General features: G+C 70.1%; 54 protein-coding genes and 2 pseudogenes (2 of these 56 running past the window's edge). 34 read left to right on the plus strand and 22 right to left on the minus strand.

Features of this window, described 5'->3' with window-relative positions; genetic code table 11:
• On the plus strand, positions 1 to 21 hold the 3' end of the coding sequence (locus BMY74_RS35805; protein WP_089923678.1) for a toll/interleukin-1 receptor domain-containing protein. The gene continues 1,563 nt to the left of window position 1, outside the view; only the last 21 of its 1,584 coding nucleotides appear in the window; the start codon falls outside the window, past its left edge; the stop codon is at positions 19 to 21.
• Between the two features lie 46 nt (positions 22 to 67).
• Here the strand turns inward: BMY74_RS35805 and BMY74_RS35810 are convergent, their stop codons facing one another.
• Both BMY74_RS35810 and BMY74_RS35815 read right to left on the minus strand, forming a co-directional pair.
• On the minus strand, positions 68 to 949 hold the full coding sequence (locus tag BMY74_RS35810; RefSeq protein WP_245786542.1) for an SRPBCC family protein: 882 nt from the start codon (positions 947 to 949) through the stop codon (positions 68 to 70).
• A gap of 3 nt (positions 950 to 952) precedes the next feature.
• A complete protein-coding gene (locus tag BMY74_RS35815) occupies positions 953 to 1,264 on the minus strand; it encodes an ArsR/SmtB family transcription factor (protein WP_089923684.1) in 312 nt (103 codons plus the stop codon).
• Positions 1,265 to 1,349: 85 nt separating this feature from the next.
• Here BMY74_RS35815 and BMY74_RS35820 point away from each other — a divergent pair, with 85 nt between their 5' ends.
• A complete protein-coding gene (locus BMY74_RS35820; protein ID WP_218159854.1) occupies positions 1,350 to 2,480 on the plus strand; it encodes an aminotransferase-like domain-containing protein in 1,131 nt (376 codons plus the stop codon).
• A 520-nt stretch (positions 2,481 to 3,000) separates the two neighbouring features.
• Here BMY74_RS35820 and rnhA read toward each other — a convergent pair.
• From rnhA to BMY74_RS47050, 4 genes and pseudogenes are all read right to left on the minus strand, one after another.
• Positions 3,001 to 3,438, minus strand: a pseudogene (gene rnhA, locus BMY74_RS35825) (ribonuclease HI); the annotation flags it as partial.
• An 11-nt stretch (positions 3,439 to 3,449) separates the two neighbouring features.
• Positions 3,450 to 3,827 (minus strand): DUF1801 domain-containing protein, encoded by a 378-nt coding sequence (locus BMY74_RS35830; protein ID WP_218159855.1) that lies wholly within the window; start codon positions 3,825 to 3,827, stop codon positions 3,450 to 3,452.
• Between the two features lie 56 nt (positions 3,828 to 3,883).
• The gene (locus BMY74_RS35835; protein WP_089923695.1) at positions 3,884 to 4,204 is read right to left on the minus strand and encodes a hypothetical protein; all 321 of its coding nucleotides are present in this window, start codon (positions 4,202 to 4,204) and stop codon (positions 3,884 to 3,886) included.
• The gene (locus tag BMY74_RS47050; RefSeq protein WP_089923699.1) at positions 4,201 to 5,148 is read right to left on the minus strand and encodes an amidase family protein; all 948 of its coding nucleotides are present in this window, start codon (positions 5,146 to 5,148) and stop codon (positions 4,201 to 4,203) included. Before BMY74_RS47050 ends, BMY74_RS35835 begins: the two co-directional genes overlap by 4 nt.
• Positions 5,149 to 5,158: 10 nt before the next feature.
• Here BMY74_RS47050 and BMY74_RS35845 point away from each other — a divergent pair, with 10 nt between their 5' ends.
• Positions 5,159 to 5,749, plus strand: coding sequence for a DUF7711 family protein (locus BMY74_RS35845; protein WP_143091844.1), 591 nt, complete (start codon positions 5,159 to 5,161; stop codon positions 5,747 to 5,749).
• 982 nt (positions 5,750 to 6,731) lie between these two features.
• Here BMY74_RS35845 and BMY74_RS35850 read toward each other — a convergent pair.
• On the minus strand, positions 6,732 to 7,409 hold the full coding sequence (locus BMY74_RS35850; RefSeq protein WP_089923705.1) for an MBL fold metallo-hydrolase: 678 nt from the start codon (positions 7,407 to 7,409) through the stop codon (positions 6,732 to 6,734).
• 138 nt (positions 7,410 to 7,547) lie between these two features.
• On the opposite strand from BMY74_RS35850, the pseudogene BMY74_RS35855 reads away from it, so the two are divergent.
• Positions 7,548 to 8,507, plus strand: a pseudogene (locus BMY74_RS35855) (acyltransferase family protein); the annotation flags it as partial.
• Positions 8,508 to 8,554: 47 nt separating this feature from the next.
• Here BMY74_RS35855 and BMY74_RS35860 read toward each other — a convergent pair.
• Complete coding sequence (locus BMY74_RS35860; protein WP_089923708.1) at positions 8,555 to 9,307, minus strand: maleylpyruvate isomerase family mycothiol-dependent enzyme; 753 nt, start codon at positions 9,305 to 9,307, stop codon at positions 8,555 to 8,557.
• 225 nt (positions 9,308 to 9,532) lie between these two features.
• Here BMY74_RS35860 and uvrA point away from each other — a divergent pair, with 225 nt between their 5' ends.
• The 3 genes from uvrA (at position 9,533) to BMY74_RS35875 (ending at position 13,191) form a co-directional block, all read left to right on the plus strand.
• On the plus strand, positions 9,533 to 12,412 hold the full coding sequence (gene uvrA / locus BMY74_RS35865) for an excinuclease ABC subunit UvrA (protein ID WP_089923711.1): 2,880 nt from the start codon (positions 9,533 to 9,535) through the stop codon (positions 12,410 to 12,412).
• On the plus strand, positions 12,412 to 12,594 hold the full coding sequence (locus BMY74_RS35870; RefSeq protein WP_143091845.1) for a hypothetical protein: 183 nt from the start codon (positions 12,412 to 12,414) through the stop codon (positions 12,592 to 12,594). The genes uvrA and BMY74_RS35870 overlap by 1 nt, the downstream gene beginning before the upstream one ends.
• 117 nt (positions 12,595 to 12,711) lie before the next feature.
• A complete protein-coding gene (locus BMY74_RS35875) occupies positions 12,712 to 13,191 on the plus strand; it encodes an SRPBCC family protein (RefSeq protein WP_218159856.1) in 480 nt (159 codons plus the stop codon).
• A gap of 75 nt (positions 13,192 to 13,266) precedes the next feature.
• Here the strand turns inward: BMY74_RS35875 and BMY74_RS35880 are convergent, their stop codons facing one another.
• From BMY74_RS35880 to BMY74_RS35890, 3 genes are read right to left on the minus strand one after another with little or no spacing between them, the layout of a single operon-like run.
• Positions 13,267 to 14,487: a vWA domain-containing protein gene (locus tag BMY74_RS35880; RefSeq protein WP_089923719.1), complete on the minus strand. Its 1,221-nt coding sequence runs from the start codon at positions 14,485 to 14,487 to the stop codon at positions 13,267 to 13,269.
• Positions 14,484 to 15,731 carry a hypothetical protein gene (locus tag BMY74_RS35885; RefSeq protein ID WP_089923721.1) on the minus strand — a complete coding sequence of 416 codons (1,248 nt, stop codon included), beginning with the start codon at positions 15,729 to 15,731 and terminating at the stop codon, positions 14,484 to 14,486. Before BMY74_RS35885 ends, BMY74_RS35880 begins: the two co-directional genes overlap by 4 nt.
• 34 nt (positions 15,732 to 15,765) lie before the next feature.
• Entirely contained in the window at positions 15,766 to 16,362 is a 597-nt protein-coding gene (locus BMY74_RS35890) for a TetR/AcrR family transcriptional regulator (RefSeq protein WP_089923888.1), read from the minus strand.
• Positions 16,363 to 16,437: 75 nt separating this feature from the next.
• On the opposite strand from BMY74_RS35890, the gene BMY74_RS35895 reads away from it, so the two are divergent.
• Both BMY74_RS35895 and BMY74_RS35900 read left to right on the plus strand, forming a co-directional pair.
• Positions 16,438 to 17,589, plus strand: coding sequence for an FAD-dependent oxidoreductase (locus tag BMY74_RS35895; protein ID WP_089923723.1), 1,152 nt, complete (start codon positions 16,438 to 16,440; stop codon positions 17,587 to 17,589).
• A 73-nt stretch (positions 17,590 to 17,662) separates the two neighbouring features.
• The gene (locus tag BMY74_RS35900; RefSeq protein ID WP_089923725.1) at positions 17,663 to 18,823 is read left to right on the plus strand and encodes a hypothetical protein; all 1,161 of its coding nucleotides are present in this window, start codon (positions 17,663 to 17,665) and stop codon (positions 18,821 to 18,823) included.
• Positions 18,824 to 18,880: 57 nt separating this feature from the next.
• On the opposite strand, the gene BMY74_RS35905 is transcribed toward BMY74_RS35900, so the two are convergent.
• The 4 genes from BMY74_RS35905 to BMY74_RS35920 all read right to left on the minus strand — a co-directional run bounded on the left by BMY74_RS35905 (position 18,881) and on the right by BMY74_RS35920 (position 25,352).
• Positions 18,881 to 20,968, minus strand: coding sequence for an alpha-galactosidase (locus BMY74_RS35905; protein WP_089923728.1), 2,088 nt, complete (start codon positions 20,966 to 20,968; stop codon positions 18,881 to 18,883).
• Positions 20,969 to 21,066: 98 nt separating this feature from the next.
• Positions 21,067 to 22,464 (minus strand): GntP family permease, encoded by a 1,398-nt coding sequence (locus tag BMY74_RS35910; protein WP_089923732.1) that lies wholly within the window; start codon positions 22,462 to 22,464, stop codon positions 21,067 to 21,069.
• Complete coding sequence (locus BMY74_RS35915) at positions 22,461 to 24,044, minus strand: N-acyl-D-amino-acid deacylase family protein (protein WP_089923735.1); 1,584 nt, start codon at positions 24,042 to 24,044, stop codon at positions 22,461 to 22,463. Before BMY74_RS35915 ends, BMY74_RS35910 begins: the two co-directional genes overlap by 4 nt.
• Positions 24,045 to 24,059: 15 nt before the next feature.
• Positions 24,060 to 25,352 (minus strand): amino acid deaminase, encoded by a 1,293-nt coding sequence (locus BMY74_RS35920; RefSeq protein ID WP_089923738.1) that lies wholly within the window; start codon positions 25,350 to 25,352, stop codon positions 24,060 to 24,062.
• An 85-nt stretch (positions 25,353 to 25,437) separates the two neighbouring features.
• Between BMY74_RS35920 and BMY74_RS35925 the strand changes: the two genes are divergently transcribed.
• From BMY74_RS35925 to BMY74_RS35955, 7 genes are all read left to right on the plus strand, one after another.
• Positions 25,438 to 26,403, plus strand: coding sequence for a sugar kinase (locus BMY74_RS35925; protein ID WP_089923741.1), 966 nt, complete (start codon positions 25,438 to 25,440; stop codon positions 26,401 to 26,403).
• On the plus strand, positions 26,404 to 27,150 hold the full coding sequence (locus BMY74_RS35930; protein WP_089923744.1) for an IclR family transcriptional regulator: 747 nt from the start codon (positions 26,404 to 26,406) through the stop codon (positions 27,148 to 27,150).
• A gap of 12 nt (positions 27,151 to 27,162) precedes the next feature.
• Positions 27,163 to 27,543, plus strand: a complete 381-nt coding sequence (locus BMY74_RS35935) for a RidA family protein (protein ID WP_089923748.1) — start codon at positions 27,163 to 27,165, stop codon at positions 27,541 to 27,543.
• Positions 27,544 to 27,612: 69 nt separating this feature from the next.
• Positions 27,613 to 28,362, plus strand: a complete 750-nt coding sequence (locus tag BMY74_RS35940; protein WP_089923751.1) for a DUF7919 family protein — start codon at positions 27,613 to 27,615, stop codon at positions 28,360 to 28,362.
• A 106-nt stretch (positions 28,363 to 28,468) separates the two neighbouring features.
• Complete coding sequence (locus BMY74_RS35945) at positions 28,469 to 29,059, plus strand: hypothetical protein (RefSeq protein ID WP_089923754.1); 591 nt, start codon at positions 28,469 to 28,471, stop codon at positions 29,057 to 29,059.
• Positions 29,056 to 29,709: a hypothetical protein gene (locus BMY74_RS35950; protein ID WP_089923757.1), complete on the plus strand. Its 654-nt coding sequence runs from the start codon at positions 29,056 to 29,058 to the stop codon at positions 29,707 to 29,709. Before BMY74_RS35945 ends, BMY74_RS35950 begins: the two co-directional genes overlap by 4 nt.
• The gene (locus BMY74_RS35955; RefSeq protein WP_089923760.1) at positions 29,706 to 30,110 is read left to right on the plus strand and encodes a hypothetical protein; all 405 of its coding nucleotides are present in this window, start codon (positions 29,706 to 29,708) and stop codon (positions 30,108 to 30,110) included. Before BMY74_RS35950 ends, BMY74_RS35955 begins: the two co-directional genes overlap by 4 nt.
• Here BMY74_RS35955 and BMY74_RS35960 read toward each other — a convergent pair.
• Positions 30,091 to 30,432: a DUF1844 domain-containing protein gene (locus BMY74_RS35960; protein WP_089923763.1), complete on the minus strand. Its 342-nt coding sequence runs from the start codon at positions 30,430 to 30,432 to the stop codon at positions 30,091 to 30,093. The two genes, BMY74_RS35955 and BMY74_RS35960, sit on opposite strands and share 20 nt — an antisense overlap.
• A gap of 300 nt (positions 30,433 to 30,732) precedes the next feature.
• Between BMY74_RS35960 and infC the strand changes: the two genes are divergently transcribed.
• The 5 genes from infC to BMY74_RS35985 all read left to right on the plus strand — a co-directional run bounded on the left by infC (position 30,733) and on the right by BMY74_RS35985 (position 33,804).
• Entirely contained in the window at positions 30,733 to 31,338 is a 606-nt protein-coding gene (gene infC, locus BMY74_RS35965) for a translation initiation factor IF-3 (RefSeq protein ID WP_089923767.1), read from the plus strand.
• A 51-nt stretch (positions 31,339 to 31,389) separates the two neighbouring features.
• Positions 31,390 to 31,584, plus strand: coding sequence for a 50S ribosomal protein L35 (gene rpmI, locus BMY74_RS35970; protein WP_030474133.1), 195 nt, complete (start codon positions 31,390 to 31,392; stop codon positions 31,582 to 31,584).
• A 67-nt stretch (positions 31,585 to 31,651) separates the two neighbouring features.
• The gene (rplT, locus tag BMY74_RS35975; protein WP_089923891.1) at positions 31,652 to 32,041 is read left to right on the plus strand and encodes a 50S ribosomal protein L20; all 390 of its coding nucleotides are present in this window, start codon (positions 31,652 to 31,654) and stop codon (positions 32,039 to 32,041) included.
• Positions 32,038 to 32,880 (plus strand): TrmH family RNA methyltransferase, encoded by an 843-nt coding sequence (locus tag BMY74_RS35980; protein ID WP_089923894.1) that lies wholly within the window; start codon positions 32,038 to 32,040, stop codon positions 32,878 to 32,880. The genes rplT and BMY74_RS35980 overlap by 4 nt, the downstream gene beginning before the upstream one ends.
• A 36-nt stretch (positions 32,881 to 32,916) precedes the next feature.
• Entirely contained in the window at positions 32,917 to 33,804 is an 888-nt protein-coding gene (locus BMY74_RS35985; RefSeq protein WP_089923771.1) for a S41 family peptidase, read from the plus strand.
• Positions 33,805 to 33,848: 44 nt separating this feature from the next.
• Here the strand turns inward: BMY74_RS35985 and BMY74_RS35990 are convergent, their stop codons facing one another.
• Together BMY74_RS35990 and BMY74_RS35995 are read right to left on the minus strand one after the other, a co-directional pair.
• Positions 33,849 to 36,551, minus strand: a complete 2,703-nt coding sequence (locus BMY74_RS35990; protein WP_089923774.1) for a hypothetical protein — start codon at positions 36,549 to 36,551, stop codon at positions 33,849 to 33,851.
• 2 nt (positions 36,552 to 36,553) lie between these two features.
• Positions 36,554 to 38,305 (minus strand): HSP90 family protein, encoded by a 1,752-nt coding sequence (locus tag BMY74_RS35995; protein ID WP_089923898.1) that lies wholly within the window; start codon positions 38,303 to 38,305, stop codon positions 36,554 to 36,556.
• Positions 38,306 to 38,439: 134 nt separating this feature from the next.
• On the opposite strand from BMY74_RS35995, the gene pheS reads away from it, so the two are divergent.
• The 7 genes from pheS to BMY74_RS36030 all read left to right on the plus strand — a co-directional run bounded on the left by pheS (position 38,440) and on the right by BMY74_RS36030 (position 44,629).
• Positions 38,440 to 39,507: a phenylalanine--tRNA ligase subunit alpha gene (gene pheS, locus BMY74_RS36000; protein WP_089923777.1), complete on the plus strand. Its 1,068-nt coding sequence runs from the start codon at positions 38,440 to 38,442 to the stop codon at positions 39,505 to 39,507.
• 5 nt (positions 39,508 to 39,512) lie between these two features.
• The gene (gene pheT / locus BMY74_RS36005) at positions 39,513 to 41,990 is read left to right on the plus strand and encodes a phenylalanine--tRNA ligase subunit beta (protein WP_089923780.1); all 2,478 of its coding nucleotides are present in this window, start codon (positions 39,513 to 39,515) and stop codon (positions 41,988 to 41,990) included.
• A gap of 222 nt (positions 41,991 to 42,212) precedes the next feature.
• Positions 42,213 to 42,653, plus strand: coding sequence for a hypothetical protein (locus BMY74_RS36010; protein WP_089923784.1), 441 nt, complete (start codon positions 42,213 to 42,215; stop codon positions 42,651 to 42,653).
• Positions 42,654 to 43,034 (plus strand): hypothetical protein, encoded by a 381-nt coding sequence (locus tag BMY74_RS36015; RefSeq protein ID WP_089923787.1) that lies wholly within the window; start codon positions 42,654 to 42,656, stop codon positions 43,032 to 43,034.
• A complete protein-coding gene (locus BMY74_RS36020) occupies positions 43,031 to 43,495 on the plus strand; it encodes a hypothetical protein (RefSeq protein WP_089923790.1) in 465 nt (154 codons plus the stop codon). Before BMY74_RS36015 ends, BMY74_RS36020 begins: the two co-directional genes overlap by 4 nt.
• Entirely contained in the window at positions 43,492 to 43,848 is a 357-nt protein-coding gene (locus tag BMY74_RS36025; protein ID WP_089923792.1) for a hypothetical protein, read from the plus strand. Before BMY74_RS36020 ends, BMY74_RS36025 begins: the two co-directional genes overlap by 4 nt.
• Before the next feature lie 283 nt (positions 43,849 to 44,131).
• Positions 44,132 to 44,629 carry a hypothetical protein gene (locus BMY74_RS36030; protein ID WP_089923796.1) on the plus strand — a complete coding sequence of 166 codons (498 nt, stop codon included), beginning with the start codon at positions 44,132 to 44,134 and terminating at the stop codon, positions 44,627 to 44,629.
• 25 nt (positions 44,630 to 44,654) lie between these two features.
• On the opposite strand, the gene BMY74_RS36035 is transcribed toward BMY74_RS36030, so the two are convergent.
• Entirely contained in the window at positions 44,655 to 45,323 is a 669-nt protein-coding gene (locus BMY74_RS36035) for a DNA alkylation repair protein (protein ID WP_218159857.1), read from the minus strand.
• A 146-nt stretch (positions 45,324 to 45,469) separates the two neighbouring features.
• On the opposite strand from BMY74_RS36035, the gene BMY74_RS36040 reads away from it, so the two are divergent.
• Both BMY74_RS36040 and sthA read left to right on the plus strand, forming a co-directional pair.
• A complete protein-coding gene (locus BMY74_RS36040; protein ID WP_089923799.1) occupies positions 45,470 to 46,474 on the plus strand; it encodes a hypothetical protein in 1,005 nt (334 codons plus the stop codon).
• Between the two features lie 10 nt (positions 46,475 to 46,484).
• A complete protein-coding gene (sthA, locus tag BMY74_RS36045; protein WP_089923804.1) occupies positions 46,485 to 47,900 on the plus strand; it encodes a Si-specific NAD(P)(+) transhydrogenase in 1,416 nt (471 codons plus the stop codon).
• Positions 47,901 to 47,903: 3 nt separating this feature from the next.
• On the opposite strand, the gene BMY74_RS36050 is transcribed toward sthA, so the two are convergent.
• Genes BMY74_RS36050 through BMY74_RS36060 form a run of 3 tightly spaced genes read right to left on the minus strand, consistent with a single transcriptional unit; the run spans position 47,904 to position 51,527 of the window.
• Positions 47,904 to 48,545, minus strand: coding sequence for a response regulator (locus BMY74_RS36050; protein ID WP_089923905.1), 642 nt, complete (start codon positions 48,543 to 48,545; stop codon positions 47,904 to 47,906).
• 10 nt (positions 48,546 to 48,555) lie between these two features.
• A complete protein-coding gene (locus BMY74_RS36055; protein ID WP_089923807.1) occupies positions 48,556 to 50,034 on the minus strand; it encodes a sensor histidine kinase in 1,479 nt (492 codons plus the stop codon).
• Positions 50,031 to 51,527 carry a sensor histidine kinase gene (locus tag BMY74_RS36060; RefSeq protein ID WP_177230090.1) on the minus strand — a complete coding sequence of 499 codons (1,497 nt, stop codon included), beginning with the start codon at positions 51,525 to 51,527 and terminating at the stop codon, positions 50,031 to 50,033. The genes BMY74_RS36055 and BMY74_RS36060 overlap by 4 nt, the downstream gene beginning before the upstream one ends.
• A gap of 118 nt (positions 51,528 to 51,645) precedes the next feature.
• On the opposite strand from BMY74_RS36060, the gene argC reads away from it, so the two are divergent.
• The 4 genes in view from argC to BMY74_RS36080 are tightly spaced (each overlapping or abutting the next) and all read left to right on the plus strand, a layout consistent with a single transcriptional unit that may run on beyond the window.
• Positions 51,646 to 52,662 (plus strand): N-acetyl-gamma-glutamyl-phosphate reductase, encoded by a 1,017-nt coding sequence (gene argC, locus BMY74_RS36065; RefSeq protein WP_089923813.1) that lies wholly within the window; start codon positions 51,646 to 51,648, stop codon positions 52,660 to 52,662.
• Positions 52,659 to 53,831, plus strand: a complete 1,173-nt coding sequence (argJ, locus tag BMY74_RS36070; RefSeq protein WP_089923816.1) for a bifunctional glutamate N-acetyltransferase/amino-acid acetyltransferase ArgJ — start codon at positions 52,659 to 52,661, stop codon at positions 53,829 to 53,831. The genes argC and argJ overlap by 4 nt, the downstream gene beginning before the upstream one ends.
• A complete protein-coding gene (gene argB / locus BMY74_RS36075; RefSeq protein WP_089923819.1) occupies positions 53,828 to 54,700 on the plus strand; it encodes an acetylglutamate kinase in 873 nt (290 codons plus the stop codon). The genes argJ and argB overlap by 4 nt, the downstream gene beginning before the upstream one ends.
• A protein-coding gene (locus tag BMY74_RS36080) for an acetylornithine transaminase (RefSeq protein ID WP_089923822.1) crosses the window boundary here: on the plus strand, positions 54,697 to 55,485 show its 5' portion. 369 nt of this gene lie beyond the right edge of the window; only the first 789 of its 1,158 coding nucleotides appear in the window; the start codon lies at positions 54,697 to 54,699; the stop codon falls past the right edge of the window. Before argB ends, BMY74_RS36080 begins: the two co-directional genes overlap by 4 nt.

The following is a 55,485-nucleotide window of genomic DNA, read 5'->3' on the forward strand; positions in this document are numbered from 1 at the left end:
GACCGGGTGCAGCACGCCTGACTTCGCGGGCGCGGCCGTCGCGCGACGGCCGCGCTCACGTTGATCGTCAGCCCTTGGCGTAGCGCCGCACCAGTTCCTTCTCGCGATCCTCGGGCCACGGGCAGCGGATCTCGCCCTGGGTGGCCGCGAAGAACAGCTCCATGTGCACGTGCCACGCCGCGAGCGCTTCCGGTCCGTGGGCGTTCTCCTGCACGAGCGTGACCGTGGTGCCCTGCAACGGCACGTGCTCGAACTCCCACCGCACCCTGCCCTTCGGCTCGCCGTCCTGGAGCCACTCGTACTCGAGGAGCTTCGGCGCTTCGGACCTCGTCACCTCGCCCGGTGTGATGCCGGGATGTGCGGCGCGGACCGGCACGCCGGACTCGTCGCCCTCGGTGAGGACCTTCCAGACGTCGTCCAGCGGTGTCCACACCAGATCGCGTTCGAAGCGCACGCCGCCGGGTTCGTCGGTGCCCTCGTCGAGGCCGAAAAGCCGGACGTAGTGCTCGATGCGCGACAGCCACTCCGTCGGTGGCTCGAACTCCGTGCCGTCGGCGTGGGCGACCAGCGCGTCGAGGCAGGTGGTCCAGCCCGGCGCGTCGCGGCCCACGGAAAGCCTGTTCGTGACGACCGCGGTGAAGACCAGCAGGCAGCCGTCGTCGTTCGGCAGGATCTCGAACCGCAGCACGTCGTTCAGCCAGCGGAAGGCGAAGACCTTGGGCGGGTCGGACTCGAGCAGTTCGCCCTCGCCGCCGTCGGCGTCCACCGGTGCCTCGTCGGGGAACGTGAAGCGCATCCTGCGTCCGTCGACCTCGACCTCGGCCGGGAACCAGTGCTTCATCTCGGCGGGATCGGTGACGACCCGCCAGACCTTGTCCGGCGAGTGCCGCAGCCTGCGTTCGAAACGCAGCACGGGCTTGCCCTCGATCATCCGCAGTTCGGCGTCCACGGGTCAGTCCCCTTCGATCTCGTCGAGTCGTCGTTCCAGTGCGTCGAGGCTCTTCTCCCACATCCGGCGGTAGGGCGCGAGCCAGGCGTCGATCTCCGCCAGCGGCCCCGGCGACACCCGGTACCAGCGCTTCTGGGCGTCGGTGCGCACCTCGACCAGCCCGGCCTCGCGCAACACCTTGAGGTGTTTCGAGACGGTCGGCTGGGTGAGCGTCAGCCGGTCGACGAGGTCACCGACCGGCCGTTCCCGTTCCCGCAGCAGGTCGAGGATCTCCCGGCGGCTCGGATCCGCCAGCACCGCGAATGTAGATGCCATGACGGCAATATAGCTCAACTGGCATATGTCCGCTACGTGGGAAAACGCGTTGGGAGCGCGACGGGTGCGGATTAGCGTGCGGATCATGCAGCTTCCCGTGGCCAGCTCCCCGGTGCGCGACCTGCTCGCGCTGACCTCCCGCCCCGAGGTGATCTCGTTCGCAGGTGGCCTCCCCGCCCCTGAACTGTTCGACCTGGACGGCCTGCGCGCCGCCTACGACCTCGCGCTGCGCGAGCCGTCGGTCCTGCAGTACGCGCCCACAGAGGGAAATCCGGACCTGCGCGCTCTGGTCTCCGCGCGCCTGACGGGCCTCGGACTGCCCACTTCGGACGTCCTGATCACCACCGGCTCCCAGCAGGCGCTCGCCCTGGTCGCCACGGCGATGCTCGGACCGGGCGCCGTCGTGGCGGTGGAGGAGCCGACGTACCTGGCCGCACTGCAGTGCTTCCGCATGACCGGCGCCCGCATCGTGCCGGTCGCGAGCGACGCCGACGGCCTCGTCCCGTCGTCACTGCGGTCCGTGGTGGCCGCCGAGAAGCCCGACCTGCTCTACCTCGTGCCGACGTTCGCCAACCCCACCGGCCGCACCCTCTCCGCCGCCCGCCGGGTGGAGATCGCGGAGATCGCCGCGGCGCACGACCTGTGGATCGTTGAGGACGACCCGTACAGCGAGCTGCGCTACCGCGGCCCGTCCGTCCCGCCGCTCGCATCGCTCAGCGACAGGACGATCTACCTGGGCAGCTTCTCGAAGATCGGCGCCCCCGGCATGCGCCTGGGCTTGCTGCGAGCCCCCGCGGACCTGCTGCGCACGCTCACGATCGTGAAGCAGGCGGCCGACCTCCACACGTCCACAGTGGACCAAGCTGCCGCCGCGAACTACCTGGCGCACAACGACCTCGACGCCCACGTGGCCCGCCTGCGCCACGAGTACGGCGCCCGCCGCGACGCGATGATCGCCGCGCTCCCCGCCACCGTGCCGTCCGGCACGACGTGGAGCGACCCGGACGGCGGCATGTTCGTGTGGCTGCGGTTGCCCGGAGCCGTGGACAGCGCCGTGCTGCTGCAGGAGGCGCTGCGGCACGACGTCGCGTTCGTGCCCGGTGCGGCGTTCTTCGCGACCACACCGGACCACGCGACGTTCCGGATGTCGTTCACCACCAACACGGTGGCGGACATCGGCGAGGGCATGGCGCGTCTCGCGAAGGTGTTGCTGTGAGCCTGCGGGCTGCTGGTCCACACCGCTTCCTGGCTCGCTCCCGGAGGCCGGCTCGTGGCGAACTTCGACATGTCCGGCGTCCGTGCGACCACAGCCTGTTCGGCCGCGGCTGCCGTTCGCCTGCGCGGGTGCGGACGACCGGGTCGGCCCCAACTACACGGGCCAGCCCGCGGTGCACTCGTACTACGAGCCGCTATGACGCCCAGGGGCCGACGCCCGCTACGCGGTCGACCGTGATGCGCGTGACCAACCCGCGCGGCTCCTAGGAGAACAGCTCCATCGCGTCCTGGTGGTACTCGCAGCGCCCGCCGCCGGTCGCGATGGTGCAGGGCGAGCCCTTCTTCGTGAGGGCTCCGCACTGCAGCGCCGGGTCGTGCACGTGGCAGAGGCCGTTCGCACCCGCCGTGATGGGGCAGGGCGTGCCCTTCTTCGTCGGCGCGCCGCACGGTTGGCCGCTCAGCTCACGCGGCTGCCGGGGCTTGGCCGCCTTCTTCGGCTTCGCGCCGGGCTGTTCGGTCTTCCGGCCCGTCACCTCCTCGACCCCGCGCACGGCGAGGCGGTCGGCGCGCTCGTTCTCCGGGTGGCCCGCGTGGCCCTTGACCCAGTGCCACTCCACCTCGTGCCGGTTTGCCGCTTTTTCGAGGCGGCGCCACAGGTCCGAGTTCTTGACCGGCTCGCGGGCCTTCGTGAGCCAGCCGTTCGCCTTCCAGCCGTGCACCCACGAGGTGATGCCGTTCCGGACGTAGGTGCTGTCCGTGTAGAGCTTCACGGTCGACGGGCGCGTGAGGCTCTCCAACGCCGCGATGGGCGCCATCAGTTCCATGCGGTTGTTCGTCGTCGGGCCGATGTCACCGCCGTACATGTCCTTCTCGTGCTCGCCGTAGCGCAGCACGGCACCCCAGCCGCCCGGACCGGGATTGGGGCTGCACGCACCGTCGGTGTAGATCTCGACCTCCATGCGGCATGAGGCTACCGACGAGGTCCGACAGCCTTCCGCCGACGGTTGTTCGCGATGATGTGGCGGAACATCTCGACGAGCGCCGGCGCGTTGATCGGCTGGTCGCGGTACACGGAGATCATGCGCGCGGTCTTGTTGCCGTGGCCGCTCGTGATGATGTTGTGGGGATCCGGCACGGCCGCCTTGTCGTAGAGCATCACGTTCACGTGGTCCTTGGTGCCGAGCAACGCGCAGACGTTGCCGTCCAGCACGAAGTACGGCCGGTTCGTGAACTTGATCGTCTCCTCGACGTCCGGGTCGGCCTCGTGCACGAGCCTGCGCACTTCGCGGCAGATGTCCTGTTGCCACTCCGGCAGGCCGGCGATGTAAGCGTCTACGCGTGGGTCCATGACCTCATGTCGCAGCCCCTCGCCGTTTTTCGACATCGTGCTGTCCGCGCTGAGGCTCAGTTGAGGCGGTCGGGCTCGTCGCGGATCGGCGGGACGATCTCCATGACGTGCCGGAGCGCCGCGATCGGCAGGTCGGCCGGGCAGACCGGCATGTACTCGCTGTACATCTCCACGGCTTCCCCGTCCTCCGCGTAGAGGTCGGGGTGCGGGCCGAGGCTGAAGAACGTCATGCCGTCGAGGTGGTGCGCCACTTCGACCGCGGTGTCCGGCGGGAACCGGACCACCACGGCGTTTCCCGGCAGGAGCGTGTGCTGGTTGGCCCACGGTTCGAAGCACAACCAGAGCGCCTGGTGTTCAGCGCGCACGAGGAGGTTCATGGCGGCCAGGGTGCAACCTCCACCGCGCTGGAGGTCAACACCGCCGCGGCCACCAGGTCGGCCTCGCGCCCGTGCCGCGCCACCGCCTGCAACCCGACCGGCAGGCCCTCGGAGTCGAACCCGGCCGGGATGCTGATCGCCGGATGCCCGCTGAGGTTGAACGCCCAGGTCAGCGCGGTGTTGATCCGCGAACCCGGACCGTCGTGGCCGTGGGGCGGGCCGGGCGTCGTGGGCGTGAGCAGCAGGTCGGCGGTGCCGAACACCGCGTCCAGTTCGGGATTCGGGCCGCACCGGCCGGCGAACCAGTCGTCCGCGGGGTCCCGGAGCGCCAGCGGGACGGGGCTCGGGCGCAGGGGTGCGGCCGCTCGCCGAGCGATCTCCGCCTGCTCGTCGTCGACCTCGGCGAAGCCCAGGTCCGCGGACCAGACGGCGGTCGGCGAGCTGACCTCCGTGACGCCGAGGTAGGTCGCGAGCAGGGCGGGATCGCGGGTGAAGACGCCGACCGCGGCCCGTTCGGCGGAGGTGGTCTTCAAACCGAACACTCCGCACCACGCGGCCGGGACGCGGATCGAGCCCGCGCCGTCGACGCCCGTGGCCAGCGGCACGACGCCGGACGCCACCGCGACGGCCGAACCCGCCGACGAACCGCCCGGTGTGCGGTCGAGGTTCCACGGGTTGCGTGTGACGCCGCGAGAGTTGCGGCCCCACGTCTGCCAAGGGGTGCTGCCGTCAGGCGTGGTGGTCAGTCCGATTGGTACGCATCCCATGGCCGTGAGTGCCTCACGGTGGCTCCTGCGCTCGCCGCGCTTCACGGCGATGGGCATGCCGGCGAACGGCGACGCGGGGTCGACTTCGGGAAAGGTCCGGAAGACCTCGTGGAACGCGCACAGCACGGGTTCGACGACGGCCAGGCGCGCCAACGCCTCGTGCACCCGGTCAGGCATGATCCACCGCGTGAAGTGGACTCGTGCTGTGCACCACCTGGCCGAACTCGCCGAGAAGTGCGGCGACGTGCCGGCCTCGTTCTTCCGGTTCCAGGTGGTCGAGCTGTGGGTCTTCGGCGACCTGCTCGACGTGCCGCGCGACGTCGACGTCATCGAGGTCGCCCTGGTCACCGACCTGCCGGTGGACGAGGTGCCGTGGATGACCGAGCCGGTCGGCGCCGAGCACTGGGCGAACTCGACGAGGCTGTCGCGCAACCCGTTCGACGCCCGCTGGCGCTCGAAGGACGCCCCGGTGTGGAACCACCGCGTCGAACGCCCCGCGCTGCTGTGGAGCGCGGCGGACGGCATCAACGAGGAAGCGCTCGTCGCGGTCAACGACGGCACGGGGGAGCTGGTCAGGACCCCGGCGCCCACCCAGGACGAGCTGCGCGAGCGGATCGCGGACGAGCTCGACGTGAGCCTGCGTGCTCTGCGCCGGGTGAACCAGGAGTACACCGACCGCCGGTGGAGCCCCGGCAAGCTCACCCCGCACTCGGACGCCCTGTGGCGCACGACCACCGGCTACCTGGACCTGCTCGACGCGCTGAACCGGCACTCGTGACCCCCTTTGCGGGGCGATCCTGACACGCGCCGAAGAACGGCGACAAAAGGTGTTGCGCCGGTCATTCCACAATGGCGTCCGAATGGTCGCGCCGAACGAGCACGAAGGCCCGGCACCTCGTGGCGTTCTGACCTGGTGCACGGGCTTGTGCTGAGCAGCTTGACGTGATGACACCCGCTGTCTGGATACCCGCGCTGGCTGCGGTTGTGGGCGCTTTGGTGGCGGGCACCGCGGCGATCTACCAATCCCGGCGCACGCTCACCGCGCAGCGGAACCTCGAGCACGAAAAGCTGCGTGCCTCGGAACGAGCGGTCGAGCTGGCCCAGGAGAGGGCTGAACGGGCGCAGGAGCAGGCTCCTGCTGGCGGTGGACGAGTCGGACCTGGACCGCGTGGTCGACCAGCTGGTCGGCCTGACCGAGCAGATGTCCGCGATCGTGGAAACGCGTCGCAAGCTGTGGTTCGGCGAAGACTCGCGGGGCGATCTGTGGGAGGCGCAGCGGGAGCACGTCCGCATAGGTTATGGCCTGATGCTCGACATCAGGTCGGCTGTGCTGAGCAGGCCCACAGGAAATTCCCGTCCCGATTCGGGCGGCGAACGAGTTCACGCAGAGCCTCGGAAACGTGCTGCGCGGCATTCGGGAACGCGGTCGATCCATGGAATCGAACCTGTTCAGGTTCGGCGGGGACGGCGCGGACGTGCAGGTGTACTGCCTCTACGCGAAGTTCCCCGACGAGGCGTCCATGAAGGAGTTCCTCGACCAGACGGCTGCCGAGCTGAGGAAGGAATTCCCGATCGCCTGGTCCAGCTTGTCACGTGTGCCGGCGCGCGGCCGACGTCGGCACCTACCAGCCGCGCGAACGCCACTCCTCGGACACTCCGCAGCGGTGGTGGAGACGGGCGTGACGCGGAACGGGAACGCGCGGTCACGATCGTCGAGGCCGACGGGGAGTCCGCACCGCAGGCTCCCCGTCCGGCCAGGTTCACCAGCCGCGGGCTCGCCACTCCGCGAGCGCGGGGCGCTCCTTGCCCAGCGTCGAGTCGTCGCCGTGGCCCGGGTAGAACCACGTGTCGTCGGGCAGCACCGCGAACAGGCGGTCCTCGACGTCGTTGATCAGCGAGGCGAAGTTGTCCGCGGACGTGGTCTTCCCCACACCCCCCGGAAAGAGTGAATCTCCGGTGAAGAGGTGCGGGTGGCCGTTCGGGTCGTCGTAGAGGACGGCGATGGAGCCCGGGGTGTGGCCGCGCAGGTGGATGATCGACAGCGGGACTTCTCCCACGTTGATGGTGTCGCCGTGGTCCACGAGGACGTCCGGCTGGACCGGGAGGACGGCGGCGTCCAGCTCGTGCGCGACGGTGGTCGAGCCGTTCGCCTCCGCCAGGGGGCCGAGTGCCTGCCAGTGATCGGCGTGCTGGTGCGTGGTCACGATCGTGCGCAGTCCCGGGCGGTCCGGGGCGTGGCCCAGCAGGTCCGACAGGCGCTCGTGGTCGTTGGCCGCGTCGATGAGCAACGCCTCGTTCGTGGACCGGCAAACCAGCAGGTAGGCGTTGTTGTCCATCGGACCGACGGAGATCTTCGTGATGGTCAGCGCGTCCAGGGTGCGGCGTGCCGCCGGGCCCTCTGGATCGACATGACCGGTGTAGTTCTCGAGTACGTCCACGGTGGCAGACGGTAGTCGCTCGATGCGGCGGGACGCACACCTTCAGGTTGCATACAGGTCTCACTCATAGGGTAAGCAAGGATCAAGCCGCCAAGCCCGAGTGCTCCGAAAGAACCAACGAACAGGTCCCCGCCTATCGTGATCCCAACGCAACGAGAGAAGCCCCGGACCGCCCGCAGGGTCAGCTGGGACGTCCTCCGCGTCGTCGCCATCGGGTGCGTGCTGCTCCACCACGCCACGCTCACGAGCGTCAGCAGCCATCCCGACCTCGGGCCGCTGCCGTTCACCTTCCCGATGTCGATGGGCGCCAGCACGCTGATGGTCGTCTCGGCCTTCTTCGCCTGTGCCTCGCTCGACAGCGGGAGGCCGGGGAGGTTCCTGTGGCGAAGACTCGCCCGGCTGTTGCCCGCCTACATGGCGGCGGTCCTGCTCACCTACGCGGTGCAGCGGTGGATCGCGCCGGAGGGGTGGAGCCAGCTCGACGGCAGGGACGTCGTCTACAACCTGCTGCTGGTCAACCAGTGGTTCCCGGACGTCAACATCGTCGACTTCGCCTACTGGACGGTGCCGGTGCAGATCGCGGCGTTCATCGCCGGTGCCGCGCTGGTCAAGGTGCTGAGAGGGACGTGGCTGCGCGTCTTCCTGTGGGCGCTCGTCGTCACGCCGCTGCTGCTGCGGCCGTTGCTGGACCACTCGCACGCGCTGTTCACGCTCTACAACGGGTTCGCGCTGCACCGGGCGCAGCTCTTCGCCGCCGGCATCGCGATCTGGCTGTGGCACAAGGACAGGCTGAAGACGCCGCACCTGGTCGCGCTCCTCGCCGTCACCCTGGTGGCGCAGGCGATTCACACGACCGAGTACGGGTCGACTCTCGGCTTCGGCGTGCTGCTGCTCATGGTGTGCGCTGCGGCCGCCGGACCCGACTGGGTGTTCTTCAAGCCGGTCGCCAGGCCGATCACGTGGCTCGCGGGCATCTCGTACGGCGTCTACCTCGTGCACCAGCAGATCGGCACGGTGGTGATGGACCGCATGCACGCCTTCGGCCTGCGGTCCTGGTGGATCCTCGCCGGCTTCGTCACCTCGGCGCTGGTGCTGGGCTGGGCGATGACGAGGTTCGTCGAACGCCCCGCCTACCGGCTCCTCACTCAGATCCAGTCGGGCAGGTCGGGCAGCTCCCCGCGCAGTCCGGAGCCGTCGGTCCTGCCGGTCAGCCACCCGAGGACGGCGCTGGCGGACCCGCTGACCGAACTGCGGCTCGCCGGGCCGCTGACCACCCAGCTGCGCTGAGTGCCGTCGGGCAGGGTCACCTCGATCCCGAAGGGGTCGACCCTGCCCTCGAACTGCTGCACCGCGTCGTCGAGGAACTCCTCCACGAAGTCGGCGGGCAGGTCGTCGAACCCGACGCCCGCGTCGAGGTCGACGAGGTGGATCCAGATCTCGCGCAGGCGCAGCAGCGGCACCGCGGACGCCGGGATCGCCTGGCCCTTGGGCGCCGTGACCTCCGAACGCCACGCGTGCGCGGGGAACTCGCGGCACGCGGTGTCGAACCGCTGGCAGGCGGAGTCGAGGTCGGCCTTGATCAGCTGCAGCAGCCGGTGGGAGCCCTCCTCGATGTCCGCGTCGCGGTCCGCGCGCGAGGCGTACGCCTGGTGCTCGACCCCCGTCCTGGCCCACGTGAGCAGGTTCACCAGCGCGTCGGCGTTGCGCGCGAGGTGGGTGATGACGTGTCCGCGGGTCCATCCGGGCAGCAGGCTCCGGCCGCGCACGGCGGCCTCGTCCAGCTCCTCGACGACCTCGTAGAGCACGTCCGTCGCCTGGCGCACGGCGGTGATGTGCCGGTCGGGCACTCCTCGCGGCGCGGGCACGGACGTCTGCTCGGTGGACGGCGTGTAGGTCATGTGCTGCCTCTCCCCGACGTTGAGGCTTCTGATCGAAGTGACCAGACTATGGGTAATCCCAGATCAGGGGAATGCGGAAGCGGCCCGAACCGTTTTTGTCAGGGGTCAGCCCTAGCATGGTCGGCGGGTCGGTCGCAGCCTCCGAAATGATGCTAGTACTCTTCGAACGCTTGTTCGGAAGAGTGTGGCGTGAGTGACCCGCCAATCGCAGCCGAAGGGACCCCAGTGGCAGACCGTCTTGTTGTTCGCGGCGCCCGCGAGCACAACCTGCGCGGCGTAGATCTCGACCTGCCGAGGGACAGCCTGATCGTCTTCACGGGGCTGTCCGGCTCCGGCAAGTCGAGCCTGGCTTTCGACACGATCTTCGCCGAGGGCCAGCGGCGCTACGTGGAGTCGCTCTCCGCGTACGCGCGCCAGTTCCTCGGGCAGATGGACAAGCCCGACGTCGACTTCATCGAAGGCCTCTCGCCCGCTGTCTCGATCGACCAGAAGTCCACGAGCCGCAACCCGCGCTCGACCGTCGGCACCATCACCGAGGTGTACGACTACCTGCGCCTGCTCTACGCCCGCGCCGGCAAGCCGCACTGCCCGCAGTGCGGTGAGCCGATCGGCAAGCAGACGCCGCAGGAGATCGTCGACCAGGTGCTCGCGATGGAGCAGGGCACGAAGTTCCAGGTGCTCGCGCCGGTCATCCGCGGCCGCAAGGGCGAGTACGTCGACCTGTTCCAGAACCTGCAGGGCCAGGGCTACTCGCGCGCGAAGGTCGACGGTGTCGTCTACGCGCTCGCCGAGGTGCCGAAGCTCAAGAAGCAGGAGAAGCACCACATCGCGGTCGTCATCGACCGCCTGAGCGTCAAGGCCTCGTCCAAGCAGCGCCTCACCGACTCGGTCGAGACGGCGCTGCGGCTCGCCGACGGCCTGGTCGAGCTCGAGTTCGTCGACCTCCCGGAGACCGATCCGAAGCGGATCAGGGGCTTCTCCGAGAACCTGGCGTGCCCGAACGGCCACCCGCTCGCGATCGAGGACCTGGAGCCGCGGTCGTTCTCCTTCAACTCGCCGTACGGCGCGTGCATGGTCTGCACGGGCATCGGCGTGCGCAAGGAGGTCGACCCGGAGCTCGTGGTCCCGGACGACGAGCTGAGCCTCGCCGAGGGTGCCATCGCGCCGTGGGCGGGCGGGCAGACGGCGGAGTACTTCCAGCGGCTGCTGCAGTCGCTCGGCGAGACCATCGGCTACCGGATGGACGCGCAGTGGCGGCACCTGCCGGCCAAGGCGCAGAAGGCGATCCTGCACGGCATCGACGAGCAGGTGCACGTCCGCTACAAGAACCGCTACGGCCGTGAGCGCTCCTACTACGCCAACTACGAGGGCGTGATCCCGTTCCTCGAACGGCGTCAGGAGCAGACCGAGTCCGACTACATGCGGGAGAAGTACGAGGGCTACATGCGCGAGGTGCCGTGCCCCGCGTGTTCGGGTACGCGACTCAAGCCGGAGATCCTCGCCGTCACGCTGCACCACGGCAAGAAGGGTGATCGCTCGATCGCCGAGGTCTGCGCGATGAGCGTCTCGGAGTGCTCCGAGTTCCTCGACGGCCTCAAGCTCGGCAAGCGCGAGTCGATGATCGCGGGTGCGGTGCTCAAGGAGATCCAGGCCCGCCTGCACTTCCTGCTCGACGTCGGCCTCGACTACCTGTCGCTCGACCGCGCGTCCGGCACGCTGTCCGGCGGCGAGGCGCAGCGCATCCGGCTCGCGACCCAGATCGGGTCCGGCCTGGTCGGCGTGCTGTACGTGCTGGACGAGCCGTCGATCGGCCTGCACCAGCGCGACAACCACCGCCTGATCGAGACGCTGACGAGGCTGCGCGACCTGGGCAACACGCTGATCGTCGTCGAGCACGACGAGGACACGATCCGCACGTCGGACTGGGTGGTCGACATCGGCCCCGGCGCCGGCGAGCACGGCGGCAAGGTCGTGCACAGCGGCCCGTACAAGAAGCTGCTGACGAACAAGGAGTCGATCACCGGCGCCTACCTGTCGGGCCGCAAGTCGATCCCGATGCCCGCGAAGCGCCGCAAGGTCGACAAGAAGCGCCAGCTCACGGTCGTCGGCGCGCGCGAGCACAACCTGCGCGGCATCGACGTGTCGTTCCCGCTCGGCACGCTCACGTCCGTCACGGGCGTGTCCGGCTCGGGCAAGTCGACGCTGGTCAACGACATCCTGGCCACGGTGCTCGCGAACAAGCTCAACGGCGCGCGCCAGGTCCCCGGCCGGCACACCCGCATCAACGGCCTGAACGAGGTCGACAAGCTGGTGCGGGTCGACCAGTCGCCGATCGGCCGCACCCCGCGGTCGAACCCGGCCACCTACACCGGAGTGTTCGACCACGTCCGCAAGCTGTTCGCGGCGACGACGGAGGCGAAGGTCCGCGGCTACCAGCCGGGCCGCTTCTCGTTCAACGTCAAGGGCGGCCGCTGCGAGGCGTGCGCGGGCGACGGCACGATCAAGATCGAGATGAACTTCCTCCCGGACGTCTACGTCCCCTGCGAGGTCTGCAAGGGCGCGCGGTACAACCGCGAGACGCTGGAAGTGCACTACAAGGGCAAGACGATCTCCGAGATCCTCGACATGCCGATCGAGGAGGCCGCGACGTTCTTCGAGCCGATCAACGCCATCCACCGCCACCTGAAGACGCTGGTCGAGGTCGGTCTCGGCTACGTGCGGCTGGGCCAGCCGGCGCCGACGCTGTCCGGTGGTGAGGCGCAGCGCGTGAAGCTCGCGTCGGAGCTGCAGAAGCGCTCGACCGGCAAGACCGTCTACATCCTCGACGAGCCGACGACGGGTCTGCACTTCGAGGACATCCGCAAGTTGCTGGGCGTGATCAACGGCCTGGTGGACAAGGGCAACACCGTCATCGTGATCGAGCACAACCTCGACGTCATCAAGACGTCGGACTGGATCGTCGACATGGGTCCCGAAGGGGGCTCCGGCGGCGGTATGGTCGTGGCACAGGGCACACCCGAGCAGGTCTCCGAGGTCGAGAAGAGCTACACGGGGCAGTTCTTGCTGCAGGTGCTCGAGAACGAGGAGGTGTCGGCGGCAGGGTGATGATCCCACTCGATGTGCTGGCCCACCGCGAGCGCGTTCTCCAAGCGCAGCGCGGCGAGTCCTTGGCGCATCCGTTCAGCCTCGTGGAGGCGCTCGACTCGTCGGAGCAGGCACTCCGCCGAGTCGCGGCTGCCGGGTGGATGCGGGCCTTGGAACGGCTTCCTCGTCTAGCCGACAAGTGAACACGGGCGGACTAGCGGGACGCTCGAGTCCCGCTGGAGCCGCATGCCACTCGGTGAGGAATTTCCAGTTACCTGTGAGTTCCGTCGAGAACCTGTCACTCGGACGAGGTATCCGGGATGATGGCGGCCGTGCCGCTCAACCGCTATCGCTTCCACAGCGTGTGGCACGTGGACGCGTGCCCGGCCGATGTCTACGAAGTGCTGGCCGACATCGCGAACTACCCGGTGTGGTGGCCCGAGGTCCGCAAGGCCACGAAGATCGACGACGAGACCGGCGAGATCCGGTGCCGTTCGTTCCTGCCGTTCGACCTGGTCGTGCAGGTGAGGCACAGCATCCGCAACCAGCAGGCGGGCCTGCTGCGCGCCACGCTGTCCGGTGATCTCGAGGGTTACGCGAGCTGGGAGATCACCGGCCGCGACGGGGGCACGGACCTCGTGTTCGACCAGGAGGTCGTGGTCAACAAGGCGCTGCTGAGGCGTCTGGTGCTGATCGCGAAGCCGTTCTTCCGCGGCAACCACGACGTGATGATGCGCGGCGGCCTGAAGGGCCTGAAGCAGGTGCTCGAAGCCAAGACCGCCGCCCGCCGCGAGTCGTAGGCGCTGCGGTGAGTTGTTGCCCGAGTTCATCGGGAACGGCTTCGTCAGCGCGCCCAGTCACCAGGTAGCGTCCAGTCACCAGTTGTCGCCCAGGCGCACGACCGCGCCGTCGGCGTTGCGCTGGCACTGCAGCGGGTTCGCCACGTTCGGGCGATCGGGCATCGGGTACTTGGAGCACGTCCACACGTCGGTGACCCAGAACGTGCCGGTGCCCTGGGTCTGACCCGCTCGCGCCGCGGCGATGTACCGGTCGGCGATGTCGATCGCGACGGGGCAGCCGACGTCGTTCATGTCGGTCACCTTCGTGAAGTCGTTCGCGTCGCGGCAGACGACCGGCTCGGGCGTGCAGCCCACGTCCCAGGCCTTCCACACCTCCCGCGGGATCTCGCCGCAGGAGAAGCCTCCGGTGCCCGCGTTCCACAGCTGCCACTTGCCGTCCTTCAGTTCGAAGACGGCCGGGAACGCCTGGGCGAGTTCAGGGCGCTCGATCAGTCCCTGGGCGTGCACGTACCGGTCCTGCTGGCAGTTGATCTCGCCGTAGTAGGGCTTGTACCCCGCGACCTCTGCCGGAAGGGGGTAGGCGGCCATCAGCACCTCCGGCGTCACCAGCTCGCAGGGCGACTTCGGCAGCACGACCTCCTGCGCCACCAGCGAGGTCGGCACCGACACCTCCTTCAACGTGGTGACGAGTGCGGCGGTGTCGTCGGTGAAGCGGGTGGCCCGCGCCTCGGTCGCGTCGGCGACGGCCTTCAGGACCTTGGCCTGCTCGGAGCTCAGCCGGTGTCCGACGAACCGGAAGTCGATCTTCACGCCGGCCCGGGCGGAGTGTTCCCTGATGATCGTGCGCACCTCGTCGGCGCTCTTGCCGCACGCGTCGGCGCCGCCGCGGGCGACCACGACGACGCGGTTGGTCTCGCTGCCGCGGAACGGGTAGGTGCGCGCGAAGTCGTCGATCGCGGCGATCACGCCGCTGAGCAGGGTGGGCTTGCCGTTCGGGGTGATCGCGCGGGCCGCGTCGCCGATCTTCGCCGCCTGGCCGGTGCCGGGCGTGACCAACTCTGCTGTGTCCGGGGCGTCGCACGTGCCGCCGAAGCGGCGCAACGCCAGCGCGTCGTCCGGCGACATGTTCGCGGCCGCCGTCCCGACGGCGTCGGCGACGTCGCGGAAGTCCGCCGACTCGGAGGAGTCGACGAGGAACGTGGTGCGGTGAGAGGGAGTCAGGACCAGGAACAGGACGCCGCTGACCAGAGCCAGCACCACGACCACCGCCGCTGCTGCCACCCACCACCGCTTCACCGCACGCCCCCCGGCGCCTGGGCGCGCAACGACGTGAGCGCCTCGGTCATCTTCTTCGCCTCGGCGTTGTACGCGGCCGCGGCACGGGTGTAGACGTCGAGCGGCCCGGCCGGGTTCCGGCCCGAACGCGCCTCGGCGAGCAACGCCTCCGCACCCGCGACCACCTCGGCCTGCAACGCGCGCAGCCGCACCGACATGTCCCGCAACCGCACCGCGTCCGGTGTGCCGGTGCGGCCGTCGAGGTCCTCGATCTGGAGGTCGACGACCGCGGCACGGGCCTGTGCCAGCGCCGACTCGGCGAGGTCGAAACGGCCGTCCTGCACCGACTTCGTGGCCGAGTTGAGCTTATCTACGGTCGGGTTGAGGACGTTGACGACCGACTGCGACGACCGCAGCACCGGTTCGATCGTGGTGAACCACGCGAGCACGCGCCGCAGTTCCTCCGGCGAGTCCGTGAACGCCGGTGCCTGCTGCTCGAGCTGTGCGGCCAGCCGCGTCAGTTCACCGTCGTCGCTGACCTGGTAGCCGATGAACCGGAACTCGATCGACAGGCCGGCCGCGGCGACGCGGTCGCGGATCTGGGCCTGGACGAACTCGTCGTCGGGGTCGCACGCGTCCCTGCCGTGCCTCGTCACGACGATGATCCTGTTGACCTGCTTGGCCTTCAGCGACAACGGCGTGGTGAAGTCGCCGACCGCCTCGACGATCCCGCGCTGCAGCGTGGCCTTCGTGCCCTGCCGCACCGAGCGGGCCGCGTCGGCGATCTCCTGGCGGTTGCCCGTGCCGAACCCGACGAGTTGCGTCGTGTTGTCGTCCGACCCGCACTCGCCGCCGAAGCTGCGCAACGACTGGGAGTCGCGCTCGCCCGAGTTGCCGACGACGGTCGTCAGCGCACCGGTGACGCTCGCCAGGTCACCCGCGGCGGCGTCGATCAGGAACGTCGTCTTGTAGACGGGCGCGAACACCGGGACGATCCACCGCACCACGACGAAACCGGTGCTGACGACGAGCACGCCGGCGAGCAGGACGATCAGCAGCCGCCGCACGCTCTTCGGCAGTTCCCAGAACGTGTTCCACTGCCGGGCGTTGTCACCGACGACGACACCCTTGGCGTTGCGGAGGTCCACCGAGAACTTCGCGTCGGTGGCGGCCTCGGCCAGCACCCCGTGCGCCTTGTCGATCGCGACGGACATCTCCGGCGACAACTTGTTCGCCGCGCCGATGGGGACCCCCGTCTCGTCCATGGGAGAACGGTACAGAGTTTGGGGGGAAAGGAAGTCAGGTTCGGTCGGACAGGTGCCGCACCAGCAGGGTGAGCTGTTCCGCGTACTTCGTCGCGAACTCGGGCGTCGCCGGGTCCTCACCGGTGATCTGGCCCGCCGTGTGCCGCAGGGTCAGCGGTGCCGAGGCGGCGGCCATCAGCGCCAGCAGCAGGAGACCGGGGTCGAGGTCGGCGGGGAGTTCGCCCGCGGCCTGGCGCAGCCGCATCTGGTCGACCTGGGCGCGCAGGAACGCCTCGTCGGTGGGCGGGCTGTCGCCTGCCAGGTTCGACCACGCCCACAGCCTGCCGTGGTCGGTCAGGGTGGTGTGCACGAAGCTCGCGATCACGTCGGCCAGCGGTTCCTCGGTGCTCGCCATCTCGGCCGCGGAGGAGTGCCAGCTCGTGGCGAGCTCCTTGTAGAGGCCTTCCTTGCCGCCGAAGTAGTACGAGATCAGCTGCTTGTTCACGCCCGCCCGCGCCGCGATGTCCGTGGTGCGCGTGGCGGCGTAGCCCTTCGCACCGAACTCCGCCGCGGCCGCCTCGAGGAGCAGGGCCCGCGTGCGTTCCGGGTCCCGTTTGCGTTCCGAGGCGCTGGGAGAACGGCGTTGATCCACGGCGACACGGTAGCCGACGACCAACTTTCAACCGTCGGGTTGACTTAATCAACCGTGCGGTTGAAACTCGACCTCATGAGGATCGCTGTGGTGGGTGGGGGAATCGGCGGGCTGTGCCTCGCGCACGGGTTGCGCGGGGCCGGTGTGGACGTGGCGGTGTACGAGCGGGAGCTCTCGCGCACGGACCGCCTGCAGGGGTACCGGGTGCACATCAACCCGGACGGTGCCGCCGCGTTGCGGGAGTGCCTGCCGGAGGAGAGCTGGCAGCGGTTCGTGCGGACCGCGGGGTCCAGCGACAACGGGTTCGGCTTCCTGACCGAGCAGCTCGAGCCGTTGCTGGTGCTCGACCAGGACGAGGAGACGCACTACTCGGCCAGCCGGATCACGCTGCGGCAGGTGCTGCTCGACGGGCTGGACGTCCGGTTCGGCAAGAGGTTCGAGCGCTACGAGCAGAACGACGCGATCACCCTGCACTTCGCGGACGGCACGACCGCCGAGTGCGACGTGCTCGTCGGCGCGGACGGCATCCGGTCACGCGTGCGCGCGCAGTACCTGCCGCACGCGGGAACCGAGGACGTCGGCATCACCGCGGTCGCGGGCAAGCTCTTCCTCGACGACCACGACTGGATCCCTGGGAGCCTGCTCGTCCGGGCGAACTCGATCGTCCCGACCAGCGCGTGCGGCATGTTCCTGGTGACGCACGACGGACTGGGCCACACGGACGCCGACGGCGTGCTGTTCGACAACGTGCGCCCGTACCTGATGTGGGCCTACGCGGCGAAGGACCTCGACCTGACCAACGGCCTGCAGTCCGAGGTGCTGCGCCGCATCGCCGGCTGGAGCCCCGAGCTCCGCAGGGTCGTGGAACTGTCGCACCCGGAAACCGTCAGCCAGTGGCACATCAGGTCGGCGAAGCCCGTCGAGCGGTGGCGCCCCACCAACGTCACGCTGCTCGGTGACGCCATCCACGCCATGACGCCGATGCGAGGTGTCGGTGCCAACATCGCGCTGAAGGACGCGCAACTGCTCGCGCGGTGCATCACCGAGGGCGGCGACGCCATCGCCCGGTACGAGGCGGAGATGTACGAGTACGGGTTCGCGGCGGTGCGGGACTCGCTGCGGGCGGCGAGGCAGTTCGCGCAGGGTGGCGCGGTGGCGCGGACCCTGTTCCGCACGGTGCTCAGGACAGCCTCGGCGGTGCCCGCGTTGAGGCGCGCGATGTTCTAGGAAAAAAGTTTGAACCGTTCCGGCTCGCCCTGCGTGTCAGTGGCGTTGGAGGGCACGAGCCAGGAGGTTCAGGATGATCCGCAGGAGCGTTGCGGTCGTGGCGCTGGGGTTGATCTCGCTGACCGCCTGCACGGGGACGCCGGAGAGCAAGCCGGTGGCGCAGCAGCAGGACGGTGTCGTCGCGCTGAAGGCCACCGAGATCGCCGACCTCGGCCCGGTCGTCACCGACGACCAGGGCTTCACCCTCTACCGGTTCGACGGCGACAGGCCGGGCGAGTCCACTTGCGACGGTGAGTGCGCCGCGACCTGGCCGCCCGCAACGGTTCCCGGCGAGGACTTCACCGTCAACGGCGTCGACAGGAGCCTCGTCAGCACCTTCGTCCGCAAGGACGGCAGCCGCCAGCTCCTCGTCGACGGCATGCCGCAGTACCGGTTCGCCAAGGACACCGGGCCCGGCGAGACCAAGGGCCAGGGCCTGCAGGGCAAGTGGTTCGCGACCGGCACGGACGGCACCCGCACCCAGCTCGCGGCACGGACGGGTGTCGTCGCGGGCCTCGGTGCGGTGCTGACCAACAACGCGGGCCTCACGCTCTACCGGTTCGACGGCGACACCGCCCAGCCCCCAACATCCTTTTGCGACGGCAAGTGTGCGGAGAGCTGGCCGCCGGTGCTGGTCGAGGGCGAGACGCCACGCGTGAAGGGCGTCGACTCCAAGCTGCTCGGCACCATCACCCGCAAGGACGGCAAGAAGCAGCTCACGGTCGCGAACTGGCCGCAGTACACGTTCAAGAACGACACCAAGCCCGGTGAGGCAAAGGGCGTCGCGGTGGAGAAGTGGTTCGCCACCGCCACCGACGGCAAGAAGGCCCAGCAGAACAAGGCGATCGCGTTGACCAGCGCGACCGTGGGGGACCTCGGTGTCGTCGCCACGGACTCCGACGGCATGACGCTCTACCGGTTCGACGACGACTCCGCCGAACCGCCGACCAGCACCTGCTCCGGCAAGTGCGCGGAGCAGTGGCCGCCCGCCTTCGTCGACGAGGGCTTCCAGGTGCAGGGCGTGGACGCCTCGCTCGTGGGGACGATCGAGCGGGACGGGAAGAAGCAGCTCACCATCGCAGGGTGGCCGCAGTACCTCTTCGCAGGGGACGAGGTCTGCGGTGATGCCAACGGGCAGGGCGTTGGCGGGAAGTGGTGGGCCACCAAGGCCGACGGAAGTCGCGCCGGCCGGTAACGGGGGAAAGGGGAGGGCCCCGGCGGAAGCGCTTCCGCCGGGGCCCTTTCGCACGACCTACTTCAGGCGCAACAACAACGCCTGCTCCGGCTCGAGCACCGGCAGCTGGACCCCGACCGCCGACAGCACGGACCCGGGCAGCTCCACCGGGCTCCAGTCCGCCGGCTGCCGCTGGCACAGCGCGGGGTGCCCGGCGGGCGCGTCGAACGACACCCGGTACGTCCGCGCCGGGTCGAGCCCCGGCAGCCGCACCCGGCGCGGCTTGTTCTGCACCGACGTCGCGAGCTGCACGTACCCGAACAGGGCCTCGGACCGGTCCGTCGCCACGACTCCGTGCACCCAGGCGGCGGGGTCCGGGTGGTCGGCGTGCACGGAGACACCGGTGTGCACCAGCGACCGGACGTCCTTGTAGTACTCGATGGCCGCCTGCAGCCCGGCGCGTTCCTCGTCGGTGGCCGAGTTGATGTCCCACTCGATGCCGAAGTGCCCGAACATCGCCGCCACCACGCGGAACGACAGGTCGTGCACACGTCCGGTGGTGTGCGACTTCGTGGGGCCGACGTGCGCGCCCATCAGCTCCGGCGGCAGGAACACTCCGGTCCAGCGCTGGATCAGCTGGCGTTCCAGGGCGTCGTTGCAGTCCGACGTCCACACGCGGTCGGTGCGCGCGAGCACGCCGAGGTCGATCCGGCCGCCGCCGGACGAGCAGCTCTCGATCTCCACGTGCGGGTGGCGCAGCCGCAGGTCGTCCAGCAGCCGGTAGAACGCGGCGGTCTGCTCGTGCACGCGCGAGCCGATCAGGTCGCGGTTGTGGTCCCACTTCACGAACGCGATGTCGTTGTCCGTCAACACCGATGACACGCGCTCCAGGATGTACGCGTACGCCTCGGGATGCGCGATGTTCAACACCTGCTGGTTGCGCGACGGCGGCGGCAGCAGGCCGGGACGCGGCCCGAGCACCCAGTCCGGGTGCGCGCGGTAGAGGTCCGAGTCCGTGTTGACCATCTCCGGCTCGAACCAGAGGCCGAACTCCATGCCGAGCGCGCGGACGTGCTTGATCAACGGGGTGAGCCCGTCCGGCCACACGGTCTCGTCGACGAACCAGTCGCCGAGGCCCGCGGAGTCGTCGCGGCGGTGCCGGAACCAGCCGTCGTCCAGCACGAACCGCTCCACGCCGATCGCGGCGGCCGTGTCCGCCAACGAGGTCAGGCGTGTGAGGTCGTGGTCGAAGTACACGGCCTCCCACGTGTTGAGCACGACCGGGCGGGGCCGCAGCGAACGCTCGCGCAGCTGCCGGTGGAAGGCGGCGCTGATGCCGTCGATCCCCTCGGACGAGTAAGCCGCGTAGATCCACGGCGACTCGTACTCCTGGCCCGCCGCAAGGGTGATCTCGCCCGGCAGCAGGAGCTCGCCACCGCCCAGGACGGGGGAGCCGTCGACCAGGTTCTCCGCGTACGTCACGTGGTTGCCGCTCCACGCCACGTGCAGCGCCCACACCTCGCCGTCGCGGAACGAGAACCCCGGCGTGCCGGCCAGCAATCCGATGGTCGCGTCGTGCCCGGTGCGGCCGCGGCGGTTCTCGCGCACCCAGGAGCCGAACTGGAACGCCTGCCGCTGTGGCGCGCGTTCCCGGCTCCAGCGGCCGGTGAAGTCGAGCAGTTCGCTGGCGTGCGCGGGAACGGGAAGCGCGGTTTCCAGGCCCTCCAGCGAGTACGGCGTGCCGCCGTCGTTGCGGACGACGTGCCGCAGGCGGAGCATGCCGGACGGCAACAGCTCCAGCGTGCCGCTCACGGTCAGCTCCGCGGCCTCGTCCGAGGCGACGTACCGGAAGATCGAGCCCTCGTGGCCGAACGACGTGACCACCAGGGCCGGGGCGAAGTGCTCGCCGCCGCGGTGACCGCGCAGCCCGGGGCGGCCTAGGTACCCGGCGCCGGCGTCGGGCAGCAGCGCCAACGGGATCGGCGCGTCCGGCGCGTTGTTGGGGTTGGTCCACGACACGGCGTCGGCCAGGCCGCGCAAACCGGCCTGGCCGACGTCACCGAGCGTGCGCCCCCAGTGCGTCACGACCGGCAGGCTTGTGCCCGCGAGGGTGATGACGACGCTGGAGGTGTCGTCGTGCAGGTGCACGACCTCCGTGTTGCTCATGCGGGCCCCGTCCACATCAAACACAAATGAACATTGTGCCGATCCTCAGATGCAGGGCCCGCGTTGTCAAGCGTTCGAAATTGTTGAGTTGTGTCCGGTTAGACGACCAGGCTGAGCAGCGCCGCGACCACGAAACCGACCACGGAGAGGATGGTCTCGACGACCGTCCACGACTGCAGCGTCTCCTTCACCGACAGGCCGAAGTACCGCGACACGATCCAGAACCCGCCGTCGTTCACGTGCGAGGCGATGATCGAACCGGACGCGATGGCCATGACGACCAGGGCGAGCTGCGGCTGCGAGTAGTTCAGGTCCGCGAGCGTCGGTGCCACGATGCCCGCGGTCGTCACGATCGCGACCGTCGCCGAACCCTGCGCGATGCGGATGACGCAGCTGATCACGTACGCCAGCGCGATCACCGGCAGGCCGATGCCCGACAGCTCGTTCGCGAGCGTCTTGCCGATGCCCGTCGCGGCCAGCACGGCGCCGAAGAAACCACCGGCACCGACCACAAGCAGGATCATCGCGACCGGCTTCAGGGAGGCGCCGCTCAGCTCCGCGACCTTCTCGCGGGTCATGCCGCGGCGGAAACCCAGCAGCCAGAACGCGAGCAGCACCGAGATCGTCAGCGCCACCGCGGGCGTGCCGAAGAACGTCGCCACCGAGTACAGCCGCGATCCCTTGGTCAGCAGGATCGACCCGAACGTGCCCGCGAGGATCAGCACCAGTGGCAGGCCGATGATCGAGAGCACCAGGCCGAGCGACGGCGGTTCGCGGTCGCCGTTCTCCTCGCGCGCCGCCTCGGCCGCCGCCAGCATCTCCTCCGGTACCGGCACGTTGATGCGCTTGCCGATCCAGTAGGCGTACAGGATGCCGCCGACGAACCAGGACGGGATCGCCACCGCGAGGCCCATGATGATGATCCAGCCGAGCGAGACGCCGAGCAGACCGGCCGCCGCCACCGGTCCGGGGTGAGGCGGCATGAACGCGTGCATGACCGAAAGGCCCGCCAGCAAAGGCATGCTGAACAGCACGATCGACTTGCCCGACCGCTTGGCCGCCACGTAGACGAGCGGTGCGAGGACGAAGATGCCGATGTCGAAGAAGACCGGCACACCGAAGATCAGACCGGCGAGACCGATCGCAACGGGCGCGCGCTTCTCGCCGAACGCGTTCATCAGCTTGTCCATCAGCACCTGCGCGCCGCCGGACGCCTCGAGGATCGCGCCGAGCAGCGTGCCGAGACCGATGATCGCGGCGATGTGGCCGAGGATCGAGCCGAAGCCCTTCTCCAGCAACGAGTCCGAGGCCTTCTGCGCCGAGCCGACCAGCGTCTCCACCGGCACGCCCGCCAAGAGGGCGACCAGCAGGGCGACGACGATCAGCGCGATGAACGGCTCGACCTTGAACTTGATGATCAGCAGGAGCAGCACCGCGATGCTGACCACCGCGAGGGTCAGCAGACCCGGAGTTGAGTATTGCAACCAGTCGATCACGGGCGGCTCCTGAGTGAATGGCCTGGCAATGAGCCGGTGGCGGTTCCGTCGTCGATCACCGTCACCCCGTTGCAGAACACGTACGGGATGCCGGCTGCCTGCTGCCGAGGCTGGTCGAAGGTCGCCGTGTCGGCGATCGTCGAGGGATCGAACAGCACCAGGTCGGCCGCGTAGCCCTCGCGGACCAGACCCCGGTCGGTGAGCCGCAAGCGCTTGGCGGCACGGCCGGTGAGGTGCTCGACGCACTCCTCCAGGCTCAGCACGCCCAGCTCGCGGACGTAGCGCGCGAAGTAGCGGGGGAACGTCCCCCACGCGCGCGGATGAGGCCGGTCGCCGACCAGCAGCCCGTCGCTGCCGCCGGTGTGCGCCGGATGCTTCATGATCGCCTGCACGTTCTCCTCGTGGCCCACGTGCATGAGGCACGAGGTACCCATGCGCTCGTCGACCAACACGTCGAAGTACAGCTCGGCCGGGGTGCGCCCGAGCCGGGCCGCGGACCGCAGGACGCTGGACCCGACGAGGTGCGCGTTGCGCTCGTCGCGGACGCCGTTGATCTCGATCGAGTCCCAGTCGACGGGCACGCCGTGGCAGCCGTCCGACCCGATCTCCTCGATCTCCTCGCGGATGCGCTCGCGGGTGTCCACATCGGACAACCTTGCCAGCGCGCTGTCCGGCCCGCCCTCCGTGGCCCACGACGGCAGCAGCGCGGACAGGTAGGTCGCGCCCGGCAGGTACGGGTAGGTGTCGAGTGAGATGTCGGCGCCGTTCGCGATGGCGTCGTCGAGGAGCTCGAGCAGCTCGGGTGCCTTGCCCTTGTTCACCGGGAAGTTCATGGTGGCGTGCGCGAGGTGCAGCGCGCAGCCGGACCGCTTCGAGACGTCCACCATCTCGGCGTACGCCTCCAGCGCGCCGGCGCCGTAGCTGCGGTGGTGCGGGCTGTAGAAGCCGTTGTGCCGCCCGACGACCTCGCAGAGCTGCACGAGCTCGGACGTGTCCGCGTACATGCCGGGCGTGTAGGTGAGGCCGGACGACATGCCCACCGCGCCCTCCGCAAGCGATTGCGCGAGGACGGACCTCATGGTGTCCATTTCGGACTCGGTGGGTGTGCGGTCGTCCCAGCCGACGACGAGCATCCGCAGCGTCCCCTGCGGCACCAGGTAGGCGGCGTTCACCGCGATGCCCCGGTCGAGCCGGTCGAGGTACTCGCCGACCGACCGCCAGTTCCAGTCGAAGCCCGGCGGGTCGTCGTTCCACCCGGCGAGCTGACCGCGCAGCGTCGCGAGCACCTCGTCGTTCACCGGCGCGTAGGACAGCCCGTCCTGGCCGAGCACCTCGGTCGTGACGCCCTGCGAGACCTTCGCCAGGTGGTCGGGCTCGGCGAGGACCCGCAGGTCCGAGTGCGAGTGCATGTCGATGAACCCCGGCGCGAGCACCAGCCCGTCCGCGTCGATCGACCGCGTGGCCGAGATCCCGCTGCCGATGGACGAGATCCGGCCGTCCTTGATCCCCACGTCCGCCTGGTACGCGGGTGCGCCCGTGCCGTCGGCGACCAGCGGTCCGCGCAGGACGACGTCCTCCATGGCAGCACTCCTCTTCTAGAAGTAGGTACGGATCAGGTCGACCACGGTCGTGCCGCGCACGACCGGGATGAGCTGCCACTTGTCGAACACCGTGCAGGGGTGGGACAGGCCGAGCCCCACCCAGTCGCCCACCCGGACCGTGGACTCCGGCCCGAGGGACAGGAAGGCGTGCTGGTCGTTCAGCGCGGTGATCCTCGCTCCGGCCAGCGGGGCGATCGCGCCGTCGCCGCGGCGCACGAGCTGCGGTTCCGGCAGGCCCTCGTCGAACGACGCGTCGCGCTTGCCGATCGTCAGCAGCGCCAGGTCGCGCTGCGGCCGTGACGTCACCTGGGCCCACGCCCTGAGCGCGGGCTTGAACGGCTCCACGCCGTCGATCCGCGCGAACGGCGAGATCCCGCGGTAGAAGCCGTCGTCGTGCGTGATGTACGCGCCGCTGCGCAGCACCGGTGTCACCGGGAACGGCCACGGCTGCGACAACGTGGCGGCCACCTGGTCGAAGTAAGCGCTGCCGCCGGCGGTCACGACCACCGAGTCCAGCTCGTCGAGCAGCCCCGCGTCGGCGAGGCGCAGCACGAGCGTGCGCAGGTCGGTGAGGTATCCGTCCACAACGGACTGGGAGGCTTCGGAGGCGTCGTGCGCCAGCGCGCCCTCGTAGCCGCCGGCGCCGACGAGCCGCAGCACGGGGCTCTGGTCGACCGCCCGCGCGACGGCCAGCGCCGTCTCCAGGTCGCGGGCACCCGTCCGGCCGCCGGGGGCACCGAGCTCGACGATCACGTCGACCGGGCGTGAGGGTTGGAGCTCCTGCAACGTCTCGCTCATCAGCGTGACGCCGGCCTCGGAGTCGGCCCAGCAGCTGAACTCGAAGGCCGGGTCGGCGTCCAGTTCGCGGACGAGCCAGCGCAACGCGGCCGGGTCGAGGAGCTGGTTCGCCAGCAGGATTCGGGAGACGCCGAACGCCCGGTAGACGCGCAGCTGGGAGGCGTTGGCCGCGGTGAGACCCCAGACGCCGTGCTCGACCTGCCGCTGGAACAGCTGCGGCGCCATCGTCGTCTTGCCGTGCGGGGCCAGCTTCACGCCGTGGTTGTCGCACCACTTGGCCATCGTTGTCAGGTTGTGCGCCAGCGCGTCCTCGTCGAGCACGACGAGCGGCCCGACGAACTCGTCGGCGAACAGGTCGAGGCGCCGCTCGGCGACCTCGCCGATCGTCGACCCGAACGTGCTCGACGGCAAGCCCTTGAAGCGCCAGCTGACCTGTTCCGACCTGATGTCCGCGACGGCCGCGAGGTCCATCTCCATCAGATGTTGCATATTTTGCAACTCCCATTGCGCGATGTGATGCTGAGTTGTGTAGCATTCGGTCTCGCCGCCGTCAACGAACACCTCTGGAGCGCGCATGCGGTTCGATCACGTCGGCGGTGTCGTGTGTCTCGGCGAGACCATGGTGATGATGGTTCCGGCTGAACCCGGACCCGTGCATCTGGTGCGCACGTGGCATCGCGCCGTCGGGGGCGCAGAGTCCAACGTCGCCATGCACCTGACGCGCCTCGGCGTGCGGTCGTCCTGGGTCAGCGCCGTCGGCGACGACTCGTTCGGCATGGCGGTGCTCGACACCGTCGGCGGCTACGGCGTGGACGTCTCGCAGGTCCGGGTCGACCCGACCCGCCCGACCGGCCTCTACGTCAAGGAGGCCTCGCCGCACGGCAGCCCGGTGCGCTACTACCGGCGCGGCTCGGCGGCCTCGGGCATGGGGCTCGAGATGATCGACCGCCTCGGCCTCGGCGAGGTGAAGCTGGTGCACGTCAGCGGCATCACGCCGGCCCTGTCCGACTCGTGCCTCGCGATGATGCGCGAGCTGCTGCGCAGACCGCGGCACGGGTTCCGGATCTCGTTCGACCTGAACTGGCGGCCCGCGCTGTGGGCGGGCCGCGACCCCCGCGTGCTGCGCGAGCTCGCGGACCTGGCGGACGTCGTCCTGGCAGGGTCCGACGAGGCGGAGCTGGTGTGGGGCACCGGAGATCCCCAGCGGCTGCGGCGGTTGCTGCCCGGCCCGGTGTCGCTGGTGGTCAAGCAGGGCGCCGACGGGGCGACGCTGCTGGAGGACGGCGCGTCGTACTTCGAGCCGGCGCTGAAGGTCGAGGTCGTGGAGCCGGTCGGCGCGGGTGACGCGTTCGCGGCGGGCTTCCTCGCGGCCACCCTCGCGGGGGAGGGCCCGTCGGTGCGGCTGCGCGCCGGGCACCTGCAGGCGGCGTCCGCTTTGCTCACCGCGGAGGACGTCGGAGATCCTTTGCCGGACGACGTGACGGATCCGCTGCTGCGCGCCGACCCGCGGACCTGGGCGTCCGCCCGCCTGGAGGTCTGAATGAGCCAGAGCCTCGACAGAGCGCTCACCCTGGTGAGCCAGCTCGCGACGGGACCGAAGACGCTGGACGAGCTGTCCGGCGTCATCGGCGTGCACAAGTCGACGACGTTGCGGCTGCTGCGCACCCTGGAGTCGCACCGGTTCGTGCAACGCGACGGCGTGCACCACTACCGCCTCGGCACCGCCCTCTTCGACCTCGCGAACCTCGCCCTGGAGGAACGCGACGTCCGCCGCGCGGCCGAACCGGCGTTGCGCGAGCTGAACTCCCGCCTCGGCCACACCGTCCACCTCGCGTCCTACGAGGACGGTGAGGTGATCTACATCGACAAGTACGAGTCGCGCCACCAGATGCGCATGTACTCGCGCATCGGCCGCCGCGCGCCGTTGCACTGCACGGCCGTCGCGAAGGTCCTGCTGGCCGACCTGTCCGCGTCCGCGTTGCAGAAGGTGCTGGCGGGCATGGAGTTCCCGAAGCTGACCGAGAACACCATCCTGGGTCCCGCCGCGTACCTCGCCGAGCTGGACCGCGTGCGCGCCAACGGCTACGCCGTCGACAACTCCGAGCACGAGGACTTCATCCACTGCATCGCCGCCCCGATCAGGGGTGCGCGCGGCGAGGTGCTCGCGGCCGTCTCGATGTCCGTGCCGAAGGTGCTGCTCGACTACGACGGCCTGCTCTCACACCTGCCAGACCTGCTCGCCACCGCCGAGGCCGCTTCGGCCGAATGCGGTTTTGTTCCAAGGTAAAGGGGAAATCCGTTGTCCAAGGTAGAGATCAAGACCGCTGACGCTCCGCAGCCGGTGGCCCGCTTCTCGCAGGGTGTGCGCAAGGGCAACATCCTGCAGGTGGCAGGCCAGGTCGCGTTCGACCCGTCCTCGGGTGAGATCGTCGGCACCACCGTCGCCGAGCAGACGCGCCAGACGTTCGCGAACCTGCACGCCGTCCTCGCCGCCGGTGGCGCGTCCATCGACGACGTCGTCATGATCCGCGTCTACCTCACCGACACCGCGCACTTCGCGGAGCTGAACGAGGTCTACGGCGAGTTCGTGACGGACCCGGCGCCCGCCCGCACCACCGTGTACGTCGGGCTGCCCGCCGGCCTGCTGGTGGAGATCGACGCGCTGGCCGTCGTCGACTGAGAGCCTCGTCTAGGGTCGGACGGAGCGTGCCCGGTCCGCGGGCGCGCTCCGTTCGCTTTGGGGGAAGCGTTGACGCACTACCCGGACCTGTCGCCGTACTCGTACTTCCCGTCCCGCGTGCCGATGGTGAACGTCGGCTGGCTCGACCCGCCGCACGACTTCCCGACCGGCCCGGCACCCGACGAGCTGGTCGAGGCGCTGTGGCTGCTCGCGGAAGAGCCCCGCAACGTCGCTCGCGGCCTGCACTTCTGCGGGTTCTGCGAAGGAGCTCGGTTCGACGACCTCCCGCTCGGGACCGGCGAGATCCACGTGGACGCGGGCGGCGTCCGCCACTCCGCGCCCAGGCTGGTGGGGCACTACGTGCGGGACCACGGCTACCTGCCGCCGCAAGCGTTCTCCGACGCCGCGGTCGGGCGTTTCCGCGACCTGCGGGCGAGGACACGTGAGCTACTGGAGACCGCGGGCTGGGTGCAGGGGCGTTCGGTGGACACGTCCGCCTGGCGCCGCGCATTCCCTTCGCTCGGCTGGCACGACGGCGCGGAGAGGTTCCTCGCGGAGTTCGGCGGGCTGACGCTGCGCGGTGTCGAGACCGTCGTGCTCGACCCCCTGCGGTGCGCCGGGGCGGTGGACCTGTTCGAGCGGTGGAAGAAGGTGCGCGAGGTCGTCCCGGCCGGCGTGGCCGGTGACCACCTGCTCGGCGTCGGGGCCGGCGGCGAGCTGGTCGCCCTGTCCGGCGACGGGCACGCGTGGATGGGCTCGGGAAGCTCCGCGATCCGCAGGCTGAGCGAGGGTCAGCACCTGGACGAGGACGACGGCTGAGCGGCCGACCGGTTCGCCGACGCCGTGCTGAGCTGTTCGTCGCAACGGCGGCCCCCGGTCTCAGCTGGACTCCGGGCCGCCGTTGCCGTTGTGACACGATCCGGGCATGAAGTGGTACGCGGACAGACCTGTCAGGTTCACGCGTCAGCTGATCGCCGACCTCCTCGCCGTCGGCTGGGTCGCGCTCTGGATCTGGGTGGCGACGACGGTCCACGACTGGGTGCTCGAACTGCGGGCGCCGGGGGACGGGCTGGTCAACGCGGGTGGCAGCATCCGCGACGCGTTCACCAACGCCGCCGGCAAGGCCCGGGGCGTTCCCTTCGTGGGCGAGGACCTCGCGGGGGCGCTCGGCAACGGCAGCAAGGCCGGCGAGACGCTCACCAACGCGGGCAACGCGCAGATCGGCGTCGTCGAGGAGTCCGCGTTCTGGCTCGCGGCCGCGCTGGTCGCCGTGCCGGTCCTGTTCCTGCTCGTCACCTGGCTGCCGCTGCGCCTGCGCTACGCCCGCAAGGCCGCGAACACCGCCCGCCTGCGCGACAAGCCCGACCTCCTCGCCCTCCGCGCGCTCACGTCGTTGTCGCCGCGGGAGCTCGGCCGGTTCGACGGCGACCCGGCGGTCGCCTGGCGCACGGGCGACACGGACGTGATCGACGAGCTCGCGCGACGCCAGCTCGCCTCCGTGGGGGTGCGGGCATGATCGTCCTCGCCGTGATCTCCGCCGTCGTCGCGATGTGCGCGGTGGCCGTGTCGCTGTGGCAGGCCCGCGAGGCCAAGCGCGCCCAGGAGGCGGCCCGCGAGTCGGCCGAGGCGGCTCTCAAAGCTCAGGAGGAGGCGGCCGCCGCGCGCAAGGCCGTCGAACAGGCCACGTCGGCCGCCCTGCAGGCCAGGACGGCGGCCGAGGAGACCAAGAAGTCGGCCGGCAAGGCCGAGGAGGCCGTGGGCAGGGCGGCGCAGGAGGCCGCGGCGTCCCGGGTGCTGGCGGACGAGGCCCAGGTCATCGCCCACCAGGTGACGACGCAGGTCAACGAGGTGGTCGAGGCACTTGCCTCCCAGCGCAGCCGCGTCGGCGAGCCGACGTTCGCGATCACGCCCGGCGCGCCCGACGAGTTCCGGTTGAGCTACTTCGGCGGACCGGCCGTGATCCAGCAGCTCACCTTGTCCGTGGTGCCGGGCAGCCGCGTGCTCGGGCTGTCGCAGTACGACGAGCCGCCGGCCGAGCACCTCGAGATCGGACCGCTGTACAACGGGTCCGCGATCACGTTCCGGGCGGCGACGGGGCAGCGGGCGAGCGCGGTGTTCCAGGTGAAGGCGGAACCGTGGGAACCGGTCGTGGTGCGGGCCGAGTGATCCGGCAGGCAGCGAGGCTCGCACGGCCCTGCGGGACCTGCGGCGGCGCGGGGAACAGCTGGTTCGCGCAGATCGGCGAGAACGGCGCGCTGCGCTGGGAGCTCGACGAGTGGTGCGACGACTGCCAGGTGCAGGGATGCGATCGGGGGCGGGGGCCGTCGCCGGTCGAACTGCGCGCCGAGATCCTCGCCCAGCACGGCGCGTACCGGCTGCGGGACGAGGCGGCCCGGGGCGCGGGGGTGCTGAAGGCGTTCCGCGACGTGCTCGGGTTGTCGCTGCCCGAGGCGGCCGAGGCGCTGCGGGCGGTGCGGGGAGCCGGCTACGAGGGCACCTACGTGGAGCTCGCGCTCGTAGCCGGCCTGGCGGACCTGGAGGCGCCCGTCAGTAGACGGGACCCGTGAACTTCTCGCCCGGCCCCTGCCCCGGCTCGTCCGGCACCGCCGACGCCTCGCGGAACGCGCGCTGCACGGACTGCAGGCCGTCCTTCAGCGGCGCCGCGTGCGGGCCGAGGTACTCCGACGTCGCGGTGACCAGGCCGGCGAGGCCGGTGATCAGGCGGCGGGCCTCGTCGAGGTCGCGGCGCGGGGAGTTGTCGGGGTCCGGGTCGGCGAGGCCCAGGCGCTCCGCCGAGGCGGACAGCAGCATCACCGCGGCCCGGCTGATCACCTCGATGCTGGGTACGTCGCCCAGGTCGCGGACGTCTTCTTCAAGCGGATCGGTCACGCCCTACATTCAAGCAAGCGCCCTGGCAGGACCGACGTCACAGGCCGCGATTCGGGGGTTGACAAGAGCGTCTGCTAGTATTTCCGACGCGACCAGCTCTCGTTAGTGCGAGAGCGGCAAGTGGAGCCCCGCTCCCACCCGCGATCACCGCTTCTTGAGGTGGCCGGGTCCGGTCCTCCTGGCGGTCAGGGCGCACGGGCGTCCAGCGGTCAGGAGTGTGATCGGTCGGAAGCGGGCCCTGTCGTCGACATCGACGACGGGGCTCTTGTCTTTGGCGCAAACGAGTCTCAAAGGACGTGAATGACAAGTCCCTCGAACCGAGGTGCTCCCGCGAGCACCGAGCCGCGCATCAACGACCGAATCCGCGTGCCTGAGGTCCGTCTGGTCGGACCGAACGGTGAGCAGGTCGGGATCGTTCGCATCGAGGACGCACTCCGACTCGCGCAGGAAGCGGATCTGGACCTCGTCGAGGTCGCCGCGCAGGCTCGACCGCCGGTCTGCAAGCTCATGGACTACGGCAAGTTCAAGTACGAGACGGCGCAGAAGGCCCGCGAGTCTCGTCGGAACCAGCAGCTGACTGTGATCAAGGAGCAGAAGCTCCGGCCGAAGATCGACCCGCACGACTACCAGACGAAGAAGGGCCACGTGGCCCGCTTCCTCTCGCACGGGAACAAGGTCAAGGTGACCATCATGTTCCGCGGTCGCGAGCAGTCGCGCCCCGAACTCGGTTACCGGTTGCTGCAGAAGCTGGCGGAGGACGTCGCGGAGCTCGGCTTCGTGGAGTCCAACCCGAAGCAGGACGGCCGCAACATGATCATGGTGTTGGCGCCGCACAAGAACATCAAGGCGCGTCCGGTGAAGCAGGACGACGACGTCGCAGACGACGCCGGCGAAGCTGCCGAATAAGGACGCAGGTCCGCCCCCCGCCCCGGTGGGTAGCACAAGACGAGGACGGAAATGCCGAAGAACAAGACGCACAAGGGGACCTCGAAGCGAGTTCGGGTCACCGGCAGCGGGAAGATCGTCCGTGAGAAGACGGGCAAGCGCCACCGCCTGGAGGTCAAGTCCAGCCGGGAGACCCGTCGCATGGCCGGCACGACCGTCGTGTCGCCCGCCGACGCGCCGCGCTTGAAGAAGCTGCTCGGTCTCTGACCGTTCTACCCCTAGCAACTCGGGGCGGACCCCGACTCCGCCCCCATGAGATCGACAGGATGGACCCGTGGCACGCGTCAAGCGGGCTGTAAACGCCCAGAAGAAGCGTCGTACCACCCTTGAGCTGGCGAGCGGTTACCGCGGCCAGCGCTCGAGGCTGTACCGCAAGGCCAAGGAGCAGGTGCTCCACTCGCTCAACTACGCGTACCGCGACCGGCGTGCGCGCAAGGGCGACTTCCGCAAGCTGTGGATCCAGCGCATCAACGCTGCGTCCCGCGCGAACGGCATGACCTACAACCGCCTGATCCAGGGTCTTCGCCTGGGCGGCGTCGAGGTCGACCGCAAGATCCTCGCGGACCTCGCCGTCCACGACGCCACCGCCTTCACGGCGCTCGTCGAGATCGCCCGCAAGGCGCTCCCGGCCGACGTGAACGCTCCGGCCGGGGACAACGCCTGAGCCAGCACCCACGCGGGCACTACCGACCCGAGGCAGATCCGTTCACCGAACGGACGCCTCGGGTCGTTGCTGCTCGCCACCTGACCCGCCGCCAGGGCCGCGACAAGGCCGGTCGGTTCCTCGTCGAGGGCGCCCAGTCCGTGCGTGAAGCGCTCGCCTGGGACAAGGGCGAGGTGCACGAGCTCTTCGTCACGGCGACGGCCGCGGAACGCAACGCCGAACTGCTCCAGACCGCCGTGGACAAGGGCGTCCGGATCAGCGAGGTCACCGACAGGGCTGCCGACTCGCTGTCGGAGACCGTGACGCCCCAGGGCATCATCGCGGTCTGCGACGCCGTCCCGCAGCCCCTCGCCGCGGCGCTGAAGGGCACCCCGCGTCTCGTCGCGGTGCTGCACGGCATCTCCGACCCCGGCAACGCGGGCACCGTCACGCGCGTGGCCGACGCGGCCGGCGCGGACGCGGTGATCTTCGCCGGCGACACGGTCGACCCGCACAACGGCAAGTGCGTGCGCGCCTCCACCGGCTCGCTCTTCCACCTGCCGATCGCCCGCTCCCGCGACGCGGACGAGGTCTTCGCCGCGTGCCGCCAGGCGGGCCTGCGGCTCGTGGCCGCCGACGGCTACGCCGAGCACGACATCGTCGAGGCCTCGGCCAAGGGCGACCTCGCCCAGCCCACCGCGTGGGTCTTCGGCAGCGAGGCCCACGGCCTGCCCGACGACGTGATCGCGAAGCTGGACACGTCGCTGAAGGTGCCGCTCTACGGCGCAGCCGAGAGCCTGAACCTCGCGACGGCCGCCGCGGTGTGCCTCTACGCCTCCGCCAGGGACCAGCGGAATTGAGCTGACGGGTGCCGGGCGCGCCGTTAGTGTGCGCCCGTGCGCGAACCCGAGATCGAACTCCTCTGCTCCCAGCTCGCCTCCTACTACGTCTTCCCGGACACGGCCAACGAGATCGCGAAGGTCCTGCGGACCCGCCTCGACGAGGGCGCCTACTCCGATGTGGACGACGACGAGGAGTTCGCGGCCAAGGTGACTGCGGACCTGCAGTCGGTCAACGGGGACAAGCACCTGCGGCTGCTCTACAGCGCCGAGGAGGTGCCGGAGACGGGCCAGGAGACGGCGTGGGACCCGGTGGCGTACAAGAAGGAAGCCGAGCTCGACGCGTTCGGCATCCACCGCGTCGAGCGGCTCGAGGGCAACATCGGCCTGCTCGACCTCCGCCTGCTGCACGACGCCGAGATCGCCACCCCGGCCTACGTCGCCGCGATGAACCTGCTCGCCCACACCGACGCGCTGATCATCGACCTGCGCCGCAACGGTGGCGGCGACCCGAACACGGTCGCGTTGATCTGCAGCTACCTGTTCGACGAACCCGTGCACCTCAACGACATCTACAACCGCCCGGACGACTCGACGCAGCAGTACTGGACGCTCCCGCACGTGCCGGGCCCGAAGTTCGGTGGCAAGAAGCCCGTCTACGTCCTCACCAGCAGCCGCACGTTCTCCGGAGCCGAGGAACTGAGCTACAACCTCCAGCAGAACGAGCGCGCCACCCTGATCGGCGAGACCACGAAGGGCGGCGCCCACCCCGGTGAGCGCTACCGCGTCGGCCCGCACCTGAAGTCGTCGATCCCCAACGGGCGCGCCATCAACCCGGTCTCCGGCACGAACTGGGAGGGCGTCGGCGTCGTCCCGCACATCCAGGTGCCGGCGGACGAGGCCTTCGAGGTGGCCTACGAGAAGGCGACCGCGCACACCGCGTGACGGCTGCCGCGGGCCGGCCCGAGAGCGGACCGGCCCGCGCCCGGCTAGTCCAGCCGCGCGGTCAGCTCGCGCACCAGCGGGTCCGTGCCGGACGGCTTGTTCTGCCGCCGCAACGCCTCCGACAGCATCGACAGCACGTTGCCGACCTGGTGGTCGTCGGGCAGCAGCGACGCCGCCCGGCGCGCCTCGGCCTCCGCACCCGCGGCGTCGTCGGCGTTGAGCAGCATGTTCGCCGCCTTCAGCACGACGAACACGCGCCAGCCCTCGTCGCCCAGCGACACCACGAGCGCCTCGGCGTCGCGGTACTCCTTCATCGCCAGCGCGAACTCGCCTACCTGGCCGTGCACCCACGCGCGGATCGCGGCGATCTCGGCCTGCCGCCGCGTGACCTCGGTCGGGTCGTCGAGCTTCGGCAGCAACGCCTCGGCGTCGTCCACGGCCGCGCGCGTCTCCGTCACCTCGTCGTCGGGCAGGTTCGACGCCAACTCGACCAGCGAGCCGATGGCCTCCGAGAGGTTGCCCTCCTCCTGCCACAGCGCGGCACCGGCCCGCCACGACGCGATGGCCTCGTCGTGCTTGCCCAGCCTGCCCTGCACCGAGGCGAGCGCGTCGAGCAGGAACGCCCGGCGGCCCGTCTCCTCGGGCGGCAGCAGGCCGACCGCCTCGCGCAGGTACCGCTCGGCCGCCGGGAACTCGCCCAGCTTGCGGCACACCTGCCCGAGCCGGAACACGACCTGCAGCCGCAGGTCCTCCTGGCCGTCCTGCAGCAGCCGCAACGACTCCTCGAGCACCTCGGCGGCCTCGACGAACCGGTCCGTCTGCACGTAGCCGCCGCTCAGCGCGAAGCAGAAGTGGGCGGTGTGGCCGGGGGAGAGGTGCACGCGCGAGATCGCCACGGCGTCGCGCAGGTCGCCCAGGCAGGCGCCCTCCTGGTCGAGCTCCTGGATCGCCGCGACCTGGAACCAGCGGGCCTCCGCGGACTCCGGCAGCGGGAACGCCGCCACGAACGCGCGGGCCGTCGCCACCGCCTCGGGCACCTTCTGCATCACGGTCTCCAGCCGCAGCTGCAGCCGGTAGCCCTCGAACCGGGCGTTCGGCCGCAGCTCGCCCGCCATGGCCGTGAGGACGTCCGCGTACGCGCCTTCCAGGTCCTGCTGGCGCGCCTTGTGCTCCGCGGAGTCGACGGCGACGCGGCCGCGCAGCTCCGGGACGTCCAAAGAGGACGCCAGCGCGAGCATCTCGTCGGCCCGCTCGTGCGCGTGCTCGTTGTCGAGCAGTTCGGCCAGCGACAGCGCCGCGACCGTCCGCGTGTAGTCCGACGTCGCCTCGGCGAGGCACTTCTCCGCGAGCTCCCGGCCGCCTTCGAGCCCCATCGCGAGCCGCGCCTGGTAGCGCAGCGCGAGGTCGGCGGGCAGCGCCGTCAGCAGCTGGTCGAACGCCTCGTGGTCGAACGGGACCAGACCGGTCGTCATCCGCCGGATGCCCGCGTGCGCCGCGAGGTCGGGCGGCAGCAACGAGTCCATGTCCGCGGGCAGCGAGTCGAGCATCCGCCGCGCCTTCACGAAGTCGCCCTGGTCGTACAGGGTCACCATCGACTCGGCGATCTCGACCGGGTCGCCGGACACGACCGACTCCTCGGCGGGCGCGGCCACCGGGGCGGCGGGCACCGCGAGCTCGACGGCCGGGTAGTCGGCCTGCTCCAGCGACCTGGTGATCCGCTCGACCCAGGCGGGCGTGCCGTTGCGCTCGTCGAACTGCCGCGCGAGCTGCAGCGCCCGCTTCGACAGCCGGTCGAGCAGCTCGGCGGCCGTGCGCGTGCCGACGGCCGGCACCTCGAACACGGTGTCGGCCGGAAGCCGTTGCAGCAGAACGGAAGCGCATTCGGCGAACGACATCTCGTCGGCCGGCAGCTGCACGCCCGTCACCTTGTGCAGCGACCGGCGCAGGATGTCCTCGCCGCGGGAGAGGTTGCCCGTCAGGGCGCAGAACCGGATGTGCTCGTGCACGTACGACGTGATGTCGTCGTCCTTGATCAACCGGTACGCCGTGGTGTGCGCGTGCGCGGCCTTCTCAAGCTCGCCGATCTCCAGCAACGGCCACAGCAGCGCCGACAGGATGCCCTGCGGCTGCGTGGCGCAGCCGGAGTCGCCCGACAGGCCCTCCCAGCCGTGCGCGGCGGCCTCCTGGTGGCGGCCGAGGCGCGCGAGCATCCAGACCTGCTCCTCGACCACGCACGCCTCGCAGTCCGCCATCGGCCCTCGTTCCGTCGCGAGGTAACGGCCGAGGTGCTCGGCGAGGCCCGTCATGTCCCCGACGTGGTAGGCGTACTCCGCGCGGGCACCGTGCACCGGCTGCACCGAGAACCCGAGCTGCGCGTAGCGGTCCGCGAGCTGCCCGATCACGGCCTGCAGCTGCTCCAGCGAGAACTTCGGGTCGCGGCGAAGGCCCGTCGCGATCCACTTGTGCGCCCAGTTGAGCGAGTGGATCTCGTACTCGTTGAACGCCTCCGGGTCCTTCTGCTCCGCGGCCCGCACCCACGCGAACGGCGCGAGCATCAGGTCGTAGCGCGACAGGTAGTACGCCGAGTCGATCAGCGCGGTCCGGCACGAGACGCCGAGCGGCAGGTGCCCGAGCGCGTCGGACATGCGCGCGGCCCGTTCCAGCGCCTCGTGCTTCGGCATGCCCGTCGGCATGTTGTACGCGTCGAGGAACGCCCTCTCGGCGTCTTCGGCGGTGAAGTCGGCCATGTTCACTTGCCCCCAACGGCACGGTCGAGAAGTTCCAGGAACGAGCGGTTGAGCGCCGCCGTGTCCTTCGGTCGCATCGCCCGCCGAGCCTGCAGGACGGCGTGCACGTACAAGGATTCGAGCGTCAGCTCCACGAGCGACGGGTCGGTCAGCCGCGCCAGCCGCTGCACGAGCGGGTTGCGGCAGTTGAGGACCAGCTGCTCGGGACGCGACGAGTCGGAGCCCGCGGTCAGCTGCCCCAGCAGCTCCGCCCACAGCGGGTCCGTCACCTCCTCCGCGGTCTGCTCGGTGTCGAGCCTGCGCTGCTGCTCGGCGTTCGTGATCAGCAAGGCGGGCAACGAGACCGGGTCGAAGTCGCGGATCACCGCGTCGCAGTCGTGCCGGTCCAGCGCCGCCGCGCCCTCCGACAGCCTCAGCCGCAACGCCGCCTCGACGTCCGGTTCGGGATCGGCCAGCGCCGCCAGCAGCTCCGTCGGCGCCACCCGGCGGGCGACGGACGGGCCGTCCAGCGCGCTCAGGCGGTTCAACAGCTCCATGTCGTAGGCGTAGCCCGCGTTCACCAGGCCCAGGCCCTGCGCGGCGGCGACCGGCGCGAGCTGGTGGAACTCGTCGACGTCCGGGATGTAGAGGATCGCGCCGTGCTTGCGCTTGAACTGCCGCAACGGGATCGCGCCCTCGGTGGTCTCGAACGGCAGCCACCGCTCGACCAGCCGCAGCATCTCGTCGTCCGTGCGCGCCAGCGACTTGATGCCCAGGTGGTGCGCGGCCAGCAGCTCGCCGGCGCGGCGCGGTTCGATCGCGTCCAGCCGGATCAGCCAGTCGCGGATCTGCTCGCCCAGTTCCTCGCGCACCGCCAGCAGCATCTCGTCCTGGTACAGCGCCTCGCGTGACGCCGTCGGCCGGATCGAGGACGCGTCGACCACGCACCGCACGAAGTACGCCCAGTCCGGCAGCAGGCCCTCGACGTTGTCGCCGACCAGCATCCGCTTCAGGTACACGCGGTGGGTCTGGCGCGTTCCGGGGTGGACACCGGACGGCAGCACGAACGCGACCCCGGTCAGCCCCGCCGCCTCGACCTCGATCGGGATCGCCTCGAACGGCGTGAACCCGAAGACCCGCTCGCAGTACTCGGAGAGGTCGGCGTCCTCGTCGTCCCACGGACGTTCGCCGCGGGTGACCTGAGCGCCGTCCAGCGTCACGACGGCCGGCAGCAGGTCGCCGTAGTCGACCACCAGCGGGCGCACCACGTCGGCTTCGAGCCAGTGTTCGTTGCCGCGCGAAGCACTCATCGTCACCGTGGTGCCGACCGGGACGTCACCGTCCACAACGGACACGGTGTAGTTGCCCGACGAATCCGCCTCCCACCGCACGGCGGGACCACCGCGGGCCGAGCGCGTGATCACCGTCACGGACGAGGCGACGAGGAAGCACGACAGCATGCCGACGCCGAACTGGCCGAGGAACCCCTCGCGGGCGAACCCCAGGTCGTCCCGCTTCGACGTGCGGCCGAGCGTGGACAGCAGCTCGTGGACCTCGGTCTCGGTGAGCCCCACGCCGGTGTCGGTGATCGTCAGCGTGGAGCCGCAGGTGATCGTGACGGCGGCGGGGCAGGACGGGTCGAGCTCGCGCCTCGCCGTGATCGCGTCGACGGCGTTCTGCAGCAGTTCGCGCACGTAGACGCGCGGGCTGCTGTAGAGGTGGTGGCTGAGCAGGTCGATGATGCCGCGCAGGTCGACGCGGAAGGTGTGCGACATGATGCCGCCCATCCTAGGGACGAGGCGGGGGTCGGTGCCGCTCTTTAACGGAACGCTCCGGAGAGGTCAACAGCGCACCGACTAGGATCGGCCTGTTCATTACCGATGTCCGTGACGGGAGCTGTCCTACAACCATGTCCGGAGCCAACGACCCGTACGACCCGAAGCAGGTCGCGGCGCTGTCGGCCGAGAACCTCGACGCGGCCGTGCAGAAGGCCCGCGAGGCGTTCGCCGGAGCAGCCGACCTGGAGGCACTGGCCGCGGTCAAGCCCGGCCACCTCGGGGACCGGTCGCCCGTGCTGCTGGCCCGCCGCGAGATCGGTGCCCTGCCCCCCAAGGCGAAGGCCGAGGCGGGCAAGAGGGTGAACGAGGCGCAGTCCGCGATCAGGACCGCGTTCGACGAGCGCTTCGCCGTGCTCCAGGTCGAGCGCGACGAGCGGGTCCTGCGCGAGGAGTCCGTCGACGTCACGCTGCCCTGGGACCGCTTCCCGCGCGGCGCGCGCCACCCGATCACCACTCTCGCCGAGCGCATCGGTGACGTCTTCGTGGCCATGGGCTACGAGATCGCCGAGGGCCCCGAGCTCGAGACCGAGTGGTTCAACTTCGACGCGCTGAACTTCGGCAAGGACCACCCGGCCCGCTCGATGCAGGACACGTTCTACATCGCGCCGGGTGACTCGCAGCTCGTGCTGCGCACGCACACCTCGCCCGTGCAGGCCCGCACGCTGCTCGACCGCGAACTGCCGGTCTACGTCGTGTGCCCCGGCCGCACGTTCCGCACCGACGAGCTCGACGCGACGCACACCCCGGTGTTCCACCAGGTCGAGGGCCTCGCGGTCGACAAGGGCCTGACGATGGGCCACCTCAAGGGCACGCTCGACGCGTTCGCGCGCTCGATGTTCGGCGAGGACTCGAAGACCCGCCTGCGTCCCTCCTTCTTCCCCTTCACCGAGCCGTCGGCCGAGGTCGACGTGTGGTTCCCGGAGAAGAAGGGCGGCGCCGGCTGGGTCGAGTGGGGCGGCTGCGGCATGGTCAACCCCAACGTGCTGCGCGCCTGCGGCGTCGACCCGGACGTCTACTCCGGCTTCGCGTTCGGCATGGGCCTGGAACGCACCCTGCAGTTCCGCAACGGCCTTCCCGACATGCGCGACATGGTCGAGGGCGACGTCCGCTTCACCCAGCCTTTCGGAACGGAGGCCTGATCCGGATGCGAGTCCCGGTCAGCTGGCTGGTCGAACACCTCGGTTTCGACGAAGTCCCCACGCCCGACGAGCTCGCCGAGGCGTTCACGCGCATCGGCATCGAGGTCGAGGAGGTGAGCCCGCTCGGTCCCGTGACCGGCCCGGTCGTCGCCGGCCGCGTCGTCGAGATCGAGGAGCTCACCGAGTTCAAGAAGCCGATCCGCTACTGCAAGGTCGAGGTCGGTCCCGAGCAGACCAACCAGATCATCTGCGGCGCCACGAACTTCGTCGAGGGCGACTCGGTCGTCGTCGCGCTGCCCGGCGCCGTGCTGCCCGGCGGGTTCTCGATCGCCGAGCGCAAGACGTACGGCCGCGTGTCGCAGGGCATGCTCTGCGCCGCCGACGAGCTCGGCATCGGTGACGACCACTCGGGCATCCTCGTGCTGCCCACCGGCACCGCGCAGCCCGGCGACGACGCGCTGGAGCTGCTCGGCCTGAACGACAGCGTCATCGAGCTCGCGCCGACCCCGGACCGCGGCTACGCGTTCTCGGTCCGCGGCCTCGCCCGCGAGATCGCCTGCGCGCTCGACGTGCCGTTCGGCGACCCCGGTGTCGTCGAGATCCCCGAGCCCGAGGGCGAGGCGTGGCCGGTCCACATCGAGGACCGTCCCGGCTGCTCGCGGTTCGTGGCGCGCCGGGTCACCGGTGTCGACCCGACCGCGCCCACGCCGTGGTGGATGCGCCGCCGCCTGATGCTCGCGGGCATGCGCTCGATCTCGCTGCCGGTCGACGTCACGAACTACGTGATGCTCGAGCTCGGCCAGCCGCTGCACGCGTTCGACGCCGCGTCGCTCTCGGGCGCGCTGACGGTCCGCCGCGCGCTGGCGGGGGAGAAGCTCACGACGCTCGACGACCAGGTGCGCGCGCTCAACGTCGACGACATCGTGATCGCCGACGACTCCGGTGTGATCTCGCTGGCCGGTGTCATGGGCGGCGCGTCGACCGAGGTCGGCGACAACTCCTCGGACATCCTGCTCGAAGCGGCGAACTGGGACCCGGCGTCCATCGCCCGCACGGTCCGCCGCCACAAGCTGCCGTCCGAGGCCGCGAAGCGCTTCGAGCGCACCGTCGACCCGGCTCTCGCGCCCGTCGCGCTGGAGCGGGCCGCGAAGCTGCTCAACCACTACGCCGAGGGCCAGATCAAGCCCGGCCGCACCGACGTGGGCGCCCCCGCGCTGCCCGAGCCGGTGTCGATGCCGATCGACCTGCCCGACCGCATCGCCGGTGTCCGCTACGCGCGGGGCGTCACGGCCCGCCGTCTCGGCCAGATCGGCTGCCAGGTCTCGGTGACCACCTCGGAGGAGGGCCAGACGATCGTCACGGCCGTGCCGCCGACGTGGCGCGCCGACCTCGTGCAGCCCGCCGACCTGGTGGAGGAGGTGCTGCGGCTGGAGGGCTACGACACGATCCCGTCCGTGCTGCCGCCCGCGCCCGCCGGTCGCGGCCTGACCGAGCAGCAGCGCCGCCGCCGCACGGTGTGGCGCACGCTGGCGGAGGACGGTTTCGTCGAGGTCAAGCCGTTCCCGTTCATCGACCCGTCGGTGTTCGACGCGTTCGGTCTTGCCGAGGGCGACACCCGCCGCGACACGGTCGGCGTGCTGAACCCGTTGGAGGCGGACAAGAACGTCCTCGCGACGACGCTGCTGCCGGGTCTGCTGGAGACGTTGCAGCGCAACCTCGCGCGCGGGGCGAAGGACGTCGCGCTCTACAACATCGCCCAGGTGACGCTGCCGCGCGCGCAGCAGGTCCCCGTGCCGTCGCTGGGCGTGGACCGCAGGCCGACCGAGGCCGAGGTCGCCTCGATGCTGGCCGCGCTGCCGAACCAGCCGCTGCACGTCGCCGGTGTGCTCACGGGCCACCGCGAACTGGCCGGCTGGTGGGGCAAGGGCCGCATCGCCGAGTGGTCGGACGCGGTCGAGGCCGCCCGCCGCGTCGGTGAGGCGTACGGCGTGAAGCTGCGCGTCGTGGCGTCGGACCTGCTGCCGTGGCACCCCGGCCGCTGCGCCGAGCTGCGCGTCGGCGACTGGCCCGTCGGCCACGCCGGCGAGCTGCACCCGAAGGTCGTCGAGAAGCTCGGCCTGCCGAAGCGGACCGTGGCGTTCGAGCTCGACCTGGACGCGCTGCCGCTCGACGACCACCGCCCGGCCCCGATGGTCTCGCCGTACCCGCCGGTGCTGCTGGACGTCGCGCTGGTCGTCGACGCCTCCGTGCCGGTGCAGTCGGTGTCCGAGGTGCTCGGCGCGTCCGCGGGCGACCTGCTCGAGGACATCCGCCTGTTCGACGTCTACACGGGTGAGCAGCTGGGCGAGGGCAAGAAGTCGCTCGCGTACTCCTTGCGCTTCCGCGCCCCGGACAGGACGCTGACGGTGGAGGAGGCGACGTCGGCCCGCGACGCCGCCGTTGCCGCCGCCGCAGAGCGTCTGGGCGCCGCACTCCGCGCCTGACCGATCACAGCGCGTGAGGCCCGGGATTCCGCGAGAATCCCGGGCCTTTTCGCGTAAGGAACGGCCTGACCTCCAGTCCGCGTACGCGTGTAGCCGATCCATGCCCGTTGACAACAGTGCCGCCAGGGTCCCTGTTCTGGTGTCTTGTGCACGCTGTGTAGTGATTGAAGGTTCTCCAAACTTGGTGCCGTACCCACCGAGCACCACCTCAGGAGAACGAACATGCGCAAGCGCACCGCGGTCATCGCAGCAGTCGCAGCCCTCGCCGTCGGAGGCGGTGTCGCCTACGCGGCGTGGACGAGCACCGGCTCCGGTTCCGGCTCGGTCGGCTCCACCACGAGCGTCAACTCGACCATCAGCCCGGTCAACGGCGCCGGTGGCCTGTACCCCGGTGCCACCGTCGACTTCCAGGTGACGATCAGCAACCCGAACGACTACCCGGTCGCGGTCTCGTCGATCAGCGCCGGCGTCTCGGCCATCACCGAAGGCGGCTGCGCCGCGGGCACCGTCACCAGCCCGGCCGTGAGCAACGCCGGCACCATCGTCGCCAAGGGGACCGGCACTTACACGCTGAAGGCGACCATGAACGCCGACGCCGCGAACAACTGCAAGTCGCAGACCTTCACGCTGCCGCTGACCGCCGAGCTCGTCTCGGCCGCGTAGATGATCCGCCTCGTCCTCGCCGTGCTCACCGTGCTCTGCGTGCCGGGCGGCTCCCCGGCACCCGGCAAGGCGTTCACGATCGCGGACGCCGGCGCGGCGACGGGGTTGGTCCCGGGTGGGACGGTGACCCGGGTCGTCCGGGTCACCAACCCGAACAACCAGGACGTGAAGCTCACCCGGCTCGTCACCTCGGTCGGGCGCCCGTCCCCGGACTGCCCGGCGAACACCGTGACCGTCGCACCGCTCGCCGCGCCGGTCGTCATCCGCAGGAACTCGCGCGCCGACGTGCCGCTGAGCGTCCGGATGGCGGCGTCCGCGCCGAACGCCTGCAAGAACCTCACCTTCCCCCTCACCTACTCGGGAACGGCGACCAAGCCATGACCAGCTCCACCGCACTCGTCCGCCGCCGGTCCGTCCGGCGCGGCGCCGTCGTCCTCGCGCTCACGACGGCCGCGCTCGGCTCGGGCGTGGCCTACGCGGCCTGGACGAGCTCCGGCACCGGCAGCGCCACCACGAAGGCCGGCACCGCGCTGGCCCCGGTCGTGGCCGCGGGTGCCGTCACCACCGGGACGCTCTACCCCGGCGGCACCGGGGACGCGGTCGTGACCGTGTCGAACCCCAACCCGTACCCGGTGCGGGTCACGTCCATCGCGCCGAACGGCGCGGGAACCTGCGGCGTCACGTTCTCCGAGCGGTTCCCGGGCACGCAGCTCGCCGCCAAGAGCGCACCGGTGGCCATCACGTTCAGCGTGACCATGTCGGTGGACGCCCCGAACTCGTGCCAGGGCGCGACGATCGACGTGCCGGTGACCGTCACGATCGCCAGCGGGACCGGAGCGTGAAGCGGCCGGTGCTCGCGGCGGCGGTGCTGTGCGTGCTCGCGGCACAGCCCGCCTCGGCCGCGTGGCAGACCTCGGCACCGGGAACGGCGAAGGCGAAGGCCGCCGCGGTCACCGCGCCGACCGGCATCACGTGCGCCACGTCGACCGGGGTCGTCACCTGGCAGGCGGTCGGGGGCGTACCGAACTATGATCTTCGGTGGAGCGACAAGGGCAACGGGGACGGCAACTTCACCACCCCCGTCCGCGTCTCCTCGACGTCCTACACCGTCACCGGCGGAACTCCGCTGCGGGTGAGGGTCCGGGCCGTCGCGGGCAGCTGGACCTCCAGCTACACCGAACAGAATTGTTCCTGATAATTCGCTCGATCGGCTGAATCCCGTTCATCGGGATTTGGGGTCAAACCAGCAGGTGGTAGCCCTGCGTAGCTGTCAAGGTGTCAAAAGTCCTTCATTACAAGGGGAAATCGGCGCCCGTCGGACGCTTGCGCAGTAGGTGAAGGTTCTCCAAGATTGGCAACGCGGCCCGCTGGGGCCGAGGGGCGAAGCGATGAACCACCGGGCGAGTCTGGTCGCCGGTCCGGTGGGGAGCTAGAGGCGAACCCACCGCCTGGGAGCAACGACTCTGGAGAGTTGCGCCATGCGAAGTCTGGGTCCGCGCCTTGAGATCGCCGTGTCCTTGACGATCCTCATGCTCGGAGCGGCGGTCGTCGCCGCCATGCACCTCACGTGGCCCGAGCCGCAGAAGCCCGCGATGGCGTACTCCGTCAGCAGCGGCGAGTCCGGCATGCAGCAGCTCAAGCCGTTCGAGATCAACGACATCTCCGGCGCCCCCGTCGAACTCACGCCGGGTGCGGTCGGCGAGCGCAAGGTGCGGCTGTCGAACCCCAACCCGGTCCTGATCATCGTCGAGAGCCTGTCCGCCGTGCCGGGCCAGCCGCTCGACGCCACCCAGCAGCGCGTCGCGGGATGCCCGGCCGGCGTGCTGACCGTCGTGCCGCTCACCGACATCGTCGAGATCCCGGCCGGGGGCGCCGTCGAGGTGACCATGAAGGTCGAGGTGGCGCAGGACGTGCCGGCGGAGTGCGCCGAGCTCGTCTTCCCGCTCACCTACTCGGGCCGCGCGAAGCACGGCTAGCCCGCACGCGAGCCGCGCCACGACCTCACAGGTGCTTCAGCGCCTCCCGCCGGGACAGCGGCGACAACCCCGGCCGCTCCGCCACGAACGCGCGCACCCACCCCGGCTCGGTCTTCCCGAAGTCCCGCAGCGCCCACCCGATCCCCTTGCGCAGGAAGAAGTCGGGGTCGTCCGCGTTGGCGTCGACGCACGCCGTCAGCAGTTCCACGTCCGTGGCGCCCTTGAACCCCAGCTGGCAGATCACCGACGTGCGGCGCCGCCACCGGTCCGCGTCGACAGACCACTTCAGCACCAACGGCCGCACCACGCCCGGATCCGACCGCAGCAACGGGCCGACGCGTTTCGACGCGATCTCGTCGACGTAGTCCCACCACGCGCCGGTCACGATCATCTCGTCGAACCACGGCAGCAGATCAACGGACTGGAATCGGCGATCACCGCTCAGCGACAACGCCATGTAGCGCTCTTCGCGATAGGTCGCCTCGCGCCACAACGCCTGCACGGCGCCGAGCCACTCGTCGCGGTCGTGCACCCGCGGCAGCGACTTCAACAGGGCCGCGCGCGCCGGTTTCTGCACGCCCAGGAACGGCATGTCGGACTTCATGTACGCCTGCATCTCCGGCGCCTTCACCGGGTCAGCGAGCTCCTCGAGTCCCGTTCTGACCGCTTTGATCAAGGAAACCTCAAGAGTCACGTCCAAACGGTATAGCCATTAGGAGTAGCCCTGTTGAGATTTATGGCCCCATCGGTACCGAAAGTGCTAACGAACCAGCAAAACATCACTTGACCGGGCGCTTCTGTGAACGGAAAGGGCACTCCGCACCTATACAGTTCGCGTTCATGCGTGTGCTCATGGTTGTGGCGGCGCTCGTGCTGGGCAGCATGGGCGCCACCAAAGCGGACGCGGTGGGTTATCTGGATCTGCCGCTGGTGAACGGGAACGGCGAACAGCGGGGTGGCGTGCACCCCGACCTGCCGACCGACCGCGCCACGATCGAGCAGTTGCTGGCGGGCTACCGCGCCGAGGGCATCTCGCCGGTGCGGTTCAAGGCGTTGCTGTGGCAGTACTGGATCGTCCGCGCCGCCGAGGACGCGGGCGTGAACCTGTCCGAGTGGGACCCGCAGCGCACGGCCGCCGCCAACAAGGCCGTGATCTTCGCCGTCTACGACTTCTACGCGAAGCTCCACCTGACGCACCCGGACACGTTGCGGTGGATGGGTTTCGCGAACATCGGCGCGCCCGCGTTCGCCGCCGGCATGCTCGACCTCGGCTCGGTCCCGGAACTGCGCTGGTTCTCGACGATGCTGATGTCGATGCAGAAGCACATCTTCATGGACCTGGGCGCGATGCACGCCGCCTACCTGCACGGCGGGATCGAGGCCGTCCGGGAGATGCGCGACGCGGGCATCATCGACGCGGACACCACCGCGGCGTGGGAGGACCCGGCGCAGGCGGTCATGGAGTTCTCCTCGCGCGAGCAGAACCTGGTGATCGCGGACCAGTTCAACCGCATGCGATCGCGGTTGCTGCCGCCCGGTGAGATCGTCACGTACGCGATCACGGTCGCCGGGCCGATGCCGGTGCCGGGCGGGAAGACGCCCGCGCAGTACCGGCCGCTGTTCGGCGGTCCGCTGCCCGCGTTCAACTACGCGGACCGGGTGGCGCGCTGGGACTTCCTGAGCAACGACACGGTCCCCGCCTACGAGCGGTTGAGCTCCGAGGCCGTGCACCGGATCGTGCAGCGGCCGTTCGCGGACCGCGTCGCCGAGTACCGGGCCACGACGCGCCTGATCGACCTGCTGCCGTTCACCGGATCCGACGTGGAATCGCAGCCGTCGAAGTAGGCTGGCGGCCATGACGTCGTACGACTACGACCTGATCGTCATCGGCTCTGGTCCTGGCGGCCAGAAGGCGGCGATCGCGGGTGCGAAACTGGGCAAGCGCGTCGCCATCATCGACAGGCAGGAGATGATCGGCGGCGTCTGCGCGAACACGGGCACCATCCCGTCGAAGACGCTGCGCGAAGCCGTCATGTTCCTGACGGGCATGAGCCAGCGCGAGTTGTACGGCGCCAGCTACCGCGTCAAGCAGGACATCACGATCAACGACCTGATGGCCCGCACGCAGCACGTGATCGGCCGCGAGGTGCAGGTCGTGCGGGCGCAGCTGCACCGCAACGGCATCGATCTCCTCAACGGCTTCGGCCGCTTCGTCGACGAGCACACCGTGGCGGTCGACGGCAGCCACCGCGGCGACCACACGACGATCACCGGCGAGTTCGTCGTGATCGCGACCGGCACGACGCCCGCCCGTCCGTCCGGCGTGGACTTCGACGAGGAGCGGATCCTCGACTCCGACGAGGTCTTCGCCTTGCAGGAGATCCCGTCGTCGCTGGTCGTGGTCGGCGCGGGGGTGATCGGCATCGAGTACGCGTCGATGTTCGCGGCGCTCGGCACCCGCGTGACGGTCGTCGAGCAGCGCGAGCGGATGCTCGACTTCTGCGACCCGGAGATCGTCGAGTCGCTCAAGTTCCACCTGCGCGACCAGGCCGTCACGTTCCGGTTCGGCGAGAAGGTCGTGAACGTCCAGGTCTCCCAGGGCGGCACCATCACGACGCTGGCCTCGGGCAAGCGCATCCCGGCCGCCGCCGTCATGTACTCGGCCGGTCGCCAGGGCACCACGGACAAGCTGGACCTCGCCGCCGCCGGTCTCGAGGCGGACAACCGCGGCAGGCTGAGCGTCGACGAGCACTACCGCACGCCCGTCGAGCACATCTACGCCGTCGGCGACGTGATCGGCTTCCCGGCGCTGGCCGCGACGTCGATGGACCAGGGCCGCCTGGCCGCGTACCACGCGTTCGGCGAACCGGTGCACGAGCTGACCGGCCTGCAGCCCATCGGCATCTACACGATCCCCGAGATCTCCTACTGCGGTGCCACGGAAGCCGAGCTGACGTCGTCCGCCGTTCCCTACGAGGTCGGCATCTCCCGCTACCGCGAGCTCGCGCGCGGCCAGATCGTCGGTGACGCGTACGGCATGCTGAAGCTGCTGGTGTCCACTGTGGACCGCAAGATCCTCGGTGTGCACGTGTTCGGCACCGGCGCCACGGACCTCGTGCACATCGGCCAGGCCGTGATGGGCTGCGGCGGCACGGTCGACTACCTGGTCGACACGGTGTTCAACTACCCGACGCTGTCCGAGGCCTACAAGGTCGCGGCACTCGACGCCACGAACAAGATCCGCGCGCTGGACCGCTTCACGGCCCAGTGACCGTCACGACCGGGTGAGGCCGCCGTCGTGGGCCACGATGGCGGCCTGCACGCGGTTGGTGACCTCCAGCTTGGGCAGGATCCGGCTGATGTGCGCCTTGACCGTGCCGGTCGCCATGAAGAGCTGTTCGCCGATCTCGGTGTTGGACAGGCCTTCGCCCACGAGCCTCAGCACGTTCCGCTCGGTCTCGGTGAGCGCGTCGATCTTGCGACGCGCGTCCGTGCCGGCGTCGGGTGCGACGAGGTGCTTCTCGATGAGGCGCCTGGTGATCTGCGGGGCGAGGATCGGTTCGCCCTGCGCGGCCTTGCGCACGGCGTTGATCAGCTCCTGCGGCGGGGTGTCCTTGAGCAGGAACCCGGTCGCGCCGACCTTCAGCGCCTGCGCCACGTAGGAGTCCTCGCCGAACGTCGTGAGCATGACGACGTTGGCCCTCGACGCGATCTGCTCGGCGGCCTTCAGCCCGTCGCCGCCCGGCATGCGGATGTCGAGCAGCGCGACGTCGACCGAGTGCTTCAGCGTCAGCTCCACGGCCTGCCTGCCGTCGCTCGCCTCGGCCACGACGGTGATGTCCGGGTCGTTCTCGAGGATCAGCCGGATGCCGGCGCGCATGAGCGTTTCGTCGTCGGCGATGAGCACTCGGATCACGTCCCGCACCCTACGGCCTCTCCTGCTCCTTGGAGTGCAGCTTGCCGTCGCGGAAGCACAGCTTGTAGACGAGCTCGGCGTTGTGCGACGTCCGGAACCGCGAGCACCCGTCGACGCCGAGCTGCCCCACGCCGAACTGGTCCATCACCTCCTCTTCGGGGGTGACGCCCACCTTCAGCGAGTCGAAGTACGGCGCGTTCATCTGGCTCGTGTTCAGCAACGCGAAGAGCAGCAACACGACCAGCGCGCCGACGATCGGCACCAGCGCCAGCAACCCGAGGCAGCCGCCGCCGAGCACGCGGGGCACGGTCAGGACCTCGGCGGCGAGCGGTGGCGGCACCTCGACCACCTCGGTGCTCGCCTGGTCCGCCTGCGCGGGCGGGTGCAGCGGGACGTCGGCCGCGACCCGGAACCCGCCCTCGGGCGGCGGTCCCGCGGTGAACGAGCCGCCGAGCAGCCCGACGCGTTCCTCGAGGCCGATCAGGCCGCGCCGGGTGCCCTTGCCCGGCACCGCGGTGGACGGTCCGTTCAGGACCTGGATGCGCGCCCGGCCCGCCTGGACCGCGACCTGCACCCGCGCACGGGCGGCCGGGGCGTGCTTGTGGAGGTTGGTCAGGGCCTCGCGGACCACGCGGTGCACGGCCCGGCGGGTGCGCGGGTCGGCGCCGTGCAGGTCGTCGCCCGACCAGTCGAGCGAGACGGCGATGCCCGCGTCCGCCGAGCTCTCGACCAGCGCGGTGATGTCGGACCGGGTGCCGGTGTCCTCGTCGAGCGACTCGGGTTCGGGGTTGGTGCGCAGCACGCCGAGGATCTCGCGCAGCTCGGCCATCGCGAGCGACGACGTGGTGCGGATCAGCTCGGCCTGCTCGTGCAGCTGCGGTGCCTTCGTCGCGGTCGCGAGCTCCAACGCCCCGGCGTGGATGGAGATCAGGCTGAGCCGGTGGCCGAGCATGTCGTGCATCTCGCCGGCGATGTGCGCGCGTTCCTCGGACCGGGCGGAGGCGGCGGTCAGGGCGCGGGCGCGTTCCAGGTACTCGTTGCGCTCCCGCAGGAGCCGGACCATCGGCTTGCGGCGGCCGAGCAGCATGCCGGACACGGCGGGGAAGACCACGAAGAACGCCGACCCGAAGAACCCGCCGACCAGGGTCTGCCACAGCGGCGCGTTGTCGTAGACCTGGAACAGGCTGAACGCCGTCTGCAGGAGCGTCGTCACGCCGAGCAGCGCCCACAGCCTGCCGAGTCGCGGAACGCGCCGGGACACGGCGAACACCACGAAGGCCGTGAGGGACATCGCCCAGAGGTTGTTGACCGCGAACAGCGGGGCCGTGAGCAGCAGCGCCCACTCCGGCTTCTTCGGCGCGAACCACACGAGAGCGGCGATCCACAGCGCGCTCGCGATGGTCAGCAGCGGGTGCGGGACCGGGGCCAGCGGGGCGATCAGCGGCACGAGCCCGACGAGGAACGCGAGCGACGGCCAGACGAACCTCATCGTGCGAGCTCCCTCTTCGTGGTCAGCAGACCGGTGTCGCGGTCGAAGCACAGCTCGACGTCGCGGTCGTCCGAGTCGCGCAGGTGGTAGCGGTAGCAGCCGGCGTTGCCCGACAGCACGCCGAAGCCGAACGTCTCGGTGACCTCCTGCTCGTGCGTGACCGACTCCTGGAAGCCGGCGTACTCCTGCGGGCTGATCTCGCTGCGGCTGAAGATCGCGATGATGAGCAGGACCATCGCCGTGCCCAGTGCCGGGATGACGGCGAGCGTGCCGAGGCACCCGCTGCCGATCACGCGGGGCACGGTCAGGATCTCGGCGGTGATCGGGGGCGGTGCCTCGGCCACGGCACCCGCCGTGCCCGCCTCGTCCTGCGCGACCGGGTGCAACGGCAGGTCGGCCGTCACCCGGAACCCGCCGCCGGCCGGGACCCCGGCGAGGAACGTGCCGCCGATCAGCTCGACGCGTTCCTCCAGCCCGATCAGCCCGCGCCGGGTGCCGCCGCCCCGTGGTTCGCCACTGGGCGCGTTGACGACCTCGACCTTCACCCGTTCTGCGACGACCACGGACACGCGCGTGCGTGCTGACGGCGCATGTTTGTGCACGTTCGTGAGTGCTTCGCGCACGACCCGATGCACCGCCCTGCGCAGCCGTGCGTCGGCATCGGCCAGGTCGGGTCCCGACCAGTCCAGGTGGACGGAGACGCCTGCTGACGTCGACGCGGCCACGAGCCGTTCGACGTCCGTGCGCGTACCGGCGTCCTCGTCGTTATCGGCCGAGGTGCCGAGCACACCGAGGATCTCGCGCAGCTCCTCCATCGCCACGGCGGACGTCCTGCGGATCAGCTCGACCTGTTCACGCAGCTCAGGAGCCTGCTCGGCGGCGGACCGCTCCAGCGCTGCCGCGTGCGCGGTCAGCTGCCGGAGCCGGTGGCTGAGCATGTCGTGCATCTCGCTCGCGATGTGTGCGCGCGTTGCGGACCTCGCGGTGTTCGCGGTCAGCACGCGCGTGTGTTCCAGGTAGTCGTTGCGCTCCATCAACACCTGGGTGAGGGGCTTGCGCCGACCGACGAGCGCACCGGCCACGGCGGGGAAGACCAGCAGGAACAGCACGGTGAACGCGGTGTCGAGCAGGTACTCGGTGAGGTTGTTGCCCACCCGCCACGAGTGCAGGGCGCTGAACCCGGCCTGCAGCACCGCGCTGACCCCGACCACCCAGGCCACCTGCCACGGCGAGCGCGCCGACCGGGCCGACCGGAAGATCACGAGCGACGTCGGGGCCACCGCGAGCAGGTTGTTCACGCCGTGCAGGGGAGTGGTGAGCACGATCGCCCAGCGCGGCCACCGCGCGCTGATCGGCACGAGTGCGGCCGCCCACACCGCCGAGGCGACGACCAGCCACGGCTCCACCGGCCTGCCCAGCGGCGCCACCAGCGACAACAGCGCCAGGAGGAAGGCGCCGGCCGTCCACAGCCCGTCGCGCGGCTTCACGTCCACGCTGATCATCATGGTCGACCGGGGTCACCCGCCCACAGCGCCAGGTGGCCCCGATCGGGTGGCCAGGTGGCCACGTTCACGGTTGAGTGGGTTTGCATGACCGTGCATAATCATGCGCATGACAGTGAGGATCGCGGTCGCGGGCGCCAGCGGGTACGCGGGTGGCGAGCTGCTCCGCCTGCTACTGGGCCATCCGGACATCGAGATCGGCGCGCTGACGGCCAACAGCAGCGCCGGTGACAGGCTGCTCAAGCACCAGCCGCACCTCCTGCCGCTCGCAGACCGAGAACTACAAGACACCACAGTCGAGACGCTCAAGGGCCACGACGTGGTGTTCCTCGCACTTCCCCACGGTCACTCAGCCGCGCTGGCCGAGCAACTCGGCGACGACACGATCGTGATCGACTGCGGCGCCGACCACCGCCTGACCAGCGCCGACGACTGGACGCGGTGGTACGGCGGCGAGCACGCGGGCACCTGGCCGTACGGGCTGCCCGAGCTTCCCCACGGGCGGGACGCGCTCGTCGGCGCCCGCCGCGTGGCCGTGCCCGGCTGCTACCCGACCGTCTCCTCGCTGGCGCTCGCACCGGCCGTGGACCTCATCGAGGACGAGGTCGTCATCGTCGCCGTGTCCGGCACGTCAGGCGCCGGCAAGTCGTTGAAGACGAACCTGCTCGGCTCCGAGGTCATGGGCTCCGCGAGCGCGTACGGCGTCGGTGGAGCCCATCGGCACACGCCCGAGATCAAGCAGAACCTGTCCGCGGCGGCCGGTCGTCCGATCAGCGTCAGCTTCACGCCGGTGCTCGCGCCGATGTCCCGGGGCATCCTCGCCACCTGCACCGCGACGCTGAAGGACACCGCCGCAAACGTTCGCGAGGCCTACGAGAAGGCGTACGCGGACGAGCCGTTCGTGCACCTGCTGCCCGAAGGTCTCTGGCCGACGACGAACGCGGTTCTCGGTTCGAACGCCGTCCAGCTGCAAGTCACCGTCGACGCCGACCTGAACCGGCTCGTGGTCGTGGCCGCCGTCGACAACCTGGCCAAGGGCACCGCCGGTGCCGCTGTCCAGTGCATGAACCTCGCTCTCGGACTGCCGGAAACGACCGGCCTCTCGACCGTTGGAGTCGCTCCGTGAACCGCAACAAGGGCGTCACCGGCCCCCAGGGCTTCCGGGCCGCCGGGATCGCCGCCGGGATCAAGGAATCCGGCGCGCTGGACCTCACGCTCGTCGTCAACGACGGGCCGTCCGACGCCGCCGCGGGCGTCTTCACCACCAACAAGGTGAAGGCCGCGCCGGTGTTGTGGTCGCAGCAGGTCATCCAGTCCCGGCGCCTCACCGCGGTCGTGCTCAACTCCGGCGGCGCCAACGCGTGCACCGGTCCCGAGGGCTTCCAGGACACGCACACCACCGCGGAGAAGGTCGCCGAGGTGCTCGGCACCGGCGCGGTCGACGTCGCGGTCTGCTCCACCGGCCTGATCGGTGAGCGCCTGCCGATGGACAAGGTCCTCACCGGCGTCGAGAACGTCGTGAAGGAGCTGGACTCCACCGTCGAGGCCGGCCTGAACGCCGCCACCGGTGTGATGACCACGGACAGCCGCCCGAAGCAGTCGTGGAAGGCGTCCGAGCAGGGCTGGTCGGTCGGCGGGTTCGTGAAGGGCGCGGGCATGCTCGCCCCGAACATGGCCACGATGCTGTCGGTCATCACGACCGACGCCAAGATCTCCGGCGACCAGCTCGACAAGGCGCTGCGCCAGGCGACCTCGCGCACGTTCGACCGCCTCGACGTCGACGGCGGCACGTCCACCAACGACACCGTGCTGGTGCTGGCCTCGGGCGCCTCGGGCGTCGAGCCGTCGTTCGACGACTTCGTCGCTTTGCTGACCGAGGTCGCGGGCGACCTGGTCAAGCAGCTCCAGGGCGACGCCGAGGGAGTCACGAAGGAGATCAGCATCACCGTCAAGCAGGCCGCCACCGAGGCCGAGGCCGTCCACATCGGACGGACGGTCGCCGAGGACAACCTGGTGAAGACGGCGTTGTTCGGCAGCGACCCGAACTGGGGCCGCATCGCGATGGCGCTCGGCCGCGCGGACGCCGAGATCGACCCGGACGTGCTGCAGATCATCATCAACGGCGTCTCGTTGTACCGGAACGGAACCCGCGACCGCGACCGCTCCGAGGCCGACCTCTCCGGTCGTGACATCGAGATCGTCATCGACCTCAACGTCGGTGAGGCCGAAGCCACCGTGCTGACCACGGACCTGTCGCACGACTACGTCGAAGAGAACAGCGCGTACTCCTCATGAACGCACAGGAGAAGGCGGCGGTCCTCGTCGAAGCGCTGCCGTGGCTGGAGCGCTTCCGGGGCGCTTTGGTGGTCGTCAAGTACGGCGGCAACGCCATGGTCGACGACGAGCTGAAGAAGGCGTTCGCCGAGGACATGGTGTTCCTGCGGCTGTGCGGCCTGCGCCCGGTCGTCGTGCACGGCGGCGGCCCGCAGATCAAGTCGATGCTCGACCGGCTCGGCATCCACAGCGAGTTCCGCGGCGGCCTGCGCGTCACCACGCCCGAGGCCATGGACGTCGTGCGGATGGTCCTGGTCGGGCAGGTCGGGCGCGAGCTCGTCGGCCTGATCAACCAGCACGGTCCCTACGCCGTCGGCATCTCCGGCGAGGACGCGCACCTGTTCACGGCCACCCGCCGCGGCGCGGTCGTGGACGGCGAGGAGGTCGACATCGGCCTCGTCGGCGACATCACCGAGGTCAACCCGGACGCGGTGCTCGACATCGTCCGTGCGGGCCGCATCCCGGTCGTGTCGTCGGTCGCGCCGGACATCCACGGCGTGCCGCACAACGTGAACGCGGACACGGCGGCCGGCGCCCTCGCGGTCGCTCTCGGTGCCGAGAAACTCGTGGTGCTCACGGACGTCGAAGGCCTTTACTCGAACTGGCCCGACAAGTCGTCCCTGGTGGACCAGATCCGGGCCTCCGAGCTGGAGAAGATCCTGCCGGACCTGGAAAGCGGCATGGTGCCGAAGATGGAGGCCTGCCTGCGCGCGGTGCGCGGCGGCGTCCCGCAGGCGCACGTGATCGACGGCAGGCTGGCCCACAGCGTTCTGCTCGAAGTCTTCACCTCCGAAGGTGTGGGGACGATGGTGTTGGGGGACAACAAATGACCACCCGCTGGCAACAGTCCATGATGGACAACTACGGCACGCCCACGTTGCAGCTCGAACGAGGCGAGGGCGCGCACGTCTGGGACGCCGACGGCAACCGCTACGTCGACCTGCTGACCGGTCTCGCGGTCAACGCGCTCGGCCACGCGCACCCGGCGATCGTCGAGGCCGTGTCCACGCAGATCGCGAAGCTCGGCCACACCGGCAACCTGTACGTCAACGAGCCCGCGCTGAAGCTCGCCGAACGCCTGCTGGACCTCGCGGGGGAGCCCGGCAAGGTCTTCTTCTGCAACTCCGGCGCGGAGGCCAACGAGGCGGCGCTGAAGATGGCGCGCCTCACCGGCCGCACGAAGGTCGTCTCCACGATCGGCGGGTTCCACGGCCGCACGATGGGCGCGCTGACCCTCACCGGTCAGGAGCCGAAGCGCGCGCCGTTCGCACCTCTGGTCCCCGGCGTCTCGCACATCCCGTTCGGTGACGTGGCTGCCCTGGAGGCCGCGATCGACGACGACACCGCTGCGTTCGTCGTCGAGCCGATCCAGGGCGAGCAGGGCGTCATGGTGCCGCCCGCCGGATACCTGCAGGAGGCCCGCCGGATCACCGCCGAGCACGGCGCGCTGCTCGTCCTCGACGAGGTGCAGACCGGCATCGGCCGCACCGGCACGTGGTTCGCGTTCCAGCAGGCCGGCATCGTGCCGGACGTGATGACGCTGGCCAAGGGCATCGGCGGTGGCCTGCCGCTCGGCGCCACCATCGGGTTCGGCGCGGCGGCGGACCTCTTCAAG

The organism is Lentzea albida (genome assembly GCF_900111005.1).
Classification (GTDB): domain Bacteria; phylum Actinomycetota; class Actinomycetes; order Mycobacteriales; family Pseudonocardiaceae; genus Lentzea; species Lentzea albida.

What these genes read in the sequence shown, in the direction of transcription:
- BMY74_RS35815 (WP_089923684.1), bottom strand. Translation starts at nt 1,264, where the DNA reads ATGGCATCTACATTCGCGGTGCTGGCGGATCCGAGCCGCCGGGAGATC.
- BMY74_RS35820 (WP_218159854.1), top strand. Translation starts at nt 1,350, where the DNA reads ATGCAGCTTCCCGTGGCCAGCTCCCCGGTGCGCGACCTGCTCGCGCTG.
- BMY74_RS35830 (WP_218159855.1), bottom strand. Translation starts at nt 3,827, where the DNA reads ATGGACCCACGCGTAGACGCTTACATCGCCGGCCTGCCGGAGTGGCAA.
- BMY74_RS35835 (WP_089923695.1), bottom strand. Translation starts at nt 4,204, where the DNA reads ATGAACCTCCTCGTGCGCGCTGAACACCAGGCGCTCTGGTTGTGCTTC.
- BMY74_RS47050 (WP_089923699.1), bottom strand. Translation starts at nt 5,148, where the DNA reads ATGCCTGACCGGGTGCACGAGGCGTTGGCGCGCCTGGCCGTCGTCGAA.
- BMY74_RS35860 (WP_089923708.1), bottom strand. Translation starts at nt 9,307, where the DNA reads ATGACCTACACGCCGTCCACCGAGCAGACGTCCGTGCCCGCGCCGCGA.
- BMY74_RS35870 (WP_143091845.1), top strand. Translation starts at nt 12,412, where the DNA reads ATGATCCCACTCGATGTGCTGGCCCACCGCGAGCGCGTTCTCCAAGCG.
- BMY74_RS35875 (WP_218159856.1), top strand. Translation starts at nt 12,712, where the DNA reads ATGATGGCGGCCGTGCCGCTCAACCGCTATCGCTTCCACAGCGTGTGG.
- BMY74_RS35885 (WP_089923721.1), bottom strand. Translation starts at nt 15,731, where the DNA reads ATGGACGAGACGGGGGTCCCCATCGGCGCGGCGAACAAGTTGTCGCCG.
- BMY74_RS35895 (WP_089923723.1), top strand. Translation starts at nt 16,438, where the DNA reads ATGAGGATCGCTGTGGTGGGTGGGGGAATCGGCGGGCTGTGCCTCGCG.
- BMY74_RS35900 (WP_089923725.1), top strand. Translation starts at nt 17,663, where the DNA reads ATGATCCGCAGGAGCGTTGCGGTCGTGGCGCTGGGGTTGATCTCGCTG.
- BMY74_RS35905 (WP_089923728.1), bottom strand. Translation starts at nt 20,968, where the DNA reads ATGAGCAACACGGAGGTCGTGCACCTGCACGACGACACCTCCAGCGTC.
- BMY74_RS35915 (WP_089923735.1), bottom strand. Translation starts at nt 24,044, where the DNA reads ATGGAGGACGTCGTCCTGCGCGGACCGCTGGTCGCCGACGGCACGGGC.
- BMY74_RS35920 (WP_089923738.1), bottom strand. Translation starts at nt 25,352, where the DNA reads ATGCAACATCTGATGGAGATGGACCTCGCGGCCGTCGCGGACATCAGG.
- BMY74_RS35925 (WP_089923741.1), top strand. Translation starts at nt 25,438, where the DNA reads ATGCGGTTCGATCACGTCGGCGGTGTCGTGTGTCTCGGCGAGACCATG.
- BMY74_RS35930 (WP_089923744.1), top strand. Translation starts at nt 26,404, where the DNA reads ATGAGCCAGAGCCTCGACAGAGCGCTCACCCTGGTGAGCCAGCTCGCG.
- BMY74_RS35945 (WP_089923754.1), top strand. Translation starts at nt 28,469, where the DNA reads ATGAAGTGGTACGCGGACAGACCTGTCAGGTTCACGCGTCAGCTGATC.
- BMY74_RS35950 (WP_089923757.1), top strand. Translation starts at nt 29,056, where the DNA reads ATGATCGTCCTCGCCGTGATCTCCGCCGTCGTCGCGATGTGCGCGGTG.
- infC (WP_089923767.1), top strand. Translation starts at nt 30,733, where the DNA reads ATGACAAGTCCCTCGAACCGAGGTGCTCCCGCGAGCACCGAGCCGCGC.
- rpmI (WP_030474133.1), top strand. Translation starts at nt 31,390, where the DNA reads ATGCCGAAGAACAAGACGCACAAGGGGACCTCGAAGCGAGTTCGGGTC.
- BMY74_RS35990 (WP_089923774.1), bottom strand. Translation starts at nt 36,551, where the DNA reads ATGGCCGACTTCACCGCCGAAGACGCCGAGAGGGCGTTCCTCGACGCG.
- BMY74_RS35995 (WP_089923898.1), bottom strand. Translation starts at nt 38,305, where the DNA reads ATGTCGCACACCTTCCGCGTCGACCTGCGCGGCATCATCGACCTGCTC.
- pheS (WP_089923777.1), top strand. Translation starts at nt 38,440, where the DNA reads ATGTCCGGAGCCAACGACCCGTACGACCCGAAGCAGGTCGCGGCGCTG.
- pheT (WP_089923780.1), top strand. Translation starts at nt 39,513, where the DNA reads ATGCGAGTCCCGGTCAGCTGGCTGGTCGAACACCTCGGTTTCGACGAA.
- BMY74_RS36010 (WP_089923784.1), top strand. Translation starts at nt 42,213, where the DNA reads ATGCGCAAGCGCACCGCGGTCATCGCAGCAGTCGCAGCCCTCGCCGTC.
- BMY74_RS36015 (WP_089923787.1), top strand. Translation starts at nt 42,654, where the DNA reads ATGATCCGCCTCGTCCTCGCCGTGCTCACCGTGCTCTGCGTGCCGGGC.
- BMY74_RS36020 (WP_089923790.1), top strand. Translation starts at nt 43,031, where the DNA reads ATGACCAGCTCCACCGCACTCGTCCGCCGCCGGTCCGTCCGGCGCGGC.
- BMY74_RS36030 (WP_089923796.1), top strand. Translation starts at nt 44,132, where the DNA reads ATGCGAAGTCTGGGTCCGCGCCTTGAGATCGCCGTGTCCTTGACGATC.
- BMY74_RS36040 (WP_089923799.1), top strand. Translation starts at nt 45,470, where the DNA reads ATGCGTGTGCTCATGGTTGTGGCGGCGCTCGTGCTGGGCAGCATGGGC.
- sthA (WP_089923804.1), top strand. Translation starts at nt 46,485, where the DNA reads ATGACGTCGTACGACTACGACCTGATCGTCATCGGCTCTGGTCCTGGC.
- BMY74_RS36055 (WP_089923807.1), bottom strand. Translation starts at nt 50,034, where the DNA reads ATGAGGTTCGTCTGGCCGTCGCTCGCGTTCCTCGTCGGGCTCGTGCCG.
- argC (WP_089923813.1), top strand. Translation starts at nt 51,646, where the DNA reads ATGACAGTGAGGATCGCGGTCGCGGGCGCCAGCGGGTACGCGGGTGGC.
- argB (WP_089923819.1), top strand. Translation starts at nt 53,828, where the DNA reads ATGAACGCACAGGAGAAGGCGGCGGTCCTCGTCGAAGCGCTGCCGTGG.